Source organism: Spirosoma harenae, from assembly GCF_054776975.1.
This window is the reverse complement of sequence record NZ_BAAHBD010000008.1, coordinates 629,018-686,688: the sequence shown is the minus strand read 5'-3', so window position 1 is coordinate 686,688 and position 57,671 is coordinate 629,018. Positions and strand designations below refer to the sequence as shown.

Sequence of the window (57,671 nt, the reverse complement as noted above, 5' to 3'; positions counted from 1 at the left end):
CGAACTGGCCGATATTTATCTGGCTTCTCATCTCCAGAAACCGAAGGACATTCCACCACCGCCAAAATCACCAGTAACTGAAACAAGGCCAGCCAAGACCGTAATGACTGAATATATAGGTCGCTATTACAGTCCTGAATTAGAAACTATTTATTCCATTCGCCCGAAAGGCAATACGCTGGCGCTCGTACATGTGCATCATGGGGAGGTAGCTATGAAGTCAGTAAGTCTGGATAAATTCTCGACCGATTGGTGGTTTATGTCATCAGTCGAAGCCGTACGCAATGACGCACAAGCGATAATCGGCTTACGAGTATCGAATGGACGTGTTCGGAATTTGTGGCTTAAGCGACTGTCCGACGATTTTGATGCCGGAAAACCACCGGTTGCTGGAAAGTAAATAGATTTCTCCCTCTTACAATCTGAACTATTCATGACAATTTACCCCTCGTACGCTCAGCAACGAGCGTTTTTACTTGTTTATATCTGGCTAATCAGCTTATCCGTTATTGCGCAGCAAAAGCCAATTCCCAAGCCCGAAGAAACGCTCGGTTTTCCGGTAGGCGCTGATTTCCACCTGGCTACCTACGAACAATCGTTAAGCTATTTTAAGAAGCTCGACGAAGTCAGCGATCGCTTGAAACTGGTGTACGTTGGCGAAACGTCAGAAGGAAGGCCCTGGTATTTTGCTCTGATTTCGTCGCCCCAGAATCTGGCGAACATCGACAAATACAAAGCCATTGCCCAACGACTAGCTCACCCCGCTGGACTGACCGATAAGGAAGCCAAAAAGCTGTCGCTGGAAGGAAAACCGCTGGTGCATATCGACGGAGGTTTGCATGCAACGGAAGTAGCGGGAGCGCAACATACCATTTCACTGGCTTATGAGATGCTCAGCAAGGCAAATGATCCAAAAATCAAGTTGATCCTGGATAATGTCATTCTGCTGCTTTGGCCTTCCCTCAATCCAGATGGGCAAACAATGGTGGGCGATTGGTATAAATCGAACGTAGGAACGCCCTACGAAATAGCCCCGACGCCATTTTTATACCAAAAATATGTTGGGCACGACAACAATCGCGATGCGTATATGCTCAACATGATCGAATCGCGGGTAGTGACCCGTACCTGGCGTGAGTGGGAACCCAACATTATTTTTGTACATCACCAGACGTCACCGTTTCCTACCCGGATTTGGTTGCCTCCGTTTGCCGAACCCATTGCACCACAAACCCCGCCGATTATTGTTCGTGAGGTGAATATGATCGGTATGGCGATGGCACAGGCACTCGAAAGCAACGGGCAAAAGGGCGCTACGCATATGGGAACGGGTTTCGACGCCTGGTATCCGGGTTATATCGACTACATGCCCGTTTTGCAAAACATCCCTGCCTTCTGGACTGAAACAGCGCTGTATAATTACGCAACGCCCCATTTTTACACCCTCCGCGATTTCCCGAAAGATAAAAGTGAGCTGCGAATTGAATCGCTGTACTCAAGTCCGTGGACGGGAGGTTGGTGGCGGATCAGTGATGCTATGGCTTACATGCAAACCGCTTCGCTGGCAACGCTCGATTATGCGGCCAAATACAGCGACGTGCTCTTGTACAATCGCTATCAGGCGGGGCGAAATACGATCCGGAAATACGAACAGGAACCGCCTTACGCCTATTTTATCCCGCAAAAACAGCGTGATCCGGTGCGGCCAGTCGAGTTATTGCGTCGATTGGCTTTTCACGGAATTCGTATCGGTCAACTCACGAAAGAGATCCAGTTCGATGGGCTCAATCATCCTAAGGGAACCTGGGTAATTCCGATGAATCAGGAGTATGGTGAGCTGACAAAACAGTTGCTCGATGTGCAGGTGTATCCAGATTTGCGCGAATTCCCCGGCGGTCCGCCCGAACAACCGTATGACGCGGCTGGCTGGACATTGCCGCTGCAATTTGAGCTGAATGTATTGCCCGCCATGAAACCCCTGACAGCAGAGGTAAAAGGAGCTATTCAGATGGTAAGCGGAACGGCTAAAGACTGGCAGAAAGATGATAAAACCGATGCAGCACCAGCCGATTTTGTGCCCGGAATCGGCTTTGATACCAATCCGGTTTCGGCAGGAATAAAAGCTCCTGAAGGGCATTTGACGGGTTCCGGTTCGGTTGCGTTAGTAAGCCCTGCGCAGAATAATATGTTCAAATTGATTTCGCGGTCGGTAAAGACGGGCGGCTCGGTTAAATACAGCAAAGAAACGCAGCGATATACTATTGAAGGTGTCAGCCGACCTACGCTGGAATCGTGGGTTAAAGAGTTGGGAATCAATGGTGAATGGGCAACTGCAACGTCTGGAATTCCTATAAATCCCAAAATTGCACTTTATAAACCATGGACGGCCAGTATGGATGCTGGTTGGACGCAGTGGATTTTGGAGCAGTTCGAAATTCCCTTCGTTACCATCACCAATACAGACATGCTGGCGAACGATTTACGGGATCGGTTTGATGTGATTTTAATGGCTTCCGATCGTCCACAAACAATAAAAAATGGTTTTGCAAAAGGAGTCGTACCGCCGGCTTACGAAGGCGGCCTTGGCGATCTGGGAAGTGCCAGCTTAACAAATTTTGTAAATCGGGGTGGAACGCTGGTCTGTCTGAATGCCAGTTGTGATTATGCAATCGATGCCTTGCATTTGCCCGTCAGGAATATAGTCGCCGGACTTCCCCGAAAAGATTATTTCACAGGCGGCTCATTACTGGAAGTAGAAACCGATCCAACCCATCCAGTTATGGCGGGTATGCCAACGAAAGCCGCTGTATTTGTCGATGGTAGCCCTGTCTTTGCTACTACAGATGGTTTTAAAGGACAAGCGTTAGCCAAATTTGCGCCTACGGGTTCACCCTTACGATCAGGGTATTTACTCGGTGAGAAAGCCTTGCAAGGGTACGCAGCTTCGCTGGATGTTCAGCAGGGGAGAGGACATGTCGTATTGATTGGTTTTCGCCCACAATGGCGCGGTCAACCGCTTGGAACGTATCGGGTTTTATTGAATTCAGTGCTTTATGGCGGTGCCGTTGCTCAAGGAGATTATGGTTCCGTCAGTTTCTGGAAATCGCCCGCACTACCGGCCAAAGCGAAAGGGGGAAGTGAGTAGTATTGCGAAAATGTCTTTTTTGTCATTCCGACGCCAGGAGGAATCTTAATGTCACCTATTGATCAAGCTTGAGATTCCTTCTGGCGTCGGAATGATAAATTTTGTGTGGTTCTTTATCGTCTGCGCTGAATTCTCGTCAACTCGTCCAGCAAATACTCTAGTCCGTTCAGCCGTATTTCGTACATGGTTTGTAGAAGCATACCCAATTTGCCTGCAGGAAATCCTTTCTGCGCAAACCATTCTAAATAAGAAACTGGCAAGGCTCGGATTAATTGTCCTTTGTATTTGCCGAAAGGCATTTGATAATGAAGCAGTTCTTTTAATAATTCAGGATTGCCATGCGGTTGATCTTCCGCCATATTCTTGTTGGTTAAATGTATATTAGTCAACCGCCGATTCCAGTAAGCGAATCGTGCCTGCTGTCGAGTCGATTTCGGCATCGACGCCGAGCGGGACGGTAAATTTATCACGAATATGACCGATCATCGCGCCAGAAAAAGCGGGTTTACCCAACGGAATGATGTGCTCGTTCATAACATCTTCCATCGTCAGCGACCCGTAGCCACTTCCCGGTCCGCAGTCGGTGCATTTGCCGAACACAAAACCGGCTATTTGGGGCAGAATACCCGCTAGTTTGAGATGCGTCAACATGCGGTCAACGCGGTAAATATCCTCGTGCGTATCTTCCAGAAAAAGAATCGTATTGCGCCAGTCTGGGAGATAGGGCGAGCCAATCAGATGGCTCAAAACGGTGAGATTGCCACCCACTAACCGACCTCGTGCCAGCCCGGGTTTGAGTGTGGTAATTCGGTTTTCGATTTGTGTCAGATTATCGCCTTTGTCGGTTGGGTTGCGCATGGTCATCGTTTCGCCATCCATCAGCGTCCGTTTGAACCAATCGACTGTAAAGGCATTGAACGTTGCCGAAGCGACCGGACCGTGCATCGTCACGAGCCCTGTTTTGGCATAGATCGCTAACAACAAAGCCGTGATATCGCTATAGCCGATCAGGATTTTCGGATTACGTTGAATCAGGTCGTAATCCAGCAGCGGCAGCAATCGGGCGCATCCCCAGCCGCCATGTATCGCCATTACCGCCTTGACTGTCTTATCATCAAAAAAAGCGTGTAAATCCGAAACTCGATCTGCATCGCGCCCAGCCAGATAACCATATCGGTCGTAAATATGCGGGCCTAGTTTCGTCTGAAAACCCAGCGCCTGAAGCGATTCCTGCGCTATCTTCACAGTTTCCTGGCTGTAGGCCGGAGCCGCCGGACAAAATAGCCCGATGGTATCCCCCTGCTTCAATCGTGCTGGTTTTATGATTGAGAGAGGAGGTTGATTTGGAGCCAGCGGAAGAAACGGAATAAGGCTGCTAGTCTGTAAAAACGATCGACGTGAGGGCATCAGGATAAATGATTTTGTCAGGTTCAGAAAGATATATGAAAACGGACTTTCGGACAAATGAGTCAGACCGGCATTCAAGTAGCTTTATCTGTTAAAAACCTTTTAGATCTGACAATCAATCGTTCCAAATCACTTCAATACCATTCCAACCAACAAATTTATGCTTACCAACTTACGTCGTTTACGATTCCTTTTATCGTTGATGAGTTTGCTTTGGCCGTCCGTCGCCGTTCAGGCCGCAGCCCCACTCATTACAGTAGCTCAGTTGACAGCCGACTGGCAGCGTGCCAAAGAGTACACCAAAGAATATCTGGATGCCATGCCGGAAGATGGGGTAAACTTCAAGCCAACGCCAGAAATTCGGAGTTTCGCGGAGCAAATGCTTCACCTGACCGCGGCTAATTACAACTTTGGCGCATTAGCCAGCGGAAAAGCCAACCCGATGCAGGGCAAAAAACTGGAAGAAATGGCCGAACTGAAAAATAAAGCGGCTCTTACCAAGGCCGTTATGGATAGCTACGATTTTATGATTGATGCTGTAAAGGGAATGAATGATGCACAGTTGGGCGAAATGGTAAAAATGGGCCAGCGCGAAATGACTCGTGAAGTGGTTCTGGCGAAAGCGTTTGAACATCAGACGCACCATCGCGGTCAATGCACGATCTACATTCGGATGAAAGGCATCAAACCACCGAACGAAAAATTATTTTAAACATGGAAAAGCTCGTCAGTGACGGGCTTTTTTTCTGGTCAATTGGAAGTGGTTACTGAGCGGAACCAAACATCTGAAAACAACTGATGTTATTACAGATTGAGCAAAAGCCTTATTGCGCTTTGCTTTTCAGTTTAATGACACGATTCCCATCACGACTCTCTACACTATTATCTGGTCTGGCAATTCTATTACTTCTGGGGCAATGTCAGACAAAAAAAGTCCAGCCGCCCGCAGCGGAAGGGTTCGACCCGCCTATTCCTGAAACGATCTCTTATCTGGCTGGTCCAGTAACGTTTCAGCTAAAAGAATTAGAAGAAAAAATCAATCAGGAGCTCGATCCTGTGCTGGTTGGGAAAACAACTGAAGACGGGAAAGTAAAAGGAATTATGTCGTTCCGGGTTAAGCGGCTTGGGCGAGTGCATGTGCAATACGTCGATAAGCAAGTGAAGTTGTCGGCTCCTCTGCAGATGTGGCTAACAAAACCCTTCAGTAAGGATACAACGCCACCCAAAAAACCGTTCTGCGCCTTACACGTAAATTTCCAGACTCCGGTGAGGGTAACGCCAAACTGGCGATTTGACAGTAAAACGAAATTTGCCGATTATCAATGGATTAAAAAGCCCGAATTACGACTGCTTGGGAAAGATATTTCGCTGGAGAAAGTTGCCCAGAATATACTGGACAAACACCGAACGTCGATCGAAGCAGCCATTGATTCGGCGATTCACCGAGACTTGCGACTCGACAAAATGGTGCGACCGATCTGGTATAATTTACAGAAACCGCTGTTGATCAATAAAGAGTACGGCCTCTGGCTGGTGCCCAAACCCATGCGTGTCGAAGCAGGGCCAGTGAATGGCAATGAACAGCAATTGACTACTCATTTGCGGATTGCCTGTAAAACCGAAACCGAATTGCAACCTGAATCACCCCCTCATCCGCAAATTCCGTTGCCGCGTTTGCAGAAGAAAGAGCAGGTTTCCCAAGTTTCTGATCTGCATCTGATGAGCTTTATTCCCTATAAAGACATCAATCGTATGTTGACTTTGAACATGCGCAAAGAACCTAAAAAGCTTATACTAGGTAGCGTAACGGTCAAAACGGCTTCTGTATATGGTGGTCAGCATTCGTTGATTGTGAAAGCCGAAGTTGATGGTTTGCTGGATGGGCCTGTCTATTTACGCGGGCGTCCGGTATTCGATACGCTGACGAATACGCTCAAAATCGCAAATCTTGATTTCGACACGGAAACCGCGAGTGCCCTTTCGAAAAGCACCGGAGCGCTCTGGCATAAAGGGTTGCGTACGTTACTGGAAAGCTTAGTGACCATTTCCCTAGGTGATGATATTGAGAAATTGCCGCAAAAAATTGCCACCGCTTTCGAAAAGGGAGGAGCCAGCAAGAAGACGTCCTTGGAAATTAAATCGTTTCGGTTTACACCCCAGAAGATCGCTATTCGACCCGATGGCATACAGGCATTGATTAAAGTAGAATCGAAAATTGGGGTGAAGATCAATAAGTTATAAATGCCTATTTGCTGACAACCAAGACAAAATGACATTTCTAAGTATTGCGGTTATACTAGTGTTAGGCTGGATTGGCTGGCGTTATTGGCGCCCTGCTCCAACGACTATTCTGCCTTTGCCGCCAACGTATTCACACTTATTGCAGCAACACGTTTCATACTACCGTGATTTGAGTGCAGAGAAAAAAGAGCGCTTTGAAGAACGTGTCAATCAGTTTCTGAATACCATTCGCATCGAAGGTATAGGTACAACCGTCGATGAGTTGGATAAAGTGCTGGTAGCCAGTAGCGGTATCATTCCCATTTTCGGCTTCGACAACTGGCATTATCCGTTAACTAACGTATTGCTTTACGAAGATCGATTTAATGAAGATTACGAAACCACTGGCGACGGGCGGAGTATTCTGGGAATGGTTGGCGAAGGGGGCGCGTTGCAGAGTACGATGGTGCTATCGAAACCGGCTCTGCATGAGGGCTTTGACAATAAGACCAGCAAAGGCAATACGGGCATACACGAGTTTGTTCATCTGCTCGATAAGGTAGACGGAGCTACGGATGGCCTACCTGAATATCTGCTGGAAAAAGACCACATCAAGCCCTGGTTGAAGTTGATTCATAAAAGCATCCACGACATTCGGGCAAATCAGTCGGATATTAATCCGTATGGCATTACCAACGAAGCCGAGTTTTTTGCGGTTGTATCCGAATATTTTTTCAAGCGCCCCGATTTGCTACAGGAAAAGCATCCAGCCTTATTTAATAGACTTAAAGAAATTTTTGATCAAAATCCACTGAGTAAAGACAAAGGAGTTGCGTAGAGATTTAATTAATTTCTTATATCCAGGGGCTGTGTCCTCACTGCCCCTCATGCGCCAGCCAACGGTAACCATCCGGGCGTGCGGCCTGTGAGGACACAGACCGTTGGAGTTTGTAGCATGATCGCTCAGTTTGGTTAACGGGTAAAAGGAAGCATCCCGCTGCTTATAATAGAGCATCTTACTAAATCCGTCAACCGATATCCGATGAAGTTATCTACTCTGAAATCATCCAATCTATTAACCAGCGCAGTAGCCATTGCTTTCAGCTTAACTGCGTTTTCATCGGCAACCGCTCAAATTGGTGTTGGAGCAAAACCGATCAAAGGCGCAGAAGTTTTTTTCGATGGCACTCGTAAAATGCTCGATGAAAAGTGGATTTACTGGCAAGGACCACGATTGGCGGCTACGATGCCAATTAAATGGCAAATCGAGAAAGACCCCGCCGGACCCGGTACAGTCATGAATACAAACGACCCTGCGGCAGCAGGAGGCAAATACGGTTCGGCTGATATCGTGACGAAAGAAACTTTCCGCGATTTTCGGCTGCATATTGAATTTTATATCAGTAAACCAGGCGGTAATAGTGGGGTTTATTTACAGAATCGCTATGAAATTCAGGTACTTGACGGCGATTCGACATCACACGGTCTGGCTGCGGTTATCAACGAAACGCCATCGCCCTATTATGCCTACAACGGCGCTGGTAAATGGAATGCCTACGATATCTTATTCCGGGCTGCTCGTTTTAAAGATGGCAAACGAGTTGAACCCGCTATGGTGACAATGTACTTCAATGGCAAAAAAGTGCATAAGAATCAGAAAATCAATCAGGTTTGGGGTGGTCCAAACTCCGGTATCGATGGCGGAAATGACGGCGGTAAAGGTATCACCGATACGCCTGGTGGTTTAAAACTACAAGCTGAAGGTCATGATGTATACTACCGCAATATCTGGATTCAAAAACAAGATATCAAAGAAGCCAATACGGATTTTTGACATTGAGAATGCTTATATTCATGTAGCGAATGCCCCGATTGGGGCATTTTTTAGTGCTATGTTCCAACCCTTTCCTGCTATAGGCGGTCATTATCTTGTCGACATAGTAATTCACGAAACCGAAAAAACTATGAATAGGATAAAAATGACCGGGCGACTACTGTTGAGCGCTATTATTGGCCTAAGCCTGTTTGCCTGTAATCAGACGAGTGTTGAGCCTGATTCAACGCCTTCTACGGCAACCATTCAGTCGATGCGGGCAAGCTTGAGTTCGCTGGAAGGAAATTGGGTATTAACCAACTACAAAAACAATCCATTGGCCTCTGCCCTGCAAAATCGGGCAACACTCAGTTTTCAGGACCAACCTGGCGATGTGATGCTTGTCGGTGGGCGGAGCTTTATCAATCACTATGGTGGGAAATTTGAGATTGATGAGCAGAAAGGGTTGATTGTCAAGACGGATGATATCATTTCGACGCTAATGGGTGGATCTGAAACGGATATGAATGCCGAAAGTCAATACATGGATCGTCTGTCGAAAGTTACTTTTTTTGAAATTCCCAGCTCGAATCAACTTCAGTTATATGTTGGGCAGAAGAATAGTCCGACAGAGGTTATGTATTTTACGCGTAAATAGGGAATACATAACACGGTTTTTCCATGCTGAACCGTCCACCCGGTTCAGCATGGAAAAAACTCGATCAGGTAAACTTTTGAGCAGTTGCTTACTACCGCAAATCCTGATTAATCTCAGTCAGCAAATACCCTTGGGGATCGTTGAAGTATTCCCAGAACATCACACCCGCCAATCCTTTCTTTTTCACGTACCGGCATTTCGCTTTCACCGACTCTTCATCATCATAAGAGACAAATTTCTTTAGGGCTGCATTGTACAGAAAAGGAGCTTTCGCTTTGCGGTCCCAGTAGCGTACGTAGGCTGGATTCGTTAGCAAACTGTCTTTGATAAAGGTATAGCCACCACCCCGTTCTACCTTCGTAATCGAGCGCGGATGTTGTGTAGGGTCATCATTTTGCAGTTGCCACGCTCGTCCGTAGAAAGCAATACCTAACACCAGTTTCTCAGCGGGCACACCTGCTTTTTTATACAGTTTCACGGCCTTATCGCCCGATTGCTCATTGTCGACTTTGCCTGTTGCGTATAGATTGGTGTGATGTCCTGCCAATGGACCGCCGGTAAAATGGTCGTACGACATGATGTTGATGTAATCCAGATATTGCTGCGCCTGCGCCATATCGGTATGCGTAAAAATAGCGTCGAAGCCGGGGAGTGCTGTCGTGACCAGGTAATCTTTACCCGTTTGTTTTTTGAGGCCGTTTAACTGATCGCGTAAGGCTTTGAGCATGAGCGTAAAATTCTCCCGGTCTTCTGGACGGAATACGTTGTCTTCACCTTTCATCCCCGGATATTCCCAGTCGATATCGATCCCATCAAGCTGGTATTCACGAACAATATCGACTGCTGAAGCCGCAAAAGCTACCCGCGACGTATCGCTCAGAACGGCGTCGGAAAAGTTTTCGCTCCAGGCCCAACCACCAATCGAAATCAGGATTTTCAGTTCAGGATTTTTGAGCTTGAGATTATTCAGACTTCGAAAATTGATTGAATCGGTCGCGAGGTTATGCAGCCAGGCCCGATTCTTTTTGATATCGACGAATGCATAATTGATGTGCGTCAGTTTTTCGGCTGCAATCTGCTCGGTATGCACCAATCCCCGGAATCCCCCGACGTAGGCCAATACAATCGGCTTTTTTTTAGGATCAGGCTTAAATCCAAGGCTGAAAAGTAGGGTAATCGATAGAACGCTGAAAAACAGAGACGTGCGTAACATGATGGTTTGGGTTGGCTTATTGCCGGTAGTAAAAGCAGTTTCTGGTAAAACTTTAATTGAAATAAGTATTGTTGCAATGACTTGTTCAGCAAATAGTCCAATTCCTATTCAGAGGCTATTTTAACCAATCCATCAAGTGCTTTCTACAGTCGGTTGAGGTGTACGTTTTAGCATGAGGGCTTTCTTACTTGCTTTGTGAGATCAGTCACAACAAATACACTACAACGTATGTCTCACAAACAGCAAAGTCTATTTTTATGGGTCGTTATGGCTATGGTCGTACTAATAGTCTGCGTTTCCTGTAAAAATGACCACGATACACCGTTAACTCCTGAAAAGTCAACAGTCCGCATCGGCGATAAAGATTACCCAACGGTTACAATCGGTGATCAAATCTGGACGGCCATTAACTACGAAGGACCTGGCGGATTACCTTATCGAAAGGGAGCTGAAAAGCCTGAATATGGTCGGTACTACACAATTGAGGAAGCCAGAGCGATTGTTGTTCCAGCGGGTTGGCGGTTACCTACTCAGGAGGATTTTACCCGACTTGCTGAGAACCAAGGAGTTGTTTTTACTGCGCATCGGGCAACAGGGCAGGAAGCCATCAGGAAACTATCGTCTACCACCAACTGGCGTACCATTCCGGGCATAAATACATCAGGTTTTAACGCCCATCCGGCAGGCTATAGCTATCAGGATAGTGATCCGATAGACGGCGATATTTGTGAATTTTGGACAACTGATGGAGTTACGTTCAGTATTCAGGAAAATGCCCTGGGAAAAGCACATAACATTGTATTTTACAAAGACGGCGGACCCGGTTATCGCTTCTCTGTTCGGTTTGTAAAGAATCGCTAATCCGGTCGAAAACTATGCCTGACGAGCACTTTTTGAGAGACGATTTTAAGGCTCCAAAAGTTGCCGCAATTGACCCGATTCTTGTCGCAATTAGCCTCCGATTCTTTTCGTCATAACTAGTACCTTTGTTGTGTAAATAATTAAACAACAACTACTTATGGCAACGAAGATCTTTTTAAACCTGCCCGTTAAAGACCTAAACAAATCGGTTGAGTTCTTCACCAAAATCGGCTACACATTCAATCAGCAATTCACGGATGAGAACGCGACATGTATGATTGTCAGCGACGATATCTTCGTAATGCTGTTGGTGGAGCCGTTCTTTAATGGCTTTACAAAGAAGGAGCTTGCTGATACATCAAAAGTCTCGGAAGTAATTATTTGCCTATCAGTAGAGAGCCGCGAAGCTGTTGACGAACTGATTCGTAAAGCCGTTTCCGCTGGTGGCACAACGATTGAAGAAGCCGATGATCAAGGGTTTATGTACAGCCACGGCTATCAGGATCTGGATGGGCACCTCTGGAACATCCTTTATATGGAGCCAGCTGCGATTAATTAGTGATGAGTTATAAGTGATGAGCGGTGAGTTTGCTGACGCAGTAATTATTGAGCGCGCCAGCAAACTCATCGCTCATCACTTATAACTCATCACTCACTGATTACGAATGGTTAGTTTATCAACTTCCAGTTCGCCAATTCGCAGTTTACCAATATATCCTCGTCCAAGGCGTAACTGTCCGATGGCCAGCGCACCAATAGCCAATGCGCCCATAGCCACCGCTCCGACGGCTAGAGCGCCTATGGCCCAACGTCCAACGGCAACCTGTCCTATTGCCCGTTCCTCGAATCGGAGGGGAAATGAAAATCGTTTCATAGCTTTTTTCTACTGAAAACTTATCCGGAATAGGGGAGGTTTTATACTTTTATCCTGTGGCCCGAATCTCATCTGATGAAGACATTTTATGCCGTACTGGCCAACTCGCTGGCGGCCTCTCTCACCAATAACTTTGTTTGGTTTGCTGTTACATTCTGGGTATATCTGGAAACCAAGTCGGTTGTGGCTACGTCGGTCATGGCCGGTGTTTATTCAGGAACTGTAGCGCTTTCAGGCTTTTTCCTGGGTTCGCTGGTTGACCGATACAAGAAGAAAACGGCCATGATGCTGTCGAGTATCAGCTCGTTTGCGCTCTACGTAATTGCCTTGATTATTTACTGGACCACGCCCGAAAAAGTATTTAACAATCCTGGCAGCCCCATTCTGTGGACTTTTGTTATTCTGGCACTGTTCGGGGCCATCATTGGTAACATTCGTTCGATCGCTCTATCGACATTGGTTACGGTGCTGATTCCTGAAAATGAACGTGACAAAGCTAACGGCATGGTCGGTACGACGAATGGCGTTTCTTTTCTGATTTCGTCTATATTCAGCGGGTTAGGGATTGGTTTTCTGGGCATGTCGTGGACATTAATCGTCGCGATTGGATTAACTGCTCTCACGCTGGTGCATCTGTGGTTTTTAGCCATTCCCGAAAAAGGTATTGCCCATGTTGAGGGCCAAACCAATCACATCGACATCAAGGGGACGATACGAGCGTTGAGTGGTATGCCCGGATTGTTTGCGCTCATTTTCTTCAATACGTTCAATAATTTTCTAGGTGGCGTTTTTATGTCGCTGATGGATGCTTATGGTTTGTCGCTGGTAACTGTACAGACATGGGGTATTCTATGGGGAGTGCTAAGTTTAGGCTTTATCATCGGTGGACTAATTGTCGCTAAGAAAGGATTAGGGCCGAAACCACTTCGCACACTGTTTATCGCCAATATTGTGATGTGGACCATCTGCGTCTTTTTCACGATCCAAGCGTCAATTGTGTTGTTGGCGATTGGTATGTTTTCCTATTTGTGCCTGATTCCGGTGGTTGAAGCTGCTGAGCAAACCATTGTTCAGAAACTCATTCCTCCCGAACGACAAGGACGCGTATTTGGCTTTGCCCAAAGCATTGAACAGGCAGCATCTCCCATTACGGCGTTTCTGATCGGGCCAATTGCCCAGTACATATTCATTCCATTCATGACAACAGGTTTGGGTGTGGAATTAATTGGAAGTTGGTTCGGAACTGGTAAGGATCGGGGACTGGCGTTGCTATTCACTGTTACAGGCCTGGTCGGACTGATCGTAACGATTATTGCGATGCAGTCCCGCGCTTACAACCTGTTATCTGAAAACTACCAAAAACAGTCTGAACTTCAGCCTGTTGCCGGGTAAAAATTGACTGTAAAAAATAGAAAAAGGCGTTAGGTAAAAGATGCTTTCGGTAGAATGTACCAGTCTTTTATCTGATGCCTTTTTCTATTTCTTCTACGATTAGCCCTACCTTCGTTGATTAATAGACGCGAAACGGCTATGACGTTTGACGAACTGAATCTAAATAAACCGCTCCTGAACGCGCTGAACGATCTGGGCTATACGACGCCCACAACGATTCAGCAAAATGTGTTTTCGGTCGTGATGTCGGGACGGGATGTTTGCGGACTGGCACAAACCGGAACGGGGAAAACGCTGGCGTATTTGTTGCCCTGTCTCCGCCAACTTCAGTTTTCGAAAGAGAAACTTCCTCAATTACTGATCATTGTGCCAACGCGGGAGTTGGTCGTGCAGGTGCTGGAAACCGTTACTCAACTGACTGCCTATATGAACCTGGTGGTGGTCGGTGTATATGGTGGTGTCAATATGAAACCGCAAGTAGCTCAGGTTCAGCAGGGAATGGATGTGTTGGTGGCAACGCCGGGGCGGCTGGTGGATTTATTGTCTAATGGTATTTTAAAGACAAAAGCGATCAGGAAACTGGTTGTCGACGAGATTGACGAAATGCTGGATCTTGGATTTCGGACGCAGCTCAAAACCATTCTGGATCTGTTGCCGCCGAAACGTCAGAATCTACTTTTCTCTGCTACACTTACTTCTGATGTCGAGCAACTGATCGATACATTCTTCAATAATCCCGTTCGGGTAGAAGCTGCGCCTATTGGTACGCCACTGGAAAACATTGTGCAGACGGCCTACAAAGTCCCCAATTTTTACACCAAAGTAAATTTGCTGGAGTTGTTGCTGAATCAAGATACTGATATGACCAAAGTGCTGGTTTTTGCTGCCAGCCGTCAATTAGCCGATCAATTGGAGGACGAACTCAGTCCCACATTTTCCACGCAGATAGGGATTATTCATGCCAATAAAGCGCAAAATCTCCGATTCGAAGCCGTCGAGAAATTTAAGTCCGGCGCTTCAAGAATCTTAATTGCTACGGATATCATTGCCAGGGGAATCGATGTGGCTCAGGTCTCGCATGTAGTGAATTTCGATATGCCCGACGTACCAGAGACATACATACATCGAATTGGCCGAACGGGTCGAGCTGATCAGAAAGGAATTGCGATTACCTTCCTGACACCTGCTGATGACGAACGTTTGGCGGCTGTCGAGACCTTGATGACTTATTCGATTCCTGTACTGCCATTGCCAGACGATCTGGTCATTTCGGATGAGCTCACAGAGGCTGAGCAACCCAAAGTGCACATGAAAATAGTTGAGGTGAAAGCACCTAAACGTGAAGATGTTGGCCCTGCTTTTCACGAAAAACTAGCCAAGAATAAAAAAGTAAATGTCCGGCGCGATTATGCCGCCGAAAAAAGAGAAAAATATGGTCGACCCATCAAGCGAAGCGGAAAAAAATAACGTCACATTTGCCTCTCTTGGTTTATCGGAACCGCTGGTGAAAGCGGTAGAGGAGTTGCAGTATTCGCGTCCTTACCCCATTCAACGCGACGCTATTCCATCTATTCTGCGTGGAAAAGATATTCTGGGCATTGCCAAAACAGGTTCTGGTAAAACCGCCAGTTTCGTTCTGCCGATTCTGGAGTTATTTCACCGAACCAAAAACGTTAGCAGCCGTTTTGCCAGCGTACTCGTATTAGTACCGACGCGGGAATTAGCGAGTCAGGTTGCCGATGTGTTTCAGAATTTAGGTGTGCATTTATTTCCAAAAGTGAAAACGGTAGCGGTGTATGGCGGGGTGTCCATTAATCCGCAAATGCAGGCGGTATATGGGGCTGATATTATCGTCGCCACTCCAGGCCGACTGCTGGATTTGCTTGAGCAGAATGCGCTGAGACTGTCTGATGTTGAGATTCTAATTCTTGACGAAGCCGATAAAATGCTCGAACTCGGTTTTGCCGATGAAATGGGCCAATTGTTTGATCGACTGCCCAAAAAGCGGCAGACGATTCTGTTCTCCGCTACGTTGGGGGATGCTATTCAGGAGATTAACAAAACCTTACTGCGTACGCCCACTAAAATTGAAGTTGCCGAAGAAACTACCAACCTCGAACAGATTGAGCAGGTAGCATATAAAGTTGATCCGGCTCGAAAAGGGCCATTTCTTCGGTATTTGATCAAAACGGAAAAGATGCAGCAGGTTTTGGTATTCGCTTCGTCTACCCGAACGGCTGATAATCTGGTGGTTAAGTTGACTAAAAACGGGATTCAGGCAGCGGCTATTCACGGCCAGAAAGGCCAGCAAATCCGTACGGAAGTGCTTCACAAATTCAAGGCGGGTAAGCTACAGGTTATGGTAGCTAGCGACCTATTAGCACGTGGAATCGACATTGAACGGCTTCCCTTCGTCATCAACTTCGATTTGCCCCGGTCTCCTAAAGATTACGTCCATCGGATTGGCCGAACGGGCCGCGCCGAAGCAGTAGGCAAAGCCATCTCCCTAATTACACCCGACGATGAACATCATTTCAAAATCATCCAGAAAAAGATGGGTAAACGAGTGGAGCAAATCGATACTACTAATCTGGATTTGCAGGGGTATTGATTAGTTACTTATAACCTGATATATTATTGGCTATACAGGATTTTTGTCATGCTAAGGAACGAAGAATCTTATCGTGTCTTAACTACTTAGTCTGGAAATTGTAAACTTCTTCGTTCCTCACAATGACAAAAAATGTTACCATTTATCCTCAAATAATTCCGTAAAAACTTGCTGTGTTTTCATAGCGAGCAGATTACGTTAACTTGCTCTTTTAGTAAACAGGCCAACCGTATAAATGAAAACCTTACGCCCTCTAGTTCTCTTTTTTGCGATATTCTTTTGTCAGTTCGCCATGGCGGCCCCAACTACGCCACTGGTTTATGAAGTTAATCTAAACGACCGCGTTGACGATCAGTTTAAGGTAACGTTGCGCGTAAGTGGGTTGACGGATAACAATGCCGTTTATCAGTTTGCGGCTACGGCTCCCGGTACGTATCAGATCATGGATATTGGCCGCTATGTTCGGTCGTTTAAAGCATTTGATGGAAAAGGGAAAGAGATAAAAACCGAGCAGATTTCAACGAATCAGTGGAAATTTGAAAAGCCTGCACAGGTGCGAACGGTTCAATATAGCATTGCTGAAACCTGGGATACGCCTGTCAATGAGCATAAACCGTATAATATGTGCGGCACCTCCATTGAGCAGGATCACGTGCTGATTAACGGGCAAGGCGTATTTGGTTTTCCAAGCGGTATGCAGGCTACGCCCATTGAAGTGAAGCTGAATTACCCGACCGACTGGGCTGTTGGAACGGCGCTGGATAAAAACGGGAAGGGTAATTTTATCGCTGATAATTACGACCGGATCGTAGATTCGCCCATTTTACTTGGTCGCCTAAGTAAAGCTACAACAACCGTTGCGGGTGCTCAGGTCGATGTGTATACCTATTCCAAGACCGATAAAATTAAGTCGGATCAGTTACTGAACAATATGCAGTCGATGCTGACAGCGGCTGGACAGTTTTTGAAGCAATTGCCTGTAAAACGGTACACGTTCCTCTATCATTTTGAAGATCAGGATTGGGGCGCCTGGGAGCATTCATACAGTTCGGAGTATGTGATTCGGGAGGAAGAATTCTCGAAGAAATTGGCCGACAATATGACGTCGATTGCCGCGCATGAGTTTTTTCATGTCGTTACGCCACTGAATATTCATAGCGAAATTATTCAACAATTTAACTTCGTAACGCCCACACCGTCAGAGCATTTGTGGTTGTATGAAGGCGTAACCGAATGGGCCAGTGATGCAATGCAGCTGCGCGGTAAGATCATGGATTTGCCAACCTATCTGGATGAGCAAAGTCAGAAGATTGCTTACGACAAAACCGTGGATACGACTTACAGTCTGAGTAAATTAGGCCTTACCTGTTATACGGACGAAGGACAACGCCAGTACGGCAATATCTATGCTCGTGGGGCTTTAGTGGCTGGTTTACTGGATATTCGCTTGCTGGAATTATCGAAAGGAACGCGTGGTCTGCGTGAAGTGATCAATGAACTAGCTACCGAATACGGTCCCAATAAAGCGTTTCCCGAAAAAGACTTCTTTACTATTTTCGTCAAGAAAACCTATCCAGAAATTGCCGATTTCTTCAATCGGTATATCAAAGCCGCTGAACCGTTGCCGTTTACAGAATACTACAGCAAGCTGGGAATTACTTATACGCCCGCTATTGCCACAGGCGAAAAAACGGCGTCTTTGGGTATGAACGCATCTTTTTCGGATGGTAAGTTTATTATAACCAAGGTAACGGAGCCAGTGGCGAAAGCTGGCTTACAGGATAATGATGAATGGGTGGCCTTCAATGGTCAACCGCTGACGATGGAGACGATTGGCAAAATTCAGAGTGAACTAAAGCAGTTGAAACCGGGCGAAACGTACGATGTGACAGTTCGGCGCAATGGGCAGGAGATGACGGTGAAAAATACAGTGCTGGAGAAAGATGCTATGAAGCAGTTCGTTTTTAGTCCTGATCCTCAGGCAACTCCTCAGCAACTGCAACTACGCGAGATCTGGATGCGCAATCTTTAAAACATTGTTTTACTATTAGTCTGACTGGAATGAGCCTATTAAGAAATTTATTCGGGCCTTATAAAGATGAAGTTTGGCAGCAGCTGGCTAAAGAAATCCAGGCTGATTTTATTGAGGGTGGATTCTGGAAAGGAAGCCGGGTGCTGGCTAATGTTAAGGAATGGACAATAACGCTGGATACCTATACGGTAGCGACCGGGAAAACCTATATTACATTTACACGATTGCGAGCACCTTACGTAAATCCGGATAATTTTCGCTTCAAAATATATCGAAAGGGAGTTTTCAGTAATCTGGGTAAAATGCTGGGCATGCAGGATGTTGAGGTTGGCTATCCTGATTTCGATGAGCAATTTATTATTCAGGGCACCGATGAGTACAAACTTCAGCAGTTATTTCAGAACGTGAACGTCCGGGAATTGATTGAAACTCAGCCTGAAATCACGCTGGAAGTAAAAGACGATCAGGGCTGGTTAATGGAATCCGTTCCAGAAAATGTGGATATATTGTCGTTTCAGGTAGTCGGTGTCATTAAAGATATAGAGCGGTTAAAGCAACTCTACGAGCTGTTTGCCGAAGTGTTGAATCAACTCTGCCACATTGGGTCAGCCTACGAAGATAATCCTGGTTTTGTATGTTGATCTGACGGATTTCCTGCCGTTTATAAACTATTATTTTTCGCCGTGTTAACTGTGTTTTCGCCAGTCAGCACGGCGATTTTATGTCAGAAAGACACTATTTATTTTGTTAACACCCTGTAGGCGAAGCATTAAACCATCTATCTCCATAATGATCTTATAGCAAACAATGACGAAACAGAACTCGTTAATTGATAATTGAAATCCATCGTATCCTTTAATTAAATATCGCTATGGAAAAGATCAATAAATTGATTATAGTGGCTGGTTCAGTCCTTATACTCACAAGTCAATATACAGAAGCCCAGGTTGTAAAAGGCTGGGGAACTGGAACTAATGGCGCAGTAATTGGCGCTGGAACGGGTGCTGCTATAGGCGCCATCATCAATAAGCAAAACCGCGTTGTAGGTGGAGTTGCCGGTGGTGTATTGGGTGGTGCTGCGGGTTATGCCATTGGCAAAAAATCAAAACGACGCTGGAGTCCACAGGCTACAGGTACGGCCATTGGTGTTGGTACAGGAGCGGCTGCTGGCGCAATCATCAACAAACGCAATCGAGTGGTTGGTGGAGTTATTGGCGGAGTCGTTGGTGGTGCGGCTGGTTATGCCATCGGTAAGCGTAAAGACAACAAGAATAAGGCGGAAGCAGCCCGAATTGCGGCCGCCCAGCGAGCTGCTGCTGAAAAAGCCGCTGCTGATCGTGCTGCTGCCAACAAAGCCGAACAGGCTAAAGCGGTGGCCCAGCAAACGGCGGCTCAAACAAAGGAAGGTGCTACTAAACCAGAATTAGCCACAGTAGCAGGGGTTAATCAGCAACCCGTTACCCTGATGGATACAACGCAACCTGTTGCTTCTTATGTATTGAAAGCTGGATACCTGCCAAACGATACATACGGTGATCCATCGTCGCCTTATCCGACCTCAGAATATCGTCGGAAAAGCTGGTAAATAAAGTAGTTCTCTGTTTGGACGGGCATCCCTCCAAACAGAGAATGTGTCAAACATCAAACTCTACACGTTATGAAAACGATCATCTGCTCGCTGTTCGCAGCGGCTCTATTTACTTCTTGTTCGAAATCGACGGACACGGTTAATATTCAGGATCTTAATCGACAATTTATTAGTGCCTGGAATGATAAAGATTCATCCAAGATCATTAGTTTCCTGGCGAGTGATGTGCATTTTTTGCAAGGCAATACACATTTCAAAGGCAAGGCCGAAGTCGCCGATAAATGGGTTCGCGAAACTCTGCCTACGTTAACCGATCTGAAAACCAATGTGGTTAGCTCGGGAACCGATACGCAGACTGCCTATGAGGCAGGCACATTTTCGGTTGACGTATTACCTTTGGATCCGAAAGATCCGCACGCCTTTGGGGAAGGGAATTATACACTTCTCTGGAAAAAAGAATCTGATAATTCCTGGAAATTGAGTTACGCTCAACTCGAAGATTTACCTGTTCAGGTCAAAAATTAAGATTTTTTTTCACGCTGACGTAAGGAAGCATCTTAAGTTTTTCCTATCCAGAATCAGGAAATGTTAAGATGCTTCCTTACGTCAGTATGACAAAAAATGTAGATTGACTAGTAATCTCACAGCAGAACTTCAGCCATTGGCTCATCAATGTCAGCGTGTTTGCTTCGATATTGGACAACCCGATTGCCTAGTAAAAGAATGAGTAAAGCGCTGATGACGCAGGTTGTCATGACACCTACCATGGGCATTGCGGTATTGTTGTGAAATACACTGACCGCTGCTGAAACACAGGCCCCAAATCCCATTCGGAAACTTCCCATTAATGCAGCCGCACTACCCGCATGACGAGAAAAAGGAGCCAGCGACAAGGCCGATGCATTGGGACCGGTGATGCCTTGGCCGCAGAGAAATAGAAAGAGTACGGCAATCAGTCCGTATAAACCATACCAGCCCGCCCAGATACCAACCACCATGATGATGCCTACGACGGTTTGATAAATTAATGTCGTCGAAATGATTTGCTCACTGGTAAAGTGCTTGAGCAAAATGCGATTCAATTGCGTAGGTGCAATAACGGCTATGGACAGAAACGCGAAAATCCAGCCGTATTCCTGCGCCGTGGTATGGTAAATATTGATGAATACATCCGACGAACCAGCCAGATAAGCAAACGGGGCTGAAGTCGCAATACCCCCTACCAAGGCATAGGTCAGAAACTGAGGCTGTTTTAGAACCAGAAAAAAGCTGCTCAAAACTGCTTGTGGACGAAGGGATATTGACGTGTCAGGTTGTTTGCCATTCGGTAAGGCAAAGTAAATACCACCGATAATGATGAGGGTAATGCCTCCCAGGATAACGAAAATAGAATGCCAGCCCAACGCCATAGTTGCGTAACCGCCAACCGTGGGGGCAATCATTGGTGAAACCGCTACAACCAGCATCAAAAGGGAAAGCGCCTGGGCAATCTGATCGACAGGGAATAGGTCACGAACCAACGCCTGAGCCGCTACAAGACCAACGCAGCCACCCAACGCCTGAAGCAATCGCATGGCAATCAGCGTTTCGATGGAGGTGGATAAGGCACAACCGACTGAAGCCAGTACATACACAACTAAACCAGCATATAACGGAATTTTACGCCCAAAACGATCCAACAGAGGACCATACAGCAATTGCCCGACGGCGATACCAACCAGATAAGCCGTTAACGAGAGTTGAACCTGATCAATGGTGGTATTCAGATCTTTCGCAATTTCCGGGAATCCCGGCAAATACATATCAATAGAAAAAGGGCTAATCGTGGAAAGAGACCCTAGTATCAGGATAATTACAACATGTTGTCGGCGAGTCATGGACGCAAATAGAGGTACTAGTTAATAGTACGTTCTGAAGGAAATGATTGTTCCCATCTGAGCATCCCTAGCCGAATAACCTACTTCCTGTTATTTAGCGGTCCAGCTATTATTCGTCGTATCGGCATCCATAAATACGTCACCATCTAGCTGAATCGATTGAATTTTCTTTTTGATGGGTAGTTTGATCGTGGTTTGCTTTTGATTCGCCTGCCAGATCGCTGGAGTTTGGTGAAACGTTTCTTTAGTGCCATCTATAAAGGTTACCAGCACATTTACTGGCGCTACAAAGCCACCAATATTCTGAAGCGTAATTGTACATTGGCTAGTTGATGGTTCGACTTTTTGAATGGCCAAATCGATGTAATTGTTGCTGAAGAACCAATTGTTCCAGAACCAATTCAGATCTTTTCCTGATCCGCTGTTGAAGCTGAAAAACATATCCCAGGGCGTAGGGTGCTTGCCATGCCAGCGATTCATAAATTCATGCAAGCTCTTTTTAAATCCGGCTTCGCCCAGCAAATCTTTCAACGCCAAATATCCCAGTGCTGCTTTCCCATATTCATTGTTCCCTAAAGCAGCACCACTCAGTAATTCAGCAGGGGTAATAATAGGCAAATCCTGATCGGCTGATGGATCGTTAATCCAGTTGGTAACCCGAAATTGCTTGAAATTTTGCGTAGCCTTCTCATACCCTAAATCGACCTGGCCAATCAGGTATTCAAACGTAGTTGCCCAGCCTTCGTCCATAAATCCGTAGCGTGTTTCGTTGATGCCCATGTAAAACGGGAACCACGTATGGGCAATCTCGTGCTCGACGACAAACCGCGAAAAATTTAAATCGGGCGTACTGCTGTCATTCACCATCATCGGATATTCCATATCCGCAAACCCCTGAACAATAGTCGTTTTTGGGTACGGGTAGGGGATGCCCGGCAGATTATTGGAAAACCAGTAAAGCGAATGGCGTCCGAAACGAACCATCTGGTGAAAATCAGCGGCATTGTCCAGAAAAGCTGCCTGAACGCTGGAGCGCCGGTTTGTCTTCTTATCAACCACCACACTCGATGCGTCCCACACATAGCGGTTACTGATACATAGCGTTATATCAGGCACGTAATTAGCTTTCCATTTCCAGCTGTTCACGGGCTGCTGGGCGGTTACGTTTCTGGCATTTATATCAGATTGAGTGGCTACATGAATTACCGAATCGGTAGTCATGGATTCGCTCAGCCGTTTGGCAAAAGTGGGCTGTAGCACCTCACTGGCATTTAACAAATCGCCTGTCGACCAGACTATGTAATCTTTCGGAACGTTGACTGTAATTGTGTAATCGTTGAAGTCATTATAAAACTCCTGCGCTTCCGTAAAATTGGTCCGATCCCAGCCATAATAATCGTCGAAAACAGCTACCCGTGGATAAAAGTAAGCCAGAAAAAAAGTCGTAGAATCTAACATCCCTTCGCGATTACTTTCTCTGGAAATGTCGTAATGCCAATCAAACGAGAGCTTTACGGAATCGTGCGGCATGAGTGGTCTTGTTAACAGAACCTGCTTATTGGTTAACGGACCCCCATCGCGCCAGACTTTATCGGCACCGTTCTCGGCATATCGATCAATCTGAATTCCATTCGTCATGTAATCGGCGGAGACTGGCGTTTGACGGATTGCACCCGGTTTATGACTGTTTAGAAATAGCTTGAATACGAGAGTGGTAAGCGTATCGGGACTATTATTGATATAGGTAATTTCTTCCGATCCTTTAATCGTACGATTGGGTGGTGAAGCGGTAATCGTCATGCTGTAGCGAGCACTATTCTGCCAGTAATTTTTGCCCGGCTTGCCATCCATCGACCGAGTTCCTTTTTTGTATGCCTGTTTTATATTGCGCGGCATGTATAAATTCTGGGCTTGTATAGTAGTGATGCTCACCGTTATAAAAACGGTTAAAACGAAACCTCTCATAGTCTCTGGCAGATGATAGATTGGCAAATAGTTTGTTAGCGTTGATAACGTATTCGCGCAAACTACTAAAAAATAAGTCAGTCCACAGCGAGATTGGGAAGAATGGTAAATGGCTCGGCTTGAAAGTTTAGTTAAAATTTTGTAGATGTAGCTATCGTTGCCGGAGCGAATTACTTGATTACAAATGACCGTCATTTCAACGTTTTGAAAGATCTGGCTTTCCCTCGAGTTACCACAATTACTCTAACGGATTTATTGCGTATGCACAAAAAAGCCTGCTACTAAAAAAATATGCCTGTCGGAACGCTCGTTCTCGACAGGCATATTGTAAGTGAGGAATATAGTCTAGACACCTAATGGACCACCCAAGGTAACGTTGGCATCAGTATCAAACGTCGGATGGCGGCTGACGTGATGACTTCCAGGATGGTTGTCTTCCTCTTCTTTTGACCGTCTATTGACAAAAGCCTGCGCCAGAACACTTAGCTTCCTGTCCGTTTCTTTTTCCTCCTCCAGCGTCTTTTCCAACAATTCTGCCGACTGGGTAAAATCCAGTACATAAGCCAAGGTCAACAGGGAGCCATAAATTGCAATTTCATAATGCTCAATCTTCTGAGCAGCAATTATCAATCCGGCGTCGCGAGTGAGTGACCCCGGTTCGGTATCTGAAATAACTCGTTTGGCATCAGAAATAAGTCCATCAATGGCATCGGAATGGATCTCGTCGGTCCGCATGCCAATAATTTTGAAAATCTCCTCTAGCCGCTCCAACTGATTCCGACTTTCTTCCTGATGGTCTAGAAAAGCCTGGCCCACCTCATCCGTTGTACTAGCCTCAGCCTGATCACCCAGGGCAGCGATGGCTCGCCTTTCTACATAATACACACTCTTTAACTCACTGATAAAGAGGTCACGTAATCCTTCATCGGCTGTGGTGTCACTACCACTGAAAAAACTGGTTATTCTATCTGTTAAGGAAGCCATAACATAGAGTAATTTGATGTAAACTATTCATTTCCTGTAAAATAACCACCAAATGTATGCCATCTGCTGATTATCAGGAATATAGCTATTGAGGATGTTCTGTTTGGTAATGTTTCTCTACAGATGTTGTGGTAAATTCTCACTCTTCAAAGAAACATGGAACCGCAGGGAGCAGCAAAAAATCTATTTGAGTTTAGGTTTGATCGACGCCAGAATTTTGTTTCCGAGCTTGAGTAATTGCTGATAATCGTCTAATAATTCCTGGCGGGTAGCCTGTCGAATTAACATGGAATTCTGAAATTCAGCCGAACTGACAACAGTGGGCCAATTGGCTGTTGACGCTAAATTGCTGCTTCCGGCCAGACGAATATCCCGAAGCAGATTAGGAGCTATCACTGTATTTGTCGTTTCCAGCTCGGCTGTTTCAACCTGTACGATAGCTTCGTACTGTTTGTAATAATCGAATATAGATTTTTTTAGTGGAAAGCTACTGATTACCTGCATATTGCCTGTGCTTTTCAGGTCGGCGAAGGTCGCATCTTCGGAAATAAAACGAGGCCGTTTGAAAACAAAGCGTAGACTGGTGACAAACTGATTGTAATCGGCTGCAGGCGACTTCGGATCGAGACGGGACAGATACGTCGCCTTTTCAATCACCTGCTTTGTTTCGGTCATCACTTCCTTTAACTGGCTGGTATCTGTTTGAATGTCGCTGTAAAGTCCTTTCAGATAAGTTTGTTCCTGTTCCTGTTTGTGTCGATCATCTTTCCACTCATCAAACGCAAATGAAATGGTAATACTGAAAATGATGACGACAACTTCAATGACATACTCCGGCCAGCGTTCGCGAACAAGTTGATAGAGCTTACCAAAGGTTGAGACAGGCTTAGCAGGTGTTTCTGTAGGTGCAGGTTTCTTCGCCATGTATGCTTATCAGAATCAGATTGAATTCAAGTATACAGACTTAGCGGCTAATAACCAGCAGCCTGACCGTCTTTCCGCATTTCGGTGGCCCCCCAGTAAATCCGATTGATGGCATCCCATTGAATAGCTTGATACCCACCAAAGAAATCAGTCGGTGCCAGATGATGTCCCCGACTTTCCAATTCTGCTCGCACCAGTGGAGAAATGCCGCTTTCAAGTGCTAATCGGCCTCCGTCGGTCATGACAGTTCCGATGGGTTCGCTGCTGCCCGAATGCGCAAACCGAGCCGCATCACCTGCTTCCTGTACGTTCATGCCAAAGTCAATGATGTTGCATAAGACCTGCAAATGGCCCTGTGGCTGCATAGCCCCGCCCATAACACCAAAACTCAAAAACGGCTCGCCATTTTTCGTGACAAAACCAGGAATAATCGTATTAAAAGGTCGTTTCCCCGGCGCATATGCATTCGCATGATCGGGTTGCATAGTAAAGCTGGTTCCGCGATTATGAAACACAAATCCCAGCCCATCAGGTACCATTCCACTGCCAAACTCCAGCATATTACTCTGAATGAGAGAAACCATATTTCCCTGATAGTCAGACACGGTTAGGTAGACCGTGTCGCCAGCGCGGAGGGCTGGATCACCTGCGTCCAAATGTTCAGACGCTTTTTTCGGATCGATGAGTTTTCGACGTTGGGCAGCGTATTCTTTTGTCAGAAGCCATTTGATCGAAGCTTTGGCAAAATCAGGATCTGCATAATATTTGGCGCGGTCTTCAAAGGCTAGTTTTTTCGCTTCAACCAATAGATGCAAGTAATCAGCACTGTTATGACCTAATTTTTTTAGATCGTAGCCTTCTACAATATTTAACATTTCCAGGACAGAAATTCCCTGTCCGTTTGGGGGTAATTCATAGACCTCATAACCCCGATAGTTGGTCGAAACGGGCTCAATCCAGGTACTTTGGTGCGCTGCCAGATCCGCTTTGCGAAGGTACAAACCGGCCCGACGCGCATAGTTGTCAATGACATTGGAAATAGTCCCTTTGTAGAATGCATTCCGACCGCCCGTTGCAATTTTCTCGTACGTAGCGGCCAGATCTGGATTACGGAAAACCTGCCCCTCGACAGGCGCTCTTCCATTGATTAAGAATGTTTTTCGGAAATTAGCGAACTCTTTAATAATGGCTTCATTGGCAGCTAATCGATTCGCGGCTACCTGCCAGGAATACGCTATCACCTGCGGGACCGGAACACCTTCGCGAGCATATCGGATGCTGGGAGCAAGTAGGTTGCGCATGGGTAATTTACCAAAACGCTTATGCAACTGAAACCAACCATCGACGGCACCAGGCACCGAAACCGAGAGAGGACCATAGAGCGGAAGTTGTTTCTGGTTTCCTAAAGTCTGTTTTAAGGTACTATATGTCAGATTTTTGGGTGAGCGTCCGCTGGCGTTCAGACCATAGAGCTTTCGATCCTTCGCCGACCAGACAATCGCGAATAAATCACCACCAATACCACCATTATTCGGCTCGACAAACCCGAGTGCGGCATTGGCTGCAATAGCCGCATCGATGGCTGTTCCTCCCTGTTTCAGAATATCTAACCCAATTTGTGTAGCGAGCGGATGACTGGTAGCCACCATCCCGTGCTTCCCTAAAATTGGACTGCGTGTGGCAAAATTAGGCCCGCTAATACGGTCACCTTTCCCCGTCGATTGTCCGTAGACTGAACCGATGGATAGCCAGAGAAGGACTACAAGAGGGCTGATACAAAGCCGAATCATGTTACAAAGATTGATTGGTGGCTGTATCGTTAAATGTAGAATTCGACTTAACCTACTGTAAAAACCAACTCAACACCATTACACCCGCTAAACCTGATACAGACACGAGCGTTTCCATAACCGACCAGGTTTTGAGCGTGTCGGCCATGGAGAGTTGGAAATACTCCCGAAACAGCCAGAAACCCGTATCGTTGACGTGAGAGAACATCATGCTTCCAGCACCGATGCTTAAGACCATCAAATTCGGCTCAACACCTGTAGAAGCTAACAACGGAGTAACGAAGCCAGCTGTAGTAATGCCCGATACTGTCGATGACCCAACCGATACGCGGATGAGAGCGGCCATGCCCCAAGCCAGGATATAAGGATGAACCGAGGAATGCTGCATCATATCGGCAATAGCCTGGTTAACACCACCATCGGTCAGCACTTGTTTTAAAGCACCCGCTCCGCCAAAAATCAGGAATAACATGGCTACATCTTTAACGGCATCGCCCAATAACGTTGTCACTTCCGCCATTGTTTTACCTCGCCAGATTCCCAGCGTAAACAAGGCAACCAGAACGGCGATAAACATACTCACGACCGGCTCGCCGATAAAGAGTACAACTTGCTGACTGATTGAATCCGCTAGTAAAAAGGGGCTTATTAACGTGCTTAGGCCAATTAATAGAATGGGGAGTAATACCGTCAGGAAACTTACACGAGTCGATGGCATTTGGTCCTCCTGTAGATCGGGCGCAACAAAGGCGGCATTGGGTAATGTGGTGTATCGTTTCAACGTCGATCCGAAAAGGGCACCGGAAATCAGGATAGCCGGAATGGAAACTATAACGCCATAAAAAAGGGTAAGTCCCATATTGGCGTTGAATTGCTTCAGTATAGCCAACGGTGCCGGATGAGGTGGCAAATACCCCTGCGTGACCGATAACGACGCCAGCATGGGTAAACCGATATACAAGGCTGGCAACTTATACCGATACGCTACTGTAATGACCAATGGAGCCAACAACATGAATCCAACGGAGTAAAAGAGCGGGAGTCCGACAATAAACCCGGTGATCATAAAAGCCCAGCGCGCATGTCGAGTGCCGACTAATTCCATCATATTGATCGCAATACGCTGAGCGGCACCGCTTTGAGCGACTAATTTGCCAAGCATGGCCCCAAGAGCAATAATGGCTGTAATCGACGCCAGTGTGCCACCAATTCCCTTTTGAATGGCTTCAACAATAGCCAGTGGCTTTAGACCGAGCGCCAAACCAACACCCATCGAAACGGCTAAAAAGGAAAGAAAGGCATGCAGTCGGGCAATTGAAATCAGCGCGATCAACGCCAGAATACCAGCGAGTGTAATCAGTAAAGGCATTAAAATAAGGTAGGGTAGGAGTATAGCTTTACAATTCGCCAAATGACGATTAATTCTACAAAAAATACGGCTAATCGCTATAGAAATTCCAATTTTAGTTTCACTGACTCTGTTATGCTACTATTAAAAAAGAAAACTATAAAAATAGTAATAGAAAAAACTTGTTATTAATTGTAACATTCTTCTAAAATTGCTGTCACAACAAACACAGATATTTATAGTTATGAGTCACATTAATCAAATTCAATATTTTGTATCGCAGTCGTACCGGCAGGTACAGCTTTCTGTTGATAAGGGAAATCAACCGTATCCCTATAGTGATTTTGCCAATGAGTTTGCGCAGTTGCTAGACGCTTCGAGTGATGAATTATACGCCCGGCAACTAACCATTGAATTAGTAGAAGAAGCTGCCAGGTACAAGCAAACGACCGATTATCTGCGCCAGGAAATGACCTTTGAGGCACAACCTCTGACTTTGGCAGATCGGGCTACAGCCGTAGCCTTGGATAGCGCAAGTCAGGATACTGCATTAACCAATCGGCGATTAAACCGGCATACCAAACGCACAAAACAGCCAATAGTGGAGTTAGTGTAATTTCTGACGATTGCAGTTATTATAAAATGCGTCTTGATGTTGATTGGGACGCTTTTTATTAAACTTTCCGAATCAAATCCAGCAGTTTGCGGTCGAGTTTGTGGCCGTGCCAATCTTCGTAGGCTACATCGGTGCGGCCCGAATCCAGAATACCGAACGACCCGACAAACTCCCATAGAGCAAAGCCGATTCCGTTGCTCGATAGAATATCAAGCACATCACTAAACCAGGCTAGAAATACGTTATGGGGCGTTTTATTCCAGCAACCGCACTCTCCACAATGCACGCCTACGCCTTTATTGACCAAATCTATCCAGGGTTGGTAAAATTTGTCGAGCATATCCCGACTCAGGTATTTATCACCCACTTGCCCCGGCCATTTAGGTTCGGGTAAATGATCCGGATCTTTGTTTGCCCAGGGCGCTTTGTAGTGAGAAATGATACCGGGATTATAGCCCCGGCAACTCTGAGCAATATCGAGATCGACCAATTCGGGGATAACCGAACTGCCTGTATTGTTGCCATCAGCAATAATCAAATGTTTAGAATTTTCCTTCCGTATGGCGTCGAAGGCTGCTTTCGCTACTTTTCGATACACCTCACCCGGCACTGTACCATGTTTCGAATGCTGGTCGTTCATATCGGCCCGCATACTCGGCTCGTTTAACAGATCGAAGCTGATTTTCTGCGACGAGACATTTTTGTATCGTTTAGCCCACATATTCCAGTGGAAGCAAAAGGCATCCAGAGCAGCCTGGTCGGTCCAGAGGTTATAAGGTTCGTGAAATCCGGCATTTACGCAATAGCCCGGTGCCCGATGCAAATTCAGACTAACATGCAGGTTGTGTTTATGCGCCATCGTCACCAGCCGGTCAATTCGATCAACAGCTTGCTGGTCAATCTGATAAACCTCGTCAGGAGTAATATGTCGGCTACGATCAAACTTGAGGTACGACGGATACGCCATCGGAATTCGAACGAAATCAAATCCCCAGTCCTGCATCCATTTTAGATAATCTTCCTGAGTCGCTGGGCGACTGTCGGCCGGATCGGGCGAGAAGAAATCCAGCAGGTTAAAGCCTTTCCACTTTGGCAGCTTGTTTTTGGCTACAGTTGGTGGTTGCGCTATTGCCGATACATCAGTTACCGTTGTACTCAGGGCCACTGCGGCTAAGCTGGTGCGCTGAATAAATGTCCTTCGTTCCATAAAAGAAAGAGAATGGCCACGAGCCAATCTACTCGCAGGTGATTCGGATGTCAACACATTCCTCGATTTCTCACTGGGTCGCTAAGTAAAAACAAGGTTGCCCCGATCTTATAGAACAAGTTTTGCGTCTACTGGTAATCACTAACAATAACCATGAAAAAACACCTGCTTACGTTGGGCCTCGTAACGATTTCAGTGCTTGGCGTATCCGACAGCTTTGCTCAGAAAGGTAAGCCACTCTATACCTTCCCAATTGGGGTTGAGTCGTATACGTACCGAAACAGCTTTCCTAAGAATGTAATTGCGACTCTGGATACAATTAAAGCGCTGGGAATCAGTGATATGGAAGGGGGGGCTCCCAAAGGATTAACCGAAGCTGAGTTTAAAAAATTATGCAATGAACGTGGAATTACCATTTCGGCGACTGGCGGTGGTTACGACCAACTAGCGAAAGATCCTATGGACGCCATTAATAAGGCTAAGGCGCTGGGGGCTTCCTATATTATGTGTGCCTGGATCCCGCACGAAAAAGGGAAGTTCAATCTCGACAATGCTAAAAAAGCCGTTGACGATTTTAACCGGATCGGCAAAACGATGAAAGACAACGGAATAACGTTCTGCTATCACAACCACGGTTACGAATTCCATCCGTATGAAGATGGTACATTATATGACTACATTGTCAAGAATACCAACCCCGACTATGTATCCTTCGAGATGGATATCTTGTGGACGCAACATGGTGGAGCAGACCCAGTTGCATTATTGAAAAAATACGGTAGCCGTTATAAACTGATGCACTTGAAAGATCTGAAAAAAGGCATTAAAGGCGATCTGACGGGCGGCACTCCTCCTGAAAATGATGTTCCCCTCGGCGAAGGGCAGGTGAATATTCCCGAAATTCTGCGTTTAGCGAAAAAAGCGGGAATCAAACACTATTACATTGAAGATGAGAGCAATAAAGAATACGAACAGATGCCAAAAAGCATTGCCTATATTAAGAGTTTGAGGGAGTAATCTACTAATAGCCAGGTTTTAAAAATAGTCACGGCAACTGCTGTGGCTATTTTTTTTTACTGGCCATATTCATACAATTTTGATGTAATCCAACAGCATCGACCGCTTGCTCAATAGGGTGTTTAACTCGTTGTGAGGCAGTCGGAAGACACGTATCTTTCGATAATCCAGCCTTTCCTTCCTATGTCAATGACGGAGCAACCTTCCAAGCCGACTTCTGTACCATTGGGTACGCCCGATTACGCCTTTCAACGAATTGCTCTGTGCCTGTCTGGGGGAGGATTTCGGGCATCTGCTTATAGCCTTGGCACGTTGAACGCCTTATATCTTCTTGGCTTGCTCGACAATGTACATATGCTTTCTACGGCATCGGGAGGGACCATTACGGGAGCTTACTATGCGCTCTGGCGTAAACGGGGAAGGTCATTCGAAACCATTTATACGAAATTTTACAACCTGCTTCAAGAAGATAAGTTACTACCTGAAGCGCTGAAGCAGTGGGAGCAAAGTATTGGTAAGGATAAAACCAATTTTAAGCTTATTCAGGCATTTGCCGACATTTACGATCGCGATCTGTATGAGCATATCAAATTTGGCGAGTTCTGGAAAGCTGATCCCGATCCTGCCAAACCGTTTCACCTGCAAAGCATTATTTTTGGTGCTACGGAACTGTATTCTGGGCTTACGTTTCGGTTTCAGCACGCTGCCTTTTTGCCCGAAACAACGACAGATGCGAAAGGTGAGGTTCGCACCAGTTTTTTCGTTGGCAACAACAATGTTCGTATTCGTAACGAATTGGCGCAGGAACTACGAATCGCCGATACTGTTGCCGCTTCTTCCTGCTTTCCTGCTGGATTTGAACCGCTGGTGATGCCCGATGACTTTTTTCCGTCTGACGCTATTCAGCCCGTTTTGCTGGATGCTGATAACAAACCAATCGGAAAAGATCGAGTGGCACTGGTTGATGGTGGGGTGTATGATAATCAGGGAATTGAGAGTTTACTGACGGCGAATCGACGTAATCGCGAATACCGAAAAACAACAGCCTTTACGCAGAATACACCACAGGAACAGGCTTTGCTGGGCGCGTCATCGTTACTGTTGATTGCTGACGTGGACAGTGCAGGGAAAGATCTTTATGAAACGCCTAAGCCGGGCCCAACCCGTGGGGATAGCTCCTCAATCGGTACTTTGGGGAAGTTTCTGACGATAGCACAATGGGTATTGGTAGCTGTATTCGTGCTGGCGATTTCACAACGAGGCTATCGAGGTAGTGGTAGTTTTGGAGCGGGCTTGCTGACGGGACTATCGGCGGTTGGCATCCTACTGACGCTAGGGATTCGATGGGGGTGGAACAAACTAATTGGCTATAGTAAATTGCTTGGTCTGGAGACATACCGGCTGGCTTCCCCCGCATTTCTGGGATTATCCCCCAAACAACTCATCTACCTGCTACGTATTCGGCTGTCGAGCGTCGGCACCTTGTTATTAAGCGTTTTTCTGCGTCGAGTGCGTAGCTTAGATTATGGTTTAGTTTTTGGTAAAGACAACGGCCTTTCGTCGGAAATCGTTGTAATACCCAGCATTATTGGTGGTATTGTTCGCGAATATAACAGTCCAATTAGTGACCGGACGCCTGCTTCATCTGTTCGCCGTCAATTATTGCCCGTCTATGAAACGGTTCTGACAGCCAGCGAAATGAGCACAACACTTTGGTGGCTGGAGGATAAACGCCGTATGAATCCCATCATCGCCAGCGCCGAATTAACGCTGTGCTATCGACTACTCCGCCAGTTCGAAAGACGTCCACCCAGTGGCGAAGCAGGAAAAGAATTGCTTCGACGGGCAACGCTTATCTGGGAAGCTTATCAGAAGGGTGGTTTAGGCTTTCGGCTTCATCCGGGTCTGCTGTCCGATCTTGAGGATAAAAACTGTACGGTAGCTCAGCTTATTGGGCGGGCAAATGCTCTTGCTGCTAAATAAATTCTTACCACCCATTTATTGTTCTAAACCCAACCCAAACCATGTACATCGACAAATCGTATCAAACGACCGGAACTAAGTCGCCGGGTATGAACATTACCGATCCGTCGTTGCATCCACCTTACCGCCGATTGCGTGGGTATGCCTTCGATCCTAGTTTCGCCAACCGGCTTGATGCGTTTGGAATCAATACAGTTGTCTACCCAATCCGCTGGGAGCCCACACTTCAACCAGGACCTATTGGCGAATACATCGAAGTAATTGATATTGACCCGGCCAGTAGTGCCATGTATCCCCCTGTTGATCTGGACGATGCCAAGTTATTGGCACAGGACGGTCTTCCTCCCTCGGAAAGTAATCCGCAGTTCCATCAGCAGATGGTGTATGCCGTAGCAATGCTTACGATTCAGAACTTCGAGAAAGCCTTAGGCCGACCCGTTCAATGGTCTTCGACCGAGTACGACGTTTCGAACAAGCAGCGCGAAAAATTTGTGAAGCAGCTACGTTTGTATCCTCACGCTTTTCGGGACGCAAACGCTTATTACAGTTCACAAAAGAAGGCGGTTTTGTTTGGCTATTTTTCAGCCCGACCCAGCGACAGTAGTTTACTAATGCCAGGCAGTCTGGTGTTTTCGTGCCTTTCTCACGACATCATCACGCATGAAGTTACTCACGCCCTGATCGACGGTATTTATAAGCGATACGTTTTACCTGTACATGAGGATACGCTTGCCCTCCACGAAGCGTTTTCTGATATAGTTGCTCTGTTCCAGCATTTTACCTTTCCCGAAATTCTGGAAAGTCAGATTGCTCGTACCCGTGGAAATCTGGGAGAACAACAATGGTTGTCACAATTGGCACAACAATTTGGGCTGGCAATTGGCCAGTATAATGCACTTCGGGAAGCCATTGGCCGGACTAAAGATGGGAAACCGATTCAGCCCGACCCCAATGAGTTGGCCCAGGCCAAGGAACCTCACCGACGGGGTAGTATTCTGGTCGCTGCCATATTTGATGCGTTCATCAATATCTACAACCGCCGAACCGCCGACCTATATCGAATTGCTACCGATGGTCGGGGTATTTTACCCGATGGTGAAATCCACCCGGATTTAGTCAGGCGGCTTGCTAGCGAGGCTTCTCGTACAGCTAAACAATTTCTTTCTCTCTGTATCAGGGCTTTAGATTACTGCCCTCCGGTTGGCACTACATTCGGTGAACTTCTCCGAGCCATGATTACAGCCGATGTCGATATCGTTCCCAACGATCCGCTTGGGTATCGGGTTGCGTTGATCGAATCGTTCAAGCGCTGGGGTATTTATCCGATCGGCATCCGGACGCTATCGGTCGAAAACCTGTCTTACCCGTCTTTTTCACCGGAAAACCTGGCTGAACTTATTGACCTCCCATTCGGTCAGCAATCAGCGTTTCCTAAATTGATCGAACTCGCCCGAAACTATTATAACGAAACTTCCTGCAAGCTTAAAGATCGGGAAGCACTATTCAACAAGGCACTAAAAGATAAAATCCGGGCGCATGGAATAATTGCCCGATTTGACGAAAGTACCAAACAGGCTATTCAGGATTTAACCGGTATTATGCTGGTGAATAATCCAGGACGCTATCAGGAGTTTTGCCAAAAAAGTAAGATTGAAATCAACCAGGCCCTATTCGATCGAACGACCGACTCCACGCTTGGTATTGCCGTTGACCGGATTTTTATGGATAGCCTCGAAGATGCCGATGGAAACATATTGCCAACCGGAAAGCCCAGTTTCGAAATCCACTCGCTCAACCGGGCGCAACGTGTCGGGCCTGATTATAATGTACTCAATCAGGTCATTATCACCATCATGCAGCGATGCCAGGTGAAACTTACGGATGGCCGAATCTATGAATTCAAAGGGGGCAGTACGTTGATAATCGATGTTGATCAGGAAGTTGTTCGATTTGTTCACAAAGGTGTTTTACGTCGATTCAGAAACGAAATTTCAGCCAAGCGACTAGCTGATGAGCTACTGCGTCGCTATAGTACCGAGGTAACGGAAGGCGAATCTCCTTTCGCCCTATCGACCTGGCCCGACAACGATGAGTTGATTGAACCTTTCGCTTTACTACACCGCCACCCATAAACCTTTCTATCCCATGACCCGATTATCATCAATCTCTATACGTATGTACTTCACGGGTTTCGGCGACTGTTTTCTGCTGACATTCCGGTATGATGACCCCCTTGAGAAGCCCAAAAACCTCTGGATCGACTTTGGGGCCCGCGCTGGTAAAGCGGCACGTATGCAGGAAATTGCCCGGCATCTGAAAGACTATCTCATTCAGGAAGGATTCGTGCGGAACGGCAGGCCGTATGTTGACGTACTGGCTATTACGCACGAACATCAGGATCATATATCGGGACTTAAACAGGCGCAGGCTGAACTGGATGGTCTGGATATTGACCAGGTATGGTTTGCCTGGACAGAAGACCCTACCGATGAAATGGCAAAAGCCTGGCGCAAACACAAAAAGAAAACCCGTGAAGCTGTTCAGAAATCCCTTCAGCAGGTACGCCAGGGAGTTGTTCATTTTGCGGACCAGCTTAACCGGTTAAATCAGGTTCAGGATCCTACTCAGACAGGGCAGCGAAAAGCGATCGAACAAAAAATGAATGTAGCCAGCAATCTGGCCCATCGGCTGAATCTGTTGGCGGGTTTTGAATTTGCTGCTGCCGAAGATGATGATAATAAGTTGGATTTTACACTGCACGAAAGCTATAAGATGCTGATAGAGAAGGTGGGCGAATCCAACATCCGCTATTTACGGCCGGGCTATACCGATCCAGCCGAAAAGGTATTTTCGGGGCATGTGATCGGTCAGGGATTAACCAGCCAGCCCAGCCCGACCATCTTTCCGGGGTTAAAGATTTTTGTGTTAGGCCCTCCCCGCGACCTGACCATCATTCGGGCGGGCGAACCCGAGAACTGGCAGCATTCCCTGCGGGCCGATGCATCGACGGCAGACTTTAGTTTCGACCAAAGTGAGTTTCCCAACGCGGACAGTATGGTAAAAAAGGATTTCTGGTATTACGTGCAGAAAGCGCCTTTTGATGAAGAATTTGTGGTGCCTATCGATTGTAAAGCAAAACGGTTGCCGCCCGATGCCGATCTGAACGTAATCGAAAATCCGACATCGGCCAGTCGAAAAATCAACGAATCGTTTGCCCAGCTTACAACAACAAACGCGTTTCAGAACTATTTTAATGAAAAAGACAGCTGGCGCCAGATTGACGACGATTATCTGGGTAGTGCCGACGATTTGGCTATTAAACTCAATACGGGTGTGAACAATACCAGTCTGGTGCTTGCCTTTGAAATTGAACAGACAAATGAAGTTCTTTTCTTTTCGGGCGATGCTGAATTTGGGGTCTGGAAAGATTGGGATACCGATCAGACGAAACGGCCTGGTCAGCGACAATACACCTGGACCTTGCCCGATCCTGCCAGTCGACGGACGCGTACCGTAACCGTGGAGGAACTGATGGCCAACACCATTCTGTACAAAATGGGGCACCACGGCAGTCAGAATGCTACGCCTAATACTCGTGGTCTTGCCAAGTTGAGCAATCCGCATCTGCACTGCATGATTCCGGTAGATCAAGCGAAAGCAAAAACGTTTGAATGGTTTGATATTCCTTTTAAAGATATATTAACAACACTCGACAATCGCGGGATACCATATATTCGGGCTGATGAAAGTAAGCAGGCAAATCTCGACCTTGCCAATAGTCGCCAACGCCCTTTACCTTCAGGAAGCCAGGTTGAGTGGGCAATTGATACGCAAAACAGTTTATATGTAGACTGGACCTTGACGATACCCCAAATCCCCTGAACCGAATACGCTCCAATCAATCACTTAAAAACTACCCGGAAACGCCTTTCCTGTTTTCAGGTCGCGTAACGGAAACGAATGGAGCCTATGTCGGAAAACAGAACTTTGCACCCTATACACGGTTGATCGGCTTGGTTTACCAGTTGTCATAAGCATTTTGATTGATGATAAACAGAAGCGACTACGTTGCTTGAGTATAAATAGATGAATTGACTGAATTTTCGGTCAATTCATTATCACTACTAACTAATAGGCTATTATTATTCGATGTGTAAATTCATGTAGGTTTGCAGCAAGAACTATTGGTTCTACCAACGAGTTCTGCAATTGAGTGTGCTTTATTTATGGGGTACAACCTTTTTCAAAACCATCATGAGTAATCTGACAACCACGGATCTGATCAGCCTTTTTCCGGCTGATTCCTCACAAATTCCCGCCGATTACCGAATCGAACCCATCCACCAGCGTGAGTACCTGCTGAATGGGGAAATGCGTCAATGGAATGGGCCGGTTTCCGAAGTTTATTCGCCTGTTTGCATTCCTGATGCCAATGGTACATTACAACGGCAACTGGTCGGTAGTTTTCCGGTCACAGGGCCTGAAGAAGCAATTGAAGCATTAAAAGCCGCTGTGGCTGCCTACGATAATGGTCGGGGAGAGTGGCCGCAAATGGCGGTTGCGGATCGAATTGCCTGTATGGAGACCTTCGTGGGGAAGATGCTGGAGCAGAAGAAGATTGTTGTAAACCTGATCATGTGGGAGATTGGTAAAAACATTGCCGACGCTACTAAAGAGTTCGACCGGACGGTAAAATACATTTACGATACCATCGATACGCTCAAAAATATGGATCGGAACTCGTCGCGGTTCCGGATGGAAGAAGGAATTATTGGGCAAATTCGGCGATCTCCGCTGGGTGTTGTGCTGGCAATGGGGCCGTTTAACTACCCGCTCAACGAGACCTATACAACGCTGATTCCGGCTATTTTGATGGGAAATACGATCTTGTTCAAAACACCGAAACACGGTTCATTGCTTCATTATCCACTACTCGAAGCGTTCCGAACCAGCTTTCCGAAAGGAGTCGTTAACTCTCTCTATGGCCGTGGGGCGAATGTTGTACCACCAGTCATGCAATCGGGCAAAGTGAACGTACTGACGTTGATTGGCTCCAGCCGGGTGGCCGACGAATTACAGCGCCAACATCCGAAACTCAACCGGCTACGATCGATTATGAGCTTAGATGCTAAAAATGCTGCCATTATCTTACCTGATGCCGATTTGGATGTTGCTGTAAGTGAGTGCCTGCTTGGATCGCTTTCTTTCAATGGACAACGCTGTACTGCCATCAAAATCATTTGGGCGCATCAGACGATTGTCGACGAATTCCTGAAACGTTTTAGTGCTGCCGTGAACAAACTGAAACCGGGCATGCCGTGGACACAGGGAGCGCAGATTACTCCTTTACCTGAACCGACGAAGACACAATATTTAGCCGAAATTATAGCTGATGCAGAAGCCGGTGGCGCGTCGATTGTGAACGAAGGTGGTGGAGAAACGGTCGCTTCGTTATTTCAGCCAGCGGTGGTTTATCCCGTACACGAAGGAATGCGGCTATATCGGGAAGAGCAGTTTGGCCCGGTAATTCCAGTTGTTCCCTACACGGATGAAGAGGAATTTATACAATATTTGATCACCGATGATCATGGCATGCAGGCCAGTATTTTTGGCACCGATACGAATGCGATTGCTGAACTGATTGACCCACTCGTCAATTTGGTGAGCCGGGTAAATATCAATGCCCAATGCCAGCGTGGGCCAGATACGTTTCCGTTCACCGGCCGGAAAGATTCTGCGGAAGGAACGCTTTCTGTCGAAGATGCGCTTCGGTCATTTTCGATTCGTTCCGCAGTGGCTACGAAAGATACCAGTACGAACAAAACCATTCTGAATGAGATTGTTCGGGAGCATAAGTCGGAGTTTCTGAGTACAAACTATATTTTCTAATCTATCCTTTTAAACCTGTCAGGTTAGTAAAATCTGACAGGTTTTATTATGCTCACCGCTACAAAACTTACAAAAGTCTACGCTGATGTCGTTGCCGTTCGGAATGTGTCTCTTACGTTGGAACCAGGCCGAATTATGGCACTTGTTGGCGCCAGTGGTTCGGGAAAGAGTACATTGCTGAACCTATTAGCCGGTTTGATTGATACCGATTCGGGTGAAGTTCAGTTGAATGGGGAACATGTCGAAGGACCTTCGGAGAAACTGATACCGGGCCATGAGGCTATTCGACTTGTGCATCAGGAGTATCAACTGATGCCAAATGTATCGGTGCGGGAAAATATCGCGTATGCCTTACGCTTCTTTGAAAAATCGTATCGTGATTTTCGCGTAGACCAGCTACTAAAACTTTGCCGGTTGACCGATGTTCAGGATCGAATTCCACGGCAGGTTTCGGGCGGAGAAAAGCAACGTACCGCCATTGCCCGCGCCATTGCCGACAAACCTGCTATTTTATTACTGGATGAACCATTCAGTCACCTGGACTTGCCAAATCGGCTGATTGTCCGTGACTTATTGTTCGATCTGGTTCGTCACGAAAGTACATCCTGCCTGTTCGTCACGCACGACGCCACTGATGCACTCTCTATTGCGGATACATTGGGAATCTTACGGGATGGAAAACTCATTCAATTCGGATCGCCAGAGACGGTGTATCGACAACCAACAACAGCTTATGCCGCACGCATGACAGGCCCGGTTAATATCTTTAAAGCAAAACATTTATCCGTTTTAGGGCTATCGATTGCTGGAAATTCTGAAGATTTGATTTGCCTGCGTCCAGAGCAAGTTACATTGGATGATGCAGGCGTTCAAGGGGTAGTGAAAGCTGTCTATTTCAAAGGAAGCCACTACGAACTTGACGTCGAATTATCACGCTATGTTTCTATTCGTCTGCTTACCAGAAACACGGATATACGTCCTAATCAGCAAGTAGGTATTACTGTCGTAGAAAGCGCAGTATGGTGGCTAAAAAGCTAACTTTTCATAACTATTCGTATCTGCGCCGGTTTGGTTAAAACAACAAACCAGTACACGTTATGAAATCTAGTGATGATCCTGGCAAAGATGAGCCAAATGGAAAAGCTGACGTTCTTGTTAGTGAAAAAACGGAAGATGTAGAACCAACGGGAGTCGATGATAAGTCGACAGGTATGGGCGACGAAGGTGATAATGATTACCTAGCAAAAACAAATAAGGAAAATAAAGACTAGTCAATAGTCAGAAGTCGATAGGGGCTGGCGCAAGAATACTATTTTCGCGCCAGCCCCTATCGACTTCTGACTATTGACTTTAGTTCTATAACAGCCGTTTGATCAACTGCTCAACGGAAATACCTTCGGCTTCGGCTTTGAAGTTGCGAACGACACGGTGACGAAGAATTGGCAGAGCAACCGCCTTTACATCCTCAATATCGGGTGAGTATTTACCCGTCAGCAGCGCATTGCATTTAGCCGCCAGAATTAATGCCTGAGAGGCCCGTGGACCTGCTCCCCACTCTAAATATTGGTTGGCGTCTGAAGCTGCCTTATCGGTATTGGGTCTTGTTTTATGAACAAGCGTAACGGCGTATTCAACGACATTATCGACTACTGGAACCCGACGTACCAAATGCTGAAACTCGCGAATTTCGTCACCTGTGATCACCCGTTGAACGTCGTATTTCTTATCCGAAGTCGTGTTTTTGACGATATCTAACTCCGATTGATACGATGGATAATCCAGATATATATTGAACATAAAGCGGTCTAACTGTGCTTCTGGAAGCGGGTATGTTCCTTCCTGTTCAATTGGATTTTGGGTGGCCAGTACAAAAAACGGACGGCCAAGATTGTATTTCTGACCGGCAATGGTCACAGCATACTCCTGCATGGCTTCGAGCAGGGCTGATTGGGTTTTGGGCGGAGTCCGGTTGATTTCGTCAGCCAGAATGATATTGGCGAAAACAGGTCCTTTGATGAACTTGAAGTTTCGTTCCTGGTCGAGGGTTTCGGAGCCAAGAATATCGGATGGCATGAGGTCGGGTGTGAACTGAATCCGGTTAAAATCCAGATCGAGCGCGCTGGCAATGGTCTGAATCAGGAGTGTTTTCGCCAGTCCTGGTACCCCAACCAGCAGACAGTGCCCCTGACAAAAGATAGCCGTTAACAGCAACCGAACGGTCTCATCCTGACCAATTACGACTTTAGATATTTCACTTTTAAGCTTTTGATAGGAATTGGTAAGGGCTTCTGCAGCCGCAACATCTGATGAATAAGGCACAGTAAAAAAGGTTAAGTATTAGTGATGAACGATGAGTGATGGGAGATAAGTGATGAGTCATAACTGCTAGCGGCAGCCCACTCAACACTTATCTCTCATCACTCATCACTAGTTTAATTTCCCCCTCCGCCGGTGTTAGCAGCACTATTCTGGGTAGTGCCGAATATTCGACAGCTATGGAACTCAGGGTCGACGGTAATATACACATCGGCAATGGATTTCCGAAACCAGTCATCAATTGCTCGATTTTTCTTATTCTGAAGGACTATATTCTGTAGTTTCTCGAAGTCTTTTGTGTAATCAGCTGTGTGCGGAACGATCTTACTTTTATAGTACAGAATCCGCATCGCACTTTTACCATCTTCTGTACGATAGGGCAATGGCTTCGAAATGGAACCGACTTGCATCGTATCGAGCATTTGGAACAAGGAATATTCCATACTGCCATCCATCTCTAAGCGGGAAGCGCCAGACTGAGGATCACGGAGCAAACCACCTGCGTCGGCGGTAGCTTTGTCTTCGGAATACTCTTTAGCCGCTTTATCGAACTTCAGCGAATCAATTTGAATCAGATTGCGCAGGCTATCCAGATAATGCGTTGGACCTGTCAGATCCAGTCGGTTGTAGTCGGGCCGGAGTAGAATATGCCGAGCATGGTATTCAGTACCCCGAGTTTCAATCAATTGAATCAAGTGCAAACCAAATTCCGATTCAACCACATCCGACATTTCGTTCGGTTTTAGCTTCAGGGCAGCTCCTTCAAAAGGCGCTACCATCATACCCCGTTTGGCGAATCCCAGATCTCCATTACGTTCAGCAGAACTAACATCTTCGGAGTTCTCTTTTGCCAGTTTACCAAAATCTTCGCCGTTTTCAACCCGTTTTTTGAGGTCAAGCAACCGTTGACGTAGTGCCTCTTTCTGTTCTTTAGTTGGTTTGGCAAATCGAACAATCTGACCCACTTCGACTTCGGCTGGCATATAAGGAAGACTGTCTTTCGGAATCGCATCAAAAAACTTACGAACTTCACGAGGGGTCAGCTTTACGTCGTTTGTGATTTTGCTCTGCATTTTCTGAACGACCTTCTGATCTTTCACCTGCGTCCGAAGTTCGCTTTTAAGCATTTCCAGACTTTTGCCATACGCTTCAACGATGTTCTTTTCGGAACCAAACTGCTGCACCATGTACTGCATTCGGGTGTCGAGTTCGTTGTCTACAATCTTATCATCGACCACAACCGAGTCAATATCAGCCTTGGCAAGCATCATTTTATTGACAACCAGACTTTCGAGTAATTGACATTTTTGAGGAGGGGTCTGATTCTGACCTACATACGATTGATAAGCCTCTTCGAGGTCTGACCGGAGTACGTAGTAATTATCGACTTTCGCGATTATTTTGTTCAGGCTAATGCCCTGTCCCTGCCCGAAAGAGGGAGCGGTCAGAAAACTGACCGACAAAAGAAAGAGCACACCGCAGATTACTTTTTTCATATTCTCAAATATACGCACAGAACCGCAAGTGGCCTGTTTTTTAAGAAATTTTAAACTTGATTACTTCGCTAGCTTTTGAATTTCGGACTCATTCACTTTCACTGGATAGGTTTGCCGAAGTTGTGCTATCCATTGTTTTTCAAGAACGGCCTGATATTCATTGATAACCGTACCACGAGCTTCTGCGAAGGTTTTGGCCCGTGCGGGTTCAATCCGGCGGATAATAATGCCAATGGATTTGCCGCTTTTGTGTTGAGTCGTTGTGCCTACCTTCCACTGGTCGATGGCATCGATGTAGGTATTGGTTCCTTCGGCATAAATACCTTCTGTGAGGGTAATGGCTGGCTCACCGTTGGTGGATGGGTTCTTGCTATTAATGATTTTAATTAGGTCGTCTTTAGAGTTGCTGAAATATTGAAAGGTGACGTTTCGCTGAGCCTCCTTGGTAACCCCCGGTCTGGCGCCCTGATAATCCTTCTCCATAATCCGACTCAGCGTAATTCCATTTTTCTGTAAATACGTGACGATGTTTCGAATGCGACCTGCTGATACGGTGTCCGTTTCTGTTGCGTCGTGTGAGCCAGATACCTCGATAACATAACTGGGATTATGGCTCATAACGACTATAATATCAAAAAGACTCTCCCGTAGGGCAGGCGTTAGGGCTGTCTGATTTTTAGCAAAAGTTAGTGGGGCTGCCGAACGTCGAAGCTGATAGGGTAGCTTATTATTGAGCGCGGTGATTGCCTGTTTTAGTAGTGAGTCATTCTGGGCTACTACAATTGTTGCTACGGCTCGTTCAGGAAAGGTGTATTTCGCTTTATTCTGTTCAAAATACCGTCTTTGCCCCGTAGAATCGACCATTGAGCGTTCCCACACGTTTTGCTCCATTACCTGCGAGAGTAGCACACCATCACGAATGTCGGCCAGCAGGGCCCGGAACTCAGGTGATTTTTTGTCCAGATTCGATTCTTCTGTTGTCATTAGTTGGTCCCCAACAAACCGATCGAATAGGCGACGCATCGCCACGGTTGGCGAGCCTGCTGTTGGACGCTCTATGGGGGCGGATGCTGCTATGGCCGGATTGCGGGGCGGTTGTTGCCGTTGGGCGACATAACCAAAAAACTGATTTACCGTGTAGGGCTGACGAGCAATTGTAACAATCGTCTTGCTTTGCAAGGCTGGATCGAGGGGCTCTTTAAATTTCCATTGGCCCCGTAAAAGGCTGCTGTCGGCTTTGGCTAAAGAACTGTTGAGCAACGATTGGTCGATCTCAACAGGGTATTCATTTCGCAGACGCTGTAACGCAAATTTTCGTAATACTTCAGCTCGACTATCCGTTGTTACACGCTGTCGTAGCGCCGGAGCCATCGCTTCGTAAGGCTCCAGACCTTTACGTTCGATGAGTTTGATAATGTGCCAGCCATAATTTGTACGGACTGGTTGCGTGTAATCGCCTGTTTTGACCAATGAAAAAGCGGCATCTTCAAAGGCCGGTACCCAACGACCCGGTTCAAAAATGGGCAAAATACCCCCCTTGGTTTTCGAGGTTACATCATCCGATACTTCCTGGCAAACTACATCAAATGACTCACCCTTTTGCAAACGGGCGTAGGCTGCATCAATACGTTCCTGAGCGGCTTTCTGTCCGTTTTCATCAGCACCGGGACTCATGCGAACCAGAATATGCGCCACCCGGGCGCGGCCACGACTAGTTCTGCGATTATTTACTTTGATCAGATGGTAGCCGTACCTGGTTCGGATCGGCTGAGAAATGCCATTGACGGGCGTTGTGTAGATCGCTGTTTCAAGTGGATAAACAACGCCAAATGCGGTAACATAGCCAAGGCTACCACCATTTTGAGCCGTTGACACATCTTGGGAGTTCTCACGGGCAAGTTGGGTGAAATCGGTTCCAGAAACGGCTTGCTTGCGAAGAGAAACTATTTTCTGGTAAGCTGCCAACGTATCGACAGGAGCCGCATCTTCCGATACGGCAATCAGAATATGCGAGGCATTGACATCTTCCTGCATGCGCTGATACGCTTCCGCTGCCATCGACTCAACCTGTACTTTATCCGTTAGATACGTCTGCGCCAGTTGTTTACGATAAGTAGCAATCTCTTCCCGGAACGCTTCGGTTGTATCGCGACCTTCTGCTTCTGCAGCCAGTACTTTTAGTTTCAGATTTGTATAAAGATCGAAGTATTCTTTAACGTCGGTGCGTTGTGCAGAATCGGCAGATAGCTGATTTTTAGTGAACGATTGGAAGAAATCGTCAGTCGTAAAGCTTTTATTCCCCAGGGTTAAAATAACGGGTTTCGGGGGAGAGGCTTGTTGAACAACGGGTGCGGTTGTTTTGCAAGCCGTTATAAAAATGGCTAGCAAAAGACCGCCAGTGAAATGGCGCATAGCGTCGGAAAAGTAAATGTAGACTTAATTCTAAAAGACGTAGTAGTGAAACAGATATGTTAACAAAATCATTCGCCCTAGCATAAGGAACGATTCTCGTTGGTCGGTTATTGGCGAACTGGCTGGATTTTCACGGTTTTTAACAGCACGTCATACTCTAGGCGATAGTCGAACGCATCGTTCATATTTTTTCCGGTGAAGATCGTAGGGACATGCACCAGTTTTTGTTTGGACTTTCGAAAATCGGCTTCTTTGAGTTCCACACTGCTTTGGCCCAGTAAATCGTCGTCATCGAGTTTGTCCAGTAATTGCAACCCAACGCCCGACGCAACCAGTCCTGCCGAAACATATTTCAGTGGGGTTAATGCTTCTGTAACCGTGAGTAATATGCCAATCGGAATAGCAACGATGTTATGAATCTTCTGAATTTTCGCCATCGTTTCTTTCGCCCGCGTATAATCATCGACCTCGATCAGAACAAGTGATGCAACAATCCGCCCGTTTCTCGGCAACTCTAGATTGATTGGTTTAGCTGTACTAATCTGCTCATTTCCTGTTGCCTGTAAATTAATAAGTTGATCTTTTTGAACCGTAACGACGCCCCAACCCCCGTTTACCACAGCTACGGGTTTATTTTGAGTATCATAGCTGGTCAGCGAATAGGCCATCATCAGTTCATCCCGACGACTTACCGTCTCCTCCAGATTAACCGCCCTCAGCGAACGCGGCACCAGCTCTGCCGTAAGCGCAGGCTGAGGAGCGCAGCTTATCTGAAGCAGGATTACGCTGATTAAACTGATTTTGAGGATTTTGTTTAGCTGCTTTACAATCATACTATCGATTTATTCAGTTGCTGATTTGAGATGACTTATTATATGATTACTTGAAACCAAAAGGCTTCTCATCCAGCTTTACATAAAGCAAAATCATAGTTGGTCAGTTTAATCAGATAAATCCCGGTTCCTGTTGGCTCAGGCAGTGGAAACTCCCTAATCCCCAGACAATATCGGTCGAATCAATACCAATAATCTTTCGATCAGGAAAACAGGTGCCAATAATATCTAAGGCTTGCTGATCTTTTGCGCATCGGAACGTTGGAACAATAACCGCTCCGTTGGTAATCAGGAAATTCGCGTACGAAGCGGGCAGCCGTAGTCCATCACTTTCTACCGGATCAGGCATTGGCAATTCAACAATGTTCAATTGCTTACCATTAAGTAACCGCATCTGTTTCAGCTCATGATGGATTTCCTGAAGAAACGGATAGTTAGCATCACCAGAATTGGATTCATAGGCCGCAATCACCGTATCTTCATTCACAAAACGGACGGTGTCGTCGATATGACCATCAGTATCGTCCCCAACAATACCTTCTTCAACCCAGAGGACCTGCTGAACGCCGTAATAATCGCAGAGGTATTTTTCAATCTGAACTTGCGTCAGATGACTATTGCGGTTTTGATTGAGCAGACAGGCTCGACTGGTAAGTACCGTTCCGGCTCCGTTGAATTCTACAGAACCACCTTCCATAACGATGCCGGGGGTTACATAATCCAGCTTACGATAATGCGCAATTTCAACCGGAATCAGATTATCGCGATCGAAAGGTGGATATTTCCCTCCCCAGGCATTATAGCCCCAATTGACGATCATCCGTTCGCCCTTTTCTGGGTTGATCAGAAATGCCGGACCATGATCGCGACACCAGGAATCGTTGGTTGGGTGGGGGAGTAGAGTAATACGGCTCATATCCGCGTCAGCAGCCAGTAACCGCAGTTTAGCTGCCTGAATTACTACCTCATTATGCGCATTGATACAGACCTGCTCGCTTTCTGAAATCGCTTTGATAAAGTCGATATAGGCGGGGAACATCAGTTCCTGTCGCTCCTTAGTCCAGGAAGCTTCAGTATGTGGCCAACTTAGCCATGTTGCAATGTGAGGATGCCATTCAGGGGGAAAGAAAAAGCCTTCCTGGGCGGGAGTTAAAGACATTTAGTCGGTATAATTTAGGGTTGAGTTGCCGATTCAATCAACGGTTGTATATTCGGCCGAGCATTATAGACACACCTGCAAAAATACACAAAATATGCTGTTCAACAGGCAACCCTGGTGGTTTGGCGTGATTGTCCTACTCCTAATTTGGGCAACAAAAAGCGTCGCTCAACCCAATTCAAAACCTTTATCGGAACCATTCTGGCATCCAATTTATAAGCCAACGGCTACGGATCTTCCATCTACATATTATACCCAACCGGATCCCTACGGATATGAAAACTTCGACCAATTGCTTCAAAAGGCAAAAGAGGGGCAAAAGATAGAAGCTTTAGTTGTCACTAAAGAGGCTTGTCAAGGGGGAAATATGGCAGTTTTGAGCCAATTGAAATCGGTTCGTCAGTTGAATTTAAGTGGGTTAACAACTGGGCAAACGGATTCACTATTTCAGTTTATTCAGAACTGGCCATCCCTGGAACGCCTGACTATTTTTGAGTATCTGCCAATAGTCAATAAACCAGAAACGGGACGCCTGGTAACCGCACCTGTCCATATTCAGCGATTACCTAAGTTGACAGAAATTCGACTTAATGGGGACTATCGGCAGTGGCAGCAGACAATTGAAAGTCTACCTATGTTGAGAAGCCTTAGCCTTGATCAGATTAGTTCAATCGCCACAAACCCAACCGTACTTGATTTAAGCAAATTAAGCCAACTGGAGCAATTGAAGATCAGTGGTCAAAACTGGATTGTCAAACCAACGTTGTTCAGTAATCTAAAACAATTGCGTGACTTATCGCTCGTTGGTGTAAAGGTTGATACCGCTACTTTTCAGCAGACGATCAATGGGCTTACTGGCTTGAAGGTAATGACCTTAGATAATATCCGGCAGTTACAGAAATTGAATCTGAGCAAACTAACGAGCCTGAATGAGCTTTACCTATATAATAACCTGGAACTGACAGTCGATGCCAGCGATTTTATCAATCTATCGAATCTGGAACGACTGTCAATTACCATCAATCAACCGTTTGATTTGTCGGGCATATGCGCATTGACTCATTTGCAGTCGCTGAGGGTTTCGGGACGGGGAATGCCAATGAAAATTCCAGATTGTCTCGGCCAACTGAGCCTATTAACGGACTTACGTATTGCGAACCTGAAACTGGACCGACTGCCAGCAACGCTAGGCTCGTTGCGCCATCTGAAAAAGCTGGATGTCAGTTATTGTGGAGTAGATTCGCTACCATCGGAGATTAGCCAATTAGCCGAACTGGAAGATCTCAATCTGGGTGGAAATAAACTTAGACAATTGCCTAACCTCAGACAAATTCGTGCACTGAGAGTATTGGATGTTAACGGAAATCAGCTAACTGCTTTGCCGGATGATATAGGGCAATTGATTCAATTGACTTCGTTGAATGTGTCCCGAAATAAATTGGCTCAACTGCCCGGATCTCTGAATCGTTTGACATCGTTACGAACATTGAGTCTGGAAAACAACCAGTTGGAGCGGTTGCCCGACGACTTAGGCAGGCTTCATAAGTTGCATCATTTGTCGCTGATTAATAACCAGTTACGAGAATTGCCGAATAGTATTGGTCAACTGGATTCACTAACGAGTTTAGCGATAGGCAATAACCGCCTGAAGAGCCTGCCGAATAGCCTGGGGCAACTGCATAACCTGACAGATTTGAACATTGGTACTAATGAGCTGACTACATTGCCAGCCACTATTGGAAGCCTCTCGAAGCTGGTGCGACTAGCCATTGAGCCGAACCCAATTGCCGAATTACCCCCGTCAATTTGTGAACTGCGAAATCTGGAATCACTCTCGATCATGGGAACCCAGATCCGCCTTCTGCCAGACAACATTGGTGCGTTAACCAAACTACAACGGGCTATGCTGAATGATAATGAGCTAATAGCTCTACCCAATAGCATAGGCCGGTGGCAAAGCCTGATGAGCCTTTCGTTAGATCGCAATAAACTGGAAGGATTACCTAATTCTATCGGTCGATTAATGAAACTGAATGTTCTGAGAATCACAGGGAAAGAAAAGGTTGTCGAAGGGGCTACCGGAGGCATACAACAACTTCCCGATAGCCTGATTTACTGTTCTAATTTATGGGATGTAACTATTGAGCGGCAACCCCAATTCGATGCTGATGATGCATTAACAAAACTTGCCCGATTGAAGAGACTATTCTCACTGCATCTTAGTGAATGCAATATTAGCCACCTGCCCAATCTATCCTGGAAAGATGTCAATTGGGGAATGCTGATGCTGGACCAAAATCTGTTGACTGAGTTACCCGTTGGTATACTGGATGCGCCTAAACTAAATACAGTTTCGTTATGGAATAATCGCCTTCCAGAAGCGCTGAATCAAAGTTTTCATGATAAAGAAGCCTTGCGGGTTGCTTTTGTAAATACTGGATTATTGCCTTTGGAAAGTCTGCGTAAACCCAATCGGAAGGTAACTACAGCTTATCAACAACTGGCTAATCAGAAAGCCAGAACGCGTGACTGGTCGGGAGCGATGAGCGATATCGAAAAAGCCATCGAGTATGCGCCGGATACCATTCTTGCCTTGCCATACGCACATCGGGCGAGTATGCACTTTTTCCGGAAAGAATATGCCGAAGCATTAGCTGATTACAATAAAGCCATTGAATATGCTCCGCAACTCCGTAAGGATAAGGGTGCAGACCCAGAGGTTGTTAATCGAAATCTAGCCACTTATTGGCAGCAGAAAGCTGCTATTCTGAATATGACGGGAAAGCAGGCAGATGCATTTATGGCTATAATCCAGGCCGAGCGTTTTTTGCCATTGGTTGATATGAGCCCTTTGAGTGGTATAGTTTACACCGAAAAAGGGCGATACCTGGCCTTGACTGGAAAACAGGCAGAGGCCGATTCCAGCTTCAGTAAAGCCATGAGTCTCTACGAAAAACTAACCTATGCCGAGCCGGGAATTCGCCTGACTGTTGTTGAACTTGGTCTATTGACCGGTAAGTACGATCGGGCAAAATCGGCCATCAACAACTTGCCAGCCAACCAAATGCGGGATGGCTACGCGACACTGAAAGAATATCTGACGGCCTGTCTGGCTATTCTCCAGAACGAACAAACCGGAGCTCAGGCTACCACCCAATTTTCGGATTATTTAGCCAAACATCCTGCTAAAGTGTTTGGCTGGAGCTTTGATTTGTTTGATAATTGGCTGAACAAAGCCAAACTGGCACCTGAGAAAGTAACGGCTCTCCGCCAGCTGACCGATGCGGTCAAAGAGCGATTAGTGAAGCCTTAAGCAGCGAATTATATAATCAGTTTCTGGACAGCTTCCGGCGTCAGCTGGGTAAAATCGTCAATGATAAGTGCTACACCTGTATCGACAAGTTCGTCGTGGGTGTGCGTTGTGGCGAGTCCAATGACTGTCATTCCTGCGCTAAGGCCTGCTTCAATGCCTGCCAAAGCATCTTCAAATACGACACAGCGGCCTGGGCTAACTCCCACACATTCAGCGGCTGTCAGGTAAATTTCCGGATCGGGCTTACCTCGGTGAATCATGCTGGCGTCTATGATGGCATTGAAATAAGGACGTAACGACAAGCCATCGAGTGTGAAGCGAACGTTGCTTTCGGGAGCCGACGTGCCGACTGCCATTGGAATTTGATGCGCTTTCAATGCATCTAAAAATGGTAATAAACCTGCTGTAGGCTGGAGATGCGGACGATATAGTTCGCGATAAATAGCTTCTTTTTCTTCAGTCAAAACAATCAGTTCGCCAAGCGAAATAGGACGCTGGAAAACATACGCCATCGCATCGGCCGAAACATGCCCATTAATATGTTCCAGATATTGCTCTTTTGTTAAAGGAAATCCATGTTTCTGAGCAAATTGTAGCCAGGCATTAATGTGAAATTCGGTATTGGCAATCAATACGCCATCCATGTCAAAGAGGGCGGCAAACGGAGCATTTGACATAAAAAGAACAAAAATGGAGCCGTAAATACGGCTCCAGGTATATCAATTAACTAGGTTCATCAGAGGGTAAAGTTGGCAACACATCACCCGCCAGTACGGCTGCTTCGTGAAGTAACTCTGTAGCAACCAGTTCATCGGTTACGGTTTCAATATGTTCGTCAAATGCCTGCAAACCCGCATCATCGGAGAGATTAGTTTTACGCATTCCCATCAAAAAACGCCCTACGTAAAGCAGATTGAGCGAAAAACGGAGTTCTGGTAAAGTACTGCTATAACGTGTTTGAGGTTCGACTTGCATACAGGTAGGCAACACAAATGAAACCTTTTTGGGTTCGGCAAAATGCAATTGGTTGCGTTTAAAGAGGTTTTATCTTCAGATTTCGGAAATAAATAGGCGCACCAGCATGTTTTCCCTGTAAACCAATGTAGCCATGAAGCGGTAAATCGGCGGGGGGCTTGCTGAGCCATTCGGGCACTGGCGAACCATCGGGATTGGTTTTGGCCGATGTAAATTTCGTGAGGTCGATGGTATTGACTAACTGATTGTTCAGGACGATGTAAATCATTTTTCCCTGACACGTAATCGTGTAGCGATTCCACTCGCCCGGCTTTTTAACGACTTGTTGTTTCGTAGCGGCCTGATGGCCGAAAAAAGCACCACACTGCCAGGTTTTAGGCGAATCCGCCCACTGTTTGGCATAATCGTCGGCAATCTGAATTTCCACTGAATTCGGAATCCAATTTGTTGTATCGCTGGCATGCACAACAACTCCGCTGTTGGTGCCATCGGCTGTTTTAAAGAATAAATCCAGAATAAAATCGTCGTAAGGGATGGCCGTCCAGATGGTTTTGTCAGCTGAAGCCGTTAAAGCGCCTTCGTCATCGAATGTCCAGACACCTTTAGGAAAAGTTGCCTCTGAAAGATCAGGCCCAAACAGCGATTTCCATCCGGCTCCGCTTGGATTTGGATGACCTTTCGGAGGGGCGATTGGAGCCGGGTTTTGGGCAAAAAGATTCGTGAATAAACTAAGTGATACTAAAATACACAGGATGAGCTTAGGCATGATTAGGCTGGTTTATCAACACGAATATAAAACGAAATCTGTAGGCAGGATTATGTAAAACAGATTGAGGTTTCAAGTTTAACGTTTCATGTCTCTATAAGTGTAAACTCTATAGATGAATAAACATGAAAGGTTAAACCTGAAACCTCAAACCAGAAAACTGATTTTTAAATCGACGCAGCCATTACTTCGGGTTGCGCATCGGATTGACGGAAGCTTTTCATGATCCATCCTCCGCCGACTACATCATCTCCTTCGTAGAAAACCGCAGCTTGTCCGGGCGCAATAGCCGACACCCCTTCCTGGAAGAGTACCTCAATTTTATCGCCCGATTGCGAAATGGTCGCGGGTGTGCCTGGGTCTTTGTAGCGTACTTTTGTGACCGTTTCGAGCGGTCCGGCAATATGATCGTATTTTTGCAGATTTAATTTGCTGACAATCATGCCATCGCGTAGCAAATCTTTATCGATACCTAATACCACTTCGTTGGTGTCTTTACGAATTTCGGTCACGAACATCGGTTGACCGAATGCCATTCCGAGCCCTTTCCGTTGACCAATGGTATAGAAGGGATAACCTTGGTGTTTACCCAGAATTTTACCCGTACCTTCCATTACAAAATTTCCTCCAGCGACTTCAGCTTCCAAACCGGGCATACGTCGTTTCAGAAATCCCCGGTAATCATTGTCGGGTACAAAGCAGATTTCGTACGATTCCGATTTCGTGACTAATTCAATAAAACCCCGTTCTTTCGCCATTTCGCGAATTTCGGATTTCCGAAGATGCCCCAATGGCAATTTCGTCCGGCTCAGACTTTCCTGCGAAACACCCCAGAGGACATACGATTGATCTTTCAGCGTATCAATGCCTTTTGAGATAACGTACCGTTGGGATGCCGTACCAGAATTTTCTTCCCGAATGTGAGCGTAGTGTCCTGTCGCAATGGATTCACAACCAAGTCGATCTGCACGTTGCAGAAGCGCATCCCATTTGATGTGCGTGTTGCACAAAACGCAGGGGTTTGGCGTTCGTCCTTCGAGGTATTCGCCAGTAAAATGATCGATTACATAATCGCCAAATTCCTCGCGAATGTCCAGAATATAGTGAGGAAATCCCAGGCTGACAGCGATATTGCGAGCGTCGTTGATGCTGTCGAGACTGCAACAGCCCGTTTCTTTTTTAGATCCTCCTGAGGATGCGTAATCCCAGGTTTTCATGGTCATCCCGATGACCTCATAGCCTTCTTCGTGCAGTAAAACCGCTGCCAGCGAAGAATCGATGCCGCCACTCATGGCGACCAGAATGCGTCCGTGTTTGCTCATATTCGTATCCGCAAGGGTTCAAAGCCCTCCGACATTTATGTACTTATTATACCATTTTATTACTATAAGTTAGGCTGAGACGCCCAAGCAGGATACAGTCTAACACGTTTTCTGGTAAAACCATTCAGTATAATCAAGCCATTTTAATGACTCATTCCTCAATACTGTTTTACGCAGGAAAATAAAACAGAATAGTACATACCCCCTTTGGCTGGTTGTGTTCTAGTAGATAGCAATTTCTTCAGGCCATCTCGTCTATGGGAAACCAACTGGAATACAAAAGAAAAGAGACTTGGGATAAGTATACAAATTCGGTCGAATTCCTCGTAATACTTTAAAAATTGATGTTTTTGGCTTGGTTTTTGACTAAGAATTAATGTTTACAGCCTTACGGCTACCTATTTAGCATTAATCTTTCGTCCGTCCAATGGCATTCGATACATACGTAACAGCATCCAATGATGAGTTCACGCTTAGCCCAAGTGCCTACGAAACGTATGTTAGTGTTCTAAATGAAGATTTTAGAGAAGACACAACCATACCTGTAAAAATGATTATTGCCAATCCTGATATATTCACTCCTGCCGTTGAGTGGAATAATGGAAAGGCAAGAATTATAAATACAAAACGTCCTGATCTTTTGGGGTGGGAGTCGACCTTTTATTTTATTGGTGGAATGCCTGCCGTAACGAGCTTACCGGATAGTTATGATTATAGGCCTGGAGATAGCATATACATTATGCTCGGCATCTCATCAACACCCGTCAGTCCGTATAATTGGGCGCGAAAAGCGTATGCACAGATTTTTTTAGGTACTGAGCATCCGCCGACGGATTACAATATGCTTCCTCATCAGGTAACTAAACCAACATGGCTTTTAATTCAAGACCCATGGGTGCCGCGGGGTATGAAAGAAGCACCAACCATGCGATTACCTGATAAACGGATTTTTACCGTGGTTCGGAAGCGTACCGATATTACCTCGGAAAGTATTGTGGCGAATATGAGGGGTGGGGCAATGGCTGTGATGGATACCAACGTCCGGAATGAATACCGTATCAACTGGACGCATAGTAGTGATTTACAGACTCCTGGATCAGCACCACCCTATTCAGGACCGGAACCGGATGCGTATGGTGGGAAAAATCTAAGCCGCGAAGATATTGATCGAGCTGCGGGCTCTGTACCCTGTGGTTTATTTGATGCAAACGAACTTCAGGAAGGAAGATATAGTCTGACTGAATTGTCAAGCCAGTACTCGCAATTTTATGAGGCACGGCTTCGCAAGTATCGGAGTCCGGTATATAATGAACTTGGACTACCGTATCGGGACTTCGGAACCTATGGGGGGACGACAAACTACAACGGGAATCCCTGGAATTTTCAGGTACCTGGTGGCGGAAATGTAGCCCCTAACGATCCATTTTTCAAAAACATGATTAGCTCCAAAGATGCGGCTCGGCAGACTTGCAGCTATTTTTTCATTCTTTACAACAAAGGGGTTGGTGCCATTATCAAGCACTATGCGGATCAACCCGACTACGCCAGCCGCTATTACAATAAGGCTTATGCTGCTGAAGTAATGGCTAAAGGTATGGATGAAACGCCAACAGGAATTGCGCCCGATAAACTGGTTTATTTAGACTGGGGGAAAATTGAAGGAATTAGTTCGGATGATGCAGCCTTGCATAATGGTTACTATTTTCATCGTCAAGTCGGAAATCTGGGTGTACTTAAAACCGATCGGCATCCTCAGGTTGATTATGACTGGCAGGTTGGAAATATCTTCGGTGTAGGCTTTTGTCGAACAATAGGTTATATCATTTTTGATTCACGGGCACCAGTTGATCAATATGGAACAAACCCCAATGAAGTAAAGGCGAAGGATGGAGATTGGTGGCAATGGCAACCGAATGTGAATGGAACGCCTGCACCTGTAACCGCTGATGGCTATCCTGTAGAACCCTGTCGTTGGCACGATGCAGGGTACGAAGCTGCTTATTATTACTCCCAATGTGCCCGAACCGAGGGGACTCCCTGGCTGTATTGTCGATATCAATTTAAGGAAACAGGTGTTTGGGTAGAGCCTAAAACCGACGGCACAACCATTCTTGAGCATGCAGCTGCCTTTGATGGTCCTTATAAGACCACGCCCAATGCGCGTCGGGGACGCCCGGATGCTATGTATCGGATTAAAGATAATGCGGTGGATGTATGGGTATTCGATCCTAGTCGGGGTAAAAACAGCTATGAGACCCTGATCTTGAATCCTGTTGAAAATGTACATATCGAAGTGAATCTACAAGGAAGCAAGCTCGCCTTATTTAACACTGTTCAGTTTTATTTCTAACACAATCTTATTGCCAGATTTATTATGCCAACAGGGACTCAAATTGTTCGCATTCGTCGCACGAGCGATGGAGCCGAAATTTATCAAGCCACTGCTGTTCGAAATACTGACATTTACCCCCTGACGACGGCTGGTCAGCAAGCTTTCGAAGCGGCTGCCAGCGCCGGGAGTTTTACACTGACGGTTGTGGATAACGGGGCTATTATTCCGGCTGGCACACGACCTCCGTTGGTCAAGCCCGGCACGGGGGGAGGTGTTCCGTTTAGTCAGAAGATCCAGGCAGAAGAAGCAACGGGTACCGGAACTTATAACGGCCAACCCGCTGATGATAACCTAAGAGGACCCTATACCACCAGTAACGACTATCTGCTATACGCCGTATCCAATGCTCCAGCGGCAGCCACCAATTATAATCTAGCCATACGCTATCAAACCAATAGCCAGGTAGCCGGTGTGGCGACTATCATCATTAATTCTGGTACTCCCGTTGATTTTCCGCTAGAAGGTACGGATGGTGGTAAGCGAATATATAATATTGCCATTGCTCTAAATGTCGGTAGTAATCGAATTCGGATACAGGGGAAATCGGGCACATCTTTCTTCCAGGATCACATAGTGGTCTCTCGCCCTTTAGGGTAGATGTATCTTCGTAACGACCTTCAGCTTCCTCTGTAAAATCCTGGAACTTACGCTCAGGCCTGACAAAAACCGTATTCAAGGTTTTTGTCAGGCCTGAGCTTTACCGATACCTTAGCATTGTAGAGAACCAGCAGGTCGGTAGGTATTGATTAGTACACCCGTGGGAGTAACCTGCGTGCTGACGAAAGCAAGTGAGCATGGATCGACACTGTCCGAAAAAAAACGCTTGCCCTGGCCCAGCAATACCGGGTAAACCAACAACACAACCTCGTCGGCCAATCCCTGATCGAGCAATACCGACGTCAATGTTGAACTTCCCCATACGATCAGGTCAGGACCTTCCGTTGACTTGATCGCACAAATACCCGCAATGATGTCTGTTCCCAGGTGCTTAACCGGTCCCCATTCAAGGCTGTCTGGCCTGTGGGTTGCCACGTATTTTGTTGCAGCATTAATACCGTTGGCTATCGGACTATTGCCAGCATTGGGCCAGTATTCGACCCAGAGGTCGTAGGTATGGCGTCCAAGTAGCAGATCGAAGTGGCTACCATGTGCCTTAAGGACAGCCTCTAAACCAGTCGGACTTAGGAAGGGTGTTGTCCAGTTACCATACGCGAAGGCTTCGGTGTTTTCATGCTGGATTATACCGTCCAGCGTAACATGTGCCATGATTCGG

The 57,671-nt window shown here is 46.3% G+C and carries 48 protein-coding genes (2 of these 48 running past the window's edge); 27 read left to right on the top strand and 21 right to left on the bottom strand.

Features of this window, described 5'->3' with window-relative positions; genetic code table 11:
• Together ACYVE4_RS11175 and ACYVE4_RS11170 are read left to right on the top strand one after the other, a co-directional pair.
• A protein-coding gene (locus ACYVE4_RS11175) for a serine hydrolase domain-containing protein (protein ID WP_461039886.1) crosses the window boundary here: on the top strand, positions 1-400 show its end. The gene continues 1,064 nt to the left of window position 1, outside the view; only the last 400 of its 1,464 coding nucleotides appear in the window; its start codon lies beyond the left edge, outside the window; it ends in the stop codon at positions 398-400.
• Positions 401-433: 33 nt separating this feature from the next.
• On the top strand, positions 434-3,145 hold the full coding sequence (locus tag ACYVE4_RS11170; RefSeq protein ID WP_461039884.1) for a M14 family metallopeptidase: 2,712 nt from the start codon (positions 434-436) through the stop codon (positions 3,143-3,145).
• Between the two features lie 113 nt (positions 3,146-3,258).
• On the opposite strand, the gene ACYVE4_RS11165 is transcribed toward ACYVE4_RS11170, so the two are convergent.
• Positions 3,259-3,504 (bottom strand): DUF3820 family protein, encoded by a 246-nt coding sequence (locus tag ACYVE4_RS11165; protein ID WP_461039882.1) that lies wholly within the window; start codon positions 3,502-3,504, stop codon positions 3,259-3,261.
• Positions 3,505-3,526: 22 nt separating this feature from the next.
• Positions 3,527-4,552, bottom strand: coding sequence for a S66 peptidase family protein (locus ACYVE4_RS11160; protein WP_461039880.1), 1,026 nt, complete (start codon positions 4,550-4,552; stop codon positions 3,527-3,529).
• 202 nt (positions 4,553-4,754) lie between these two features.
• On the opposite strand from ACYVE4_RS11160, the gene ACYVE4_RS11155 reads away from it, so the two are divergent.
• From ACYVE4_RS11155 to ACYVE4_RS11135, 5 genes are all read left to right on the top strand, one after another.
• On the top strand, positions 4,755-5,264 hold the full coding sequence (locus ACYVE4_RS11155) for a DinB family protein (protein WP_461040377.1): 510 nt from the start codon (positions 4,755-4,757) through the stop codon (positions 5,262-5,264).
• 86 nt (positions 5,265-5,350) lie between these two features.
• Positions 5,351-6,793: a DUF4403 family protein gene (locus tag ACYVE4_RS11150; protein ID WP_461039878.1), complete on the top strand. Its 1,443-nt coding sequence runs from the start codon at positions 5,351-5,353 to the stop codon at positions 6,791-6,793.
• 28 nt (positions 6,794-6,821) lie between these two features.
• Positions 6,822-7,610, top strand: a complete 789-nt coding sequence (locus tag ACYVE4_RS11145; RefSeq protein ID WP_461039877.1) for a M90 family metallopeptidase — start codon at positions 6,822-6,824, stop codon at positions 7,608-7,610.
• A 204-nt stretch (positions 7,611-7,814) separates the two neighbouring features.
• A complete protein-coding gene (locus ACYVE4_RS11140) occupies positions 7,815-8,606 on the top strand; it encodes a 3-keto-disaccharide hydrolase (protein ID WP_461039876.1) in 792 nt (263 codons plus the stop codon).
• Positions 8,607-8,736: 130 nt separating this feature from the next.
• A complete protein-coding gene (locus tag ACYVE4_RS11135; RefSeq protein WP_461039875.1) occupies positions 8,737-9,243 on the top strand; it encodes an META domain-containing protein in 507 nt (168 codons plus the stop codon).
• A gap of 91 nt (positions 9,244-9,334) precedes the next feature.
• On the opposite strand, the gene ACYVE4_RS11130 is transcribed toward ACYVE4_RS11135, so the two are convergent.
• Positions 9,335-10,456, bottom strand: a complete 1,122-nt coding sequence (locus ACYVE4_RS11130; RefSeq protein ID WP_461039873.1) for a glycoside hydrolase family 18 protein — start codon at positions 10,454-10,456, stop codon at positions 9,335-9,337.
• Between the two features lie 228 nt (positions 10,457-10,684).
• On the opposite strand from ACYVE4_RS11130, the gene ACYVE4_RS11125 reads away from it, so the two are divergent.
• Both ACYVE4_RS11125 and ACYVE4_RS11120 read left to right on the top strand, forming a co-directional pair.
• Positions 10,685-11,317, top strand: a complete 633-nt coding sequence (locus ACYVE4_RS11125) for an FISUMP domain-containing protein (RefSeq protein WP_461039872.1) — start codon at positions 10,685-10,687, stop codon at positions 11,315-11,317.
• 157 nt (positions 11,318-11,474) lie between these two features.
• Complete coding sequence (locus ACYVE4_RS11120) at positions 11,475-11,876, top strand: VOC family protein (protein WP_461039871.1); 402 nt, start codon at positions 11,475-11,477, stop codon at positions 11,874-11,876.
• A 93-nt stretch (positions 11,877-11,969) separates the two neighbouring features.
• Here ACYVE4_RS11120 and ACYVE4_RS11115 read toward each other — a convergent pair whose 3' ends face one another.
• Positions 11,970-12,191: a hypothetical protein gene (locus ACYVE4_RS11115; RefSeq protein ID WP_461039869.1), complete on the bottom strand. Its 222-nt coding sequence runs from the start codon at positions 12,189-12,191 to the stop codon at positions 11,970-11,972.
• A gap of 75 nt (positions 12,192-12,266) precedes the next feature.
• Here ACYVE4_RS11115 and ACYVE4_RS11110 point away from each other — a divergent pair, with 75 nt between their 5' ends.
• The 7 genes from ACYVE4_RS11110 (at position 12,267) to ACYVE4_RS11080 (ending at position 20,339) form a co-directional block, all read left to right on the top strand.
• On the top strand, positions 12,267-13,583 hold the full coding sequence (locus tag ACYVE4_RS11110) for an MFS transporter (protein WP_461039867.1): 1,317 nt from the start codon (positions 12,267-12,269) through the stop codon (positions 13,581-13,583).
• 138 nt (positions 13,584-13,721) lie between these two features.
• A complete protein-coding gene (locus tag ACYVE4_RS11105; RefSeq protein ID WP_461039865.1) occupies positions 13,722-15,050 on the top strand; it encodes a DEAD/DEAH box helicase in 1,329 nt (442 codons plus the stop codon).
• Positions 15,016-16,194, top strand: a complete 1,179-nt coding sequence (locus ACYVE4_RS11100) for a DEAD/DEAH box helicase (protein ID WP_461039863.1) — start codon at positions 15,016-15,018, stop codon at positions 16,192-16,194. Before ACYVE4_RS11105 ends, ACYVE4_RS11100 begins: the two co-directional genes overlap by 35 nt.
• Positions 16,195-16,429: 235 nt before the next feature.
• Complete coding sequence (locus ACYVE4_RS11095) at positions 16,430-18,226, top strand: M61 family metallopeptidase (RefSeq protein ID WP_461039862.1); 1,797 nt, start codon at positions 16,430-16,432, stop codon at positions 18,224-18,226.
• Between the two features lie 29 nt (positions 18,227-18,255).
• Positions 18,256-18,867 carry a DUF3137 domain-containing protein gene (locus ACYVE4_RS11090; protein WP_461039861.1) on the top strand — a complete coding sequence of 204 codons (612 nt, stop codon included), beginning with the start codon at positions 18,256-18,258 and terminating at the stop codon, positions 18,865-18,867.
• Between the two features lie 230 nt (positions 18,868-19,097).
• Positions 19,098-19,811 (top strand): glycine zipper domain-containing protein, encoded by a 714-nt coding sequence (locus ACYVE4_RS11085; protein ID WP_461039859.1) that lies wholly within the window; start codon positions 19,098-19,100, stop codon positions 19,809-19,811.
• Positions 19,812-19,883: 72 nt separating this feature from the next.
• Positions 19,884-20,339, top strand: a complete 456-nt coding sequence (locus tag ACYVE4_RS11080) for a YybH family protein (protein ID WP_461039858.1) — start codon at positions 19,884-19,886, stop codon at positions 20,337-20,339.
• Positions 20,340-20,455: 116 nt separating this feature from the next.
• Here the strand turns inward: ACYVE4_RS11080 and ACYVE4_RS11075 are convergent, their stop codons facing one another.
• The 6 genes from ACYVE4_RS11075 to ACYVE4_RS11050 form a co-directional block, all read right to left on the bottom strand.
• Positions 20,456-21,691, bottom strand: a complete 1,236-nt coding sequence (locus ACYVE4_RS11075; RefSeq protein WP_461039857.1) for a Bcr/CflA family multidrug efflux MFS transporter — start codon at positions 21,689-21,691, stop codon at positions 20,456-20,458.
• Between the two features lie 90 nt (positions 21,692-21,781).
• Complete coding sequence (locus ACYVE4_RS11070; RefSeq protein ID WP_461039856.1) at positions 21,782-23,656, bottom strand: M1 family metallopeptidase; 1,875 nt, start codon at positions 23,654-23,656, stop codon at positions 21,782-21,784.
• A 345-nt stretch (positions 23,657-24,001) separates the two neighbouring features.
• Entirely contained in the window at positions 24,002-24,640 is a 639-nt protein-coding gene (locus ACYVE4_RS11065) for a YciE/YciF ferroxidase family protein (RefSeq protein ID WP_461039854.1), read from the bottom strand.
• A gap of 183 nt (positions 24,641-24,823) precedes the next feature.
• A complete protein-coding gene (locus ACYVE4_RS11060) occupies positions 24,824-25,564 on the bottom strand; it encodes a hypothetical protein (RefSeq protein WP_461039853.1) in 741 nt (246 codons plus the stop codon).
• A 47-nt stretch (positions 25,565-25,611) separates the two neighbouring features.
• The gene (gene ggt / locus ACYVE4_RS11055) at positions 25,612-27,354 is read right to left on the bottom strand and encodes a gamma-glutamyltransferase (RefSeq protein ID WP_461039852.1); all 1,743 of its coding nucleotides are present in this window, start codon (positions 27,352-27,354) and stop codon (positions 25,612-25,614) included.
• 52 nt (positions 27,355-27,406) lie between these two features.
• Positions 27,407-28,723 carry a gluconate:H+ symporter gene (locus tag ACYVE4_RS11050; RefSeq protein ID WP_461039851.1) on the bottom strand — a complete coding sequence of 439 codons (1,317 nt, stop codon included), beginning with the start codon at positions 28,721-28,723 and terminating at the stop codon, positions 27,407-27,409.
• A gap of 223 nt (positions 28,724-28,946) precedes the next feature.
• Between ACYVE4_RS11050 and ACYVE4_RS11045 the strand changes: the two genes are divergently transcribed.
• Complete coding sequence (locus ACYVE4_RS11045) at positions 28,947-29,318, top strand: hypothetical protein (protein ID WP_461039849.1); 372 nt, start codon at positions 28,947-28,949, stop codon at positions 29,316-29,318.
• A gap of 58 nt (positions 29,319-29,376) precedes the next feature.
• On the opposite strand, the gene ACYVE4_RS11040 is transcribed toward ACYVE4_RS11045, so the two are convergent.
• On the bottom strand, positions 29,377-30,525 hold the full coding sequence (locus tag ACYVE4_RS11040; RefSeq protein ID WP_461039848.1) for a glycoside hydrolase family 5 protein: 1,149 nt from the start codon (positions 30,523-30,525) through the stop codon (positions 29,377-29,379).
• A 153-nt stretch (positions 30,526-30,678) separates the two neighbouring features.
• Here ACYVE4_RS11040 and ACYVE4_RS11035 point away from each other — a divergent pair, with 153 nt between their 5' ends.
• From ACYVE4_RS11035 to ACYVE4_RS11005, 7 genes are all read left to right on the top strand, one after another.
• Positions 30,679-31,542, top strand: a complete 864-nt coding sequence (locus tag ACYVE4_RS11035) for a sugar phosphate isomerase/epimerase family protein (RefSeq protein WP_461039847.1) — start codon at positions 30,679-30,681, stop codon at positions 31,540-31,542.
• 189 nt (positions 31,543-31,731) lie between these two features.
• Positions 31,732-33,525, top strand: a complete 1,794-nt coding sequence (locus ACYVE4_RS11030) for a patatin-like phospholipase family protein (protein WP_461039846.1) — start codon at positions 31,732-31,734, stop codon at positions 33,523-33,525.
• A gap of 41 nt (positions 33,526-33,566) precedes the next feature.
• Positions 33,567-35,657, top strand: coding sequence for a hypothetical protein (locus ACYVE4_RS11025; RefSeq protein ID WP_461039844.1), 2,091 nt, complete (start codon positions 33,567-33,569; stop codon positions 35,655-35,657).
• Positions 35,658-35,670: 13 nt separating this feature from the next.
• A complete protein-coding gene (locus ACYVE4_RS11020) occupies positions 35,671-37,407 on the top strand; it encodes a ComEC/Rec2 family competence protein (RefSeq protein WP_461039842.1) in 1,737 nt (578 codons plus the stop codon).
• A gap of 372 nt (positions 37,408-37,779) precedes the next feature.
• On the top strand, positions 37,780-39,414 hold the full coding sequence (locus ACYVE4_RS11015; protein WP_461039840.1) for an NADP-dependent glyceraldehyde-3-phosphate dehydrogenase: 1,635 nt from the start codon (positions 37,780-37,782) through the stop codon (positions 39,412-39,414).
• A 48-nt stretch (positions 39,415-39,462) separates the two neighbouring features.
• On the top strand, positions 39,463-40,452 hold the full coding sequence (locus ACYVE4_RS11010; protein WP_461039839.1) for an ABC transporter ATP-binding protein: 990 nt from the start codon (positions 39,463-39,465) through the stop codon (positions 40,450-40,452).
• Positions 40,453-40,511: 59 nt separating this feature from the next.
• Complete coding sequence (locus ACYVE4_RS11005) at positions 40,512-40,685, top strand: hypothetical protein (RefSeq protein WP_461039837.1); 174 nt, start codon at positions 40,512-40,514, stop codon at positions 40,683-40,685.
• An 85-nt stretch (positions 40,686-40,770) separates the two neighbouring features.
• Here the strand turns inward: ACYVE4_RS11005 and ACYVE4_RS11000 are convergent, their stop codons facing one another.
• The 5 genes from ACYVE4_RS11000 to ACYVE4_RS10980 all read right to left on the bottom strand — a co-directional run bounded on the left by ACYVE4_RS11000 (position 40,771) and on the right by ACYVE4_RS10980 (position 47,630).
• The gene (locus ACYVE4_RS11000; protein ID WP_461039835.1) at positions 40,771-41,733 is read right to left on the bottom strand and encodes an AAA family ATPase; all 963 of its coding nucleotides are present in this window, start codon (positions 41,731-41,733) and stop codon (positions 40,771-40,773) included.
• Positions 41,734-41,846: 113 nt separating this feature from the next.
• Positions 41,847-43,226: a peptidylprolyl isomerase gene (locus ACYVE4_RS10995; protein ID WP_461039833.1), complete on the bottom strand. Its 1,380-nt coding sequence runs from the start codon at positions 43,224-43,226 to the stop codon at positions 41,847-41,849.
• Between the two features lie 60 nt (positions 43,227-43,286).
• A complete protein-coding gene (locus ACYVE4_RS10990) occupies positions 43,287-45,638 on the bottom strand; it encodes a peptidylprolyl isomerase (protein ID WP_461039832.1) in 2,352 nt (783 codons plus the stop codon).
• Between the two features lie 107 nt (positions 45,639-45,745).
• Positions 45,746-46,471, bottom strand: coding sequence for a hypothetical protein (locus ACYVE4_RS10985; RefSeq protein WP_461039831.1), 726 nt, complete (start codon positions 46,469-46,471; stop codon positions 45,746-45,748).
• 112 nt (positions 46,472-46,583) lie between these two features.
• Positions 46,584-47,630 (bottom strand): agmatine deiminase family protein, encoded by a 1,047-nt coding sequence (locus tag ACYVE4_RS10980; RefSeq protein ID WP_461039830.1) that lies wholly within the window; start codon positions 47,628-47,630, stop codon positions 46,584-46,586.
• Positions 47,631-47,724: 94 nt separating this feature from the next.
• On the opposite strand from ACYVE4_RS10980, the gene ACYVE4_RS10975 reads away from it, so the two are divergent.
• Positions 47,725-50,943 (top strand): leucine-rich repeat domain-containing protein, encoded by a 3,219-nt coding sequence (locus ACYVE4_RS10975; protein WP_461039829.1) that lies wholly within the window; start codon positions 47,725-47,727, stop codon positions 50,941-50,943.
• A gap of 8 nt (positions 50,944-50,951) precedes the next feature.
• On the opposite strand, the gene ACYVE4_RS10970 is transcribed toward ACYVE4_RS10975, so the two are convergent.
• The 4 genes from ACYVE4_RS10970 to mnmA form a co-directional block, all read right to left on the bottom strand.
• The gene (locus tag ACYVE4_RS10970) at positions 50,952-51,620 is read right to left on the bottom strand and encodes an HAD family hydrolase (RefSeq protein ID WP_461039828.1); all 669 of its coding nucleotides are present in this window, start codon (positions 51,618-51,620) and stop codon (positions 50,952-50,954) included.
• A 46-nt stretch (positions 51,621-51,666) separates the two neighbouring features.
• Positions 51,667-51,918, bottom strand: a complete 252-nt coding sequence (locus tag ACYVE4_RS10965) for a hypothetical protein (protein ID WP_461039827.1) — start codon at positions 51,916-51,918, stop codon at positions 51,667-51,669.
• A gap of 58 nt (positions 51,919-51,976) precedes the next feature.
• Entirely contained in the window at positions 51,977-52,684 is a 708-nt protein-coding gene (locus ACYVE4_RS10960; protein ID WP_461039826.1) for a 3-keto-disaccharide hydrolase, read from the bottom strand.
• Between the two features lie 167 nt (positions 52,685-52,851).
• Complete coding sequence (gene mnmA, locus ACYVE4_RS10955) at positions 52,852-54,006, bottom strand: tRNA 2-thiouridine(34) synthase MnmA (protein WP_461039824.1); 1,155 nt, start codon at positions 54,004-54,006, stop codon at positions 52,852-52,854.
• A gap of 427 nt (positions 54,007-54,433) precedes the next feature.
• On the opposite strand from mnmA, the gene ACYVE4_RS10950 reads away from it, so the two are divergent.
• Both ACYVE4_RS10950 and ACYVE4_RS10945 read left to right on the top strand, forming a co-directional pair.
• On the top strand, positions 54,434-56,356 hold the full coding sequence (locus ACYVE4_RS10950) for a hypothetical protein (protein ID WP_461039823.1): 1,923 nt from the start codon (positions 54,434-54,436) through the stop codon (positions 56,354-56,356).
• A gap of 24 nt (positions 56,357-56,380) precedes the next feature.
• Positions 56,381-56,995 (top strand): carbohydrate-binding protein, encoded by a 615-nt coding sequence (locus ACYVE4_RS10945; RefSeq protein ID WP_461039821.1) that lies wholly within the window; start codon positions 56,381-56,383, stop codon positions 56,993-56,995.
• 111 nt (positions 56,996-57,106) lie between these two features.
• On the opposite strand, the gene ACYVE4_RS10940 is transcribed toward ACYVE4_RS10945, so the two are convergent.
• A protein-coding gene (locus ACYVE4_RS10940) for a dihydrofolate reductase family protein (protein WP_461039819.1) crosses the window boundary here: on the bottom strand, positions 57,107-57,671 show its 3' portion. The gene runs 11 nt beyond the window's last position; 565 of the gene's 576 nt are visible here — the last part of the coding sequence; the start codon falls outside the window, past its right edge; the stop codon is at positions 57,107-57,109.

Excerpts from the sequence above, each read along its gene's own strand:
- ACYVE4_RS11085 (WP_461039859.1), top strand. The coding sequence starts at position 19,098 with ATGGAAAAGATCAATAAATTGATTATAGTGGCTGGTTCAGTCCTTATA.
- ACYVE4_RS11065 (WP_461039854.1), bottom strand. The coding sequence starts at position 24,640 with ATGGCTTCCTTAACAGATAGAATAACCAGTTTTTTCAGTGGTAGTGAC.
- mnmA (WP_461039824.1), bottom strand. The coding sequence starts at position 54,006 with ATGAGCAAACACGGACGCATTCTGGTCGCCATGAGTGGCGGCATCGAT.
- ACYVE4_RS11070 (WP_461039856.1), bottom strand. The coding sequence starts at position 23,656 with ATGAGAGGTTTCGTTTTAACCGTTTTTATAACGGTGAGCATCACTACT.
- ACYVE4_RS11010 (WP_461039839.1), top strand. The coding sequence starts at position 39,463 with ATGCTCACCGCTACAAAACTTACAAAAGTCTACGCTGATGTCGTTGCC.
- ACYVE4_RS11125 (WP_461039872.1), top strand. The coding sequence starts at position 10,685 with ATGTCTCACAAACAGCAAAGTCTATTTTTATGGGTCGTTATGGCTATG.
- ACYVE4_RS10990 (WP_461039832.1), bottom strand. The coding sequence starts at position 45,638 with ATGCGCCATTTCACTGGCGGTCTTTTGCTAGCCATTTTTATAACGGCT.
- ACYVE4_RS11150 (WP_461039878.1), top strand. The coding sequence starts at position 5,351 with ATGTTATTACAGATTGAGCAAAAGCCTTATTGCGCTTTGCTTTTCAGT.
- ACYVE4_RS11130 (WP_461039873.1), bottom strand. The coding sequence starts at position 10,456 with ATGTTACGCACGTCTCTGTTTTTCAGCGTTCTATCGATTACCCTACTT.
- ACYVE4_RS11005 (WP_461039837.1), top strand. The coding sequence starts at position 40,512 with ATGAAATCTAGTGATGATCCTGGCAAAGATGAGCCAAATGGAAAAGCT.
- ACYVE4_RS11050 (WP_461039851.1), bottom strand. The coding sequence starts at position 28,723 with ATGCCTTTACTGATTACACTCGCTGGTATTCTGGCGTTGATCGCGCTG.
- ACYVE4_RS11100 (WP_461039863.1), top strand. The coding sequence starts at position 15,016 with ATGGTCGACCCATCAAGCGAAGCGGAAAAAAATAACGTCACATTTGCC.
- ACYVE4_RS10970 (WP_461039828.1), bottom strand. The coding sequence starts at position 51,620 with ATGTCAAATGCTCCGTTTGCCGCCCTCTTTGACATGGATGGCGTATTG.
- ACYVE4_RS11025 (WP_461039844.1), top strand. The coding sequence starts at position 33,567 with ATGTACATCGACAAATCGTATCAAACGACCGGAACTAAGTCGCCGGGT.
- ACYVE4_RS11115 (WP_461039869.1), bottom strand. The coding sequence starts at position 12,191 with ATGAAACGATTTTCATTTCCCCTCCGATTCGAGGAACGGGCAATAGGA.
- ACYVE4_RS11090 (WP_461039861.1), top strand. The coding sequence starts at position 18,256 with ATGAGCCTATTAAGAAATTTATTCGGGCCTTATAAAGATGAAGTTTGG.
- ACYVE4_RS11035 (WP_461039847.1), top strand. The coding sequence starts at position 30,679 with ATGAAAAAACACCTGCTTACGTTGGGCCTCGTAACGATTTCAGTGCTT.
- ACYVE4_RS11040 (WP_461039848.1), bottom strand. The coding sequence starts at position 30,525 with ATGGAACGAAGGACATTTATTCAGCGCACCAGCTTAGCCGCAGTGGCC.
- ACYVE4_RS10995 (WP_461039833.1), bottom strand. The coding sequence starts at position 43,226 with ATGAAAAAAGTAATCTGCGGTGTGCTCTTTCTTTTGTCGGTCAGTTTT.
- ACYVE4_RS11165 (WP_461039882.1), bottom strand. The coding sequence starts at position 3,504 with ATGGCGGAAGATCAACCGCATGGCAATCCTGAATTATTAAAAGAACTG.
- ACYVE4_RS10980 (WP_461039830.1), bottom strand. The coding sequence starts at position 47,630 with ATGTCTTTAACTCCCGCCCAGGAAGGCTTTTTCTTTCCCCCTGAATGG.
- ACYVE4_RS11120 (WP_461039871.1), top strand. The coding sequence starts at position 11,475 with ATGGCAACGAAGATCTTTTTAAACCTGCCCGTTAAAGACCTAAACAAA.
- ACYVE4_RS10985 (WP_461039831.1), bottom strand. The coding sequence starts at position 46,471 with ATGATTGTAAAGCAGCTAAACAAAATCCTCAAAATCAGTTTAATCAGC.
- ACYVE4_RS11045 (WP_461039849.1), top strand. The coding sequence starts at position 28,947 with ATGAGTCACATTAATCAAATTCAATATTTTGTATCGCAGTCGTACCGG.
- ACYVE4_RS10975 (WP_461039829.1), top strand. The coding sequence starts at position 47,725 with ATGCTGTTCAACAGGCAACCCTGGTGGTTTGGCGTGATTGTCCTACTC.
- ACYVE4_RS11155 (WP_461040377.1), top strand. The coding sequence starts at position 4,755 with ATGAGTTTGCTTTGGCCGTCCGTCGCCGTTCAGGCCGCAGCCCCACTC.
- ACYVE4_RS11135 (WP_461039875.1), top strand. The coding sequence starts at position 8,737 with ATGAATAGGATAAAAATGACCGGGCGACTACTGTTGAGCGCTATTATT.
- ACYVE4_RS10960 (WP_461039826.1), bottom strand. The coding sequence starts at position 52,684 with ATGCCTAAGCTCATCCTGTGTATTTTAGTATCACTTAGTTTATTCACG.
- ACYVE4_RS11075 (WP_461039857.1), bottom strand. The coding sequence starts at position 21,691 with ATGACTCGCCGACAACATGTTGTAATTATCCTGATACTAGGGTCTCTT.
- ACYVE4_RS11170 (WP_461039884.1), top strand. The coding sequence starts at position 434 with ATGACAATTTACCCCTCGTACGCTCAGCAACGAGCGTTTTTACTTGTT.
- ACYVE4_RS10965 (WP_461039827.1), bottom strand. The coding sequence starts at position 51,918 with ATGCAAGTCGAACCTCAAACACGTTATAGCAGTACTTTACCAGAACTC.
- ACYVE4_RS10950 (WP_461039823.1), top strand. The coding sequence starts at position 54,434 with ATGGCATTCGATACATACGTAACAGCATCCAATGATGAGTTCACGCTT.
- ACYVE4_RS11160 (WP_461039880.1), bottom strand. The coding sequence starts at position 4,552 with ATGCCCTCACGTCGATCGTTTTTACAGACTAGCAGCCTTATTCCGTTT.
- ACYVE4_RS11060 (WP_461039853.1), bottom strand. The coding sequence starts at position 25,564 with ATGGCGAAGAAACCTGCACCTACAGAAACACCTGCTAAGCCTGTCTCA.
- ACYVE4_RS11020 (WP_461039842.1), top strand. The coding sequence starts at position 35,671 with ATGACCCGATTATCATCAATCTCTATACGTATGTACTTCACGGGTTTC.
- ACYVE4_RS11145 (WP_461039877.1), top strand. The coding sequence starts at position 6,822 with ATGACATTTCTAAGTATTGCGGTTATACTAGTGTTAGGCTGGATTGGC.
- ACYVE4_RS11140 (WP_461039876.1), top strand. The coding sequence starts at position 7,815 with ATGAAGTTATCTACTCTGAAATCATCCAATCTATTAACCAGCGCAGTA.
- ACYVE4_RS10945 (WP_461039821.1), top strand. The coding sequence starts at position 56,381 with ATGCCAACAGGGACTCAAATTGTTCGCATTCGTCGCACGAGCGATGGA.
- ACYVE4_RS11080 (WP_461039858.1), top strand. The coding sequence starts at position 19,884 with ATGAAAACGATCATCTGCTCGCTGTTCGCAGCGGCTCTATTTACTTCT.
- ACYVE4_RS11030 (WP_461039846.1), top strand. The coding sequence starts at position 31,732 with ATGACGGAGCAACCTTCCAAGCCGACTTCTGTACCATTGGGTACGCCC.
- ACYVE4_RS11095 (WP_461039862.1), top strand. The coding sequence starts at position 16,430 with ATGAAAACCTTACGCCCTCTAGTTCTCTTTTTTGCGATATTCTTTTGT.
- ggt (WP_461039852.1), bottom strand. The coding sequence starts at position 27,354 with ATGATTCGGCTTTGTATCAGCCCTCTTGTAGTCCTTCTCTGGCTATCC.
- ACYVE4_RS11110 (WP_461039867.1), top strand. The coding sequence starts at position 12,267 with ATGAAGACATTTTATGCCGTACTGGCCAACTCGCTGGCGGCCTCTCTC.
- ACYVE4_RS11015 (WP_461039840.1), top strand. The coding sequence starts at position 37,780 with ATGAGTAATCTGACAACCACGGATCTGATCAGCCTTTTTCCGGCTGAT.
- ACYVE4_RS11105 (WP_461039865.1), top strand. The coding sequence starts at position 13,722 with ATGACGTTTGACGAACTGAATCTAAATAAACCGCTCCTGAACGCGCTG.